This window comes from Rhodobacter sp. NSM (genome assembly GCF_052244495.1).
Taxonomy (GTDB): domain Bacteria; phylum Pseudomonadota; class Alphaproteobacteria; order Rhodobacterales; family Rhodobacteraceae; genus Cereibacter_A.
Genome location: NZ_JBQPXH010000002.1, coordinates 443,849 through 497,985, shown reverse-complemented (window position 1 = coordinate 497,985; position 54,137 = coordinate 443,849). Strand labels below are relative to the sequence as shown.

General features: G+C 69.0%; 55 protein-coding genes (2 of these 55 running past the window's edge). 34 read left to right on the top strand and 21 right to left on the bottom strand.

Annotation, left to right across the window (positions count from 1 at the left end; genetic code table 11):
• The 3 genes from rlmH to ACTVZP_RS06880 all read left to right on the top strand — a co-directional run.
• A protein-coding gene (rlmH, locus tag ACTVZP_RS06890) for a 23S rRNA (pseudouridine(1915)-N(3))-methyltransferase RlmH (protein WP_443211390.1) crosses the window boundary here: on the top strand, positions 1-105 show its 3' portion. It extends 363 nt beyond the left edge of the window; 105 of the gene's 468 nt are visible here — the last part of the coding sequence; its start codon lies off the left edge, out of view; it ends in the stop codon at positions 103-105.
• A gap of 140 nt (positions 106-245) precedes the next feature.
• On the top strand, positions 246-701 hold the full coding sequence (rnhA, locus tag ACTVZP_RS06885; RefSeq protein ID WP_443211441.1) for a ribonuclease HI: 456 nt from the start codon (positions 246-248) through the stop codon (positions 699-701).
• A 32-nt stretch (positions 702-733) separates the two neighbouring features.
• Positions 734-1,222, top strand: coding sequence for a transcriptional regulator (locus ACTVZP_RS06880; protein ID WP_443211389.1), 489 nt, complete (start codon positions 734-736; stop codon positions 1,220-1,222).
• A gap of 208 nt (positions 1,223-1,430) precedes the next feature.
• Here ACTVZP_RS06880 and fmt read toward each other — a convergent pair whose 3' ends face one another.
• From fmt to def (ACTVZP_RS06860), 4 genes are read right to left on the bottom strand one after another with little or no spacing between them, the layout of a single operon-like run.
• A complete protein-coding gene (gene fmt, locus ACTVZP_RS06875) occupies positions 1,431-2,339 on the bottom strand; it encodes a methionyl-tRNA formyltransferase (RefSeq protein WP_443211388.1) in 909 nt (302 codons plus the stop codon).
• Between the two features lie 3 nt (positions 2,340-2,342).
• On the bottom strand, positions 2,343-2,846 hold the full coding sequence (def, locus tag ACTVZP_RS06870) for a peptide deformylase (RefSeq protein ID WP_443211387.1): 504 nt from the start codon (positions 2,844-2,846) through the stop codon (positions 2,343-2,345).
• Positions 2,843-3,334 carry a peptide deformylase gene (def, locus tag ACTVZP_RS06865; protein ID WP_443211386.1) on the bottom strand — a complete coding sequence of 164 codons (492 nt, stop codon included), beginning with the start codon at positions 3,332-3,334 and terminating at the stop codon, positions 2,843-2,845. Before def (ACTVZP_RS06865) ends, def (ACTVZP_RS06870) begins: the two co-directional genes overlap by 4 nt.
• Positions 3,334-3,867 (bottom strand): peptide deformylase, encoded by a 534-nt coding sequence (gene def / locus ACTVZP_RS06860; RefSeq protein ID WP_443211385.1) that lies wholly within the window; start codon positions 3,865-3,867, stop codon positions 3,334-3,336. The genes def (ACTVZP_RS06865) and def (ACTVZP_RS06860) overlap by 1 nt, the downstream gene beginning before the upstream one ends.
• A gap of 368 nt (positions 3,868-4,235) precedes the next feature.
• Between def (ACTVZP_RS06860) and ACTVZP_RS06855 the strand changes: the two genes are divergently transcribed.
• Positions 4,236-5,408 (top strand): MalY/PatB family protein, encoded by a 1,173-nt coding sequence (locus ACTVZP_RS06855; protein WP_443211384.1) that lies wholly within the window; start codon positions 4,236-4,238, stop codon positions 5,406-5,408.
• Here the strand turns inward: ACTVZP_RS06855 and ACTVZP_RS06850 are convergent, their stop codons facing one another.
• Entirely contained in the window at positions 5,409-5,759 is a 351-nt protein-coding gene (locus ACTVZP_RS06850; RefSeq protein WP_443211383.1) for a hypothetical protein, read from the bottom strand.
• A 111-nt stretch (positions 5,760-5,870) separates the two neighbouring features.
• Positions 5,871-6,233 carry a hypothetical protein gene (locus tag ACTVZP_RS06845; protein ID WP_443211382.1) on the bottom strand — a complete coding sequence of 121 codons (363 nt, stop codon included), beginning with the start codon at positions 6,231-6,233 and terminating at the stop codon, positions 5,871-5,873.
• Between the two features lie 237 nt (positions 6,234-6,470).
• On the opposite strand from ACTVZP_RS06845, the gene ACTVZP_RS06840 reads away from it, so the two are divergent.
• Positions 6,471-7,379: a glycosyltransferase family 2 protein gene (locus tag ACTVZP_RS06840; RefSeq protein ID WP_443211381.1), complete on the top strand. Its 909-nt coding sequence runs from the start codon at positions 6,471-6,473 to the stop codon at positions 7,377-7,379.
• Between the two features lie 24 nt (positions 7,380-7,403).
• Here the strand turns inward: ACTVZP_RS06840 and smc are convergent, their stop codons facing one another.
• Entirely contained in the window at positions 7,404-10,859 is a 3,456-nt protein-coding gene (smc, locus tag ACTVZP_RS06835) for a chromosome segregation protein SMC (RefSeq protein WP_443211380.1), read from the bottom strand.
• Between the two features lie 137 nt (positions 10,860-10,996).
• Here smc and ACTVZP_RS06830 point away from each other — a divergent pair, with 137 nt between their 5' ends.
• Positions 10,997-11,482, top strand: coding sequence for a GNAT family N-acetyltransferase (locus ACTVZP_RS06830; protein WP_443211379.1), 486 nt, complete (start codon positions 10,997-10,999; stop codon positions 11,480-11,482).
• Here ACTVZP_RS06830 and ACTVZP_RS06825 read toward each other — a convergent pair.
• Entirely contained in the window at positions 11,433-12,317 is an 885-nt protein-coding gene (locus tag ACTVZP_RS06825) for a DMT family transporter (protein WP_443211377.1), read from the bottom strand. The genes ACTVZP_RS06830 and ACTVZP_RS06825 overlap by 50 nt on opposite strands.
• Positions 12,314-13,168 (bottom strand): tRNA (5-methylaminomethyl-2-thiouridine)(34)-methyltransferase MnmD, encoded by an 855-nt coding sequence (gene mnmD, locus ACTVZP_RS06820; protein ID WP_443211376.1) that lies wholly within the window; start codon positions 13,166-13,168, stop codon positions 12,314-12,316. The genes ACTVZP_RS06825 and mnmD overlap by 4 nt, the downstream gene beginning before the upstream one ends.
• A 54-nt stretch (positions 13,169-13,222) precedes the next feature.
• On the opposite strand from mnmD, the gene ACTVZP_RS06815 reads away from it, so the two are divergent.
• Complete coding sequence (locus ACTVZP_RS06815) at positions 13,223-14,284, top strand: NAD(P)/FAD-dependent oxidoreductase (protein ID WP_443211375.1); 1,062 nt, start codon at positions 13,223-13,225, stop codon at positions 14,282-14,284.
• A 223-nt stretch (positions 14,285-14,507) separates the two neighbouring features.
• Here ACTVZP_RS06815 and ACTVZP_RS06810 read toward each other — a convergent pair whose 3' ends face one another.
• Positions 14,508-16,478 (bottom strand): transglycosylase SLT domain-containing protein, encoded by a 1,971-nt coding sequence (locus ACTVZP_RS06810; protein WP_443211374.1) that lies wholly within the window; start codon positions 16,476-16,478, stop codon positions 14,508-14,510.
• A 151-nt stretch (positions 16,479-16,629) separates the two neighbouring features.
• Between ACTVZP_RS06810 and dapA the strand changes: the two genes are divergently transcribed.
• Positions 16,630-17,502: a 4-hydroxy-tetrahydrodipicolinate synthase gene (gene dapA, locus ACTVZP_RS06805; protein ID WP_443211373.1), complete on the top strand. Its 873-nt coding sequence runs from the start codon at positions 16,630-16,632 to the stop codon at positions 17,500-17,502.
• A gap of 15 nt (positions 17,503-17,517) precedes the next feature.
• Here the strand turns inward: dapA and ACTVZP_RS06800 are convergent, their stop codons facing one another.
• On the bottom strand, positions 17,518-17,958 hold the full coding sequence (locus tag ACTVZP_RS06800) for a potassium channel family protein (RefSeq protein ID WP_443211372.1): 441 nt from the start codon (positions 17,956-17,958) through the stop codon (positions 17,518-17,520).
• Between the two features lie 150 nt (positions 17,959-18,108).
• On the opposite strand from ACTVZP_RS06800, the gene smpB reads away from it, so the two are divergent.
• The 3 genes from smpB to ACTVZP_RS06785 all read left to right on the top strand — a co-directional run bounded on the left by smpB (position 18,109) and on the right by ACTVZP_RS06785 (position 20,824).
• Entirely contained in the window at positions 18,109-18,582 is a 474-nt protein-coding gene (smpB, locus tag ACTVZP_RS06795) for an SsrA-binding protein SmpB (RefSeq protein WP_443211440.1), read from the top strand.
• A gap of 201 nt (positions 18,583-18,783) precedes the next feature.
• Complete coding sequence (gene sseA, locus ACTVZP_RS06790) at positions 18,784-19,632, top strand: 3-mercaptopyruvate sulfurtransferase (protein WP_443211371.1); 849 nt, start codon at positions 18,784-18,786, stop codon at positions 19,630-19,632.
• Between the two features lie 7 nt (positions 19,633-19,639).
• A complete protein-coding gene (locus ACTVZP_RS06785; RefSeq protein WP_443211370.1) occupies positions 19,640-20,824 on the top strand; it encodes an amino acid aminotransferase in 1,185 nt (394 codons plus the stop codon).
• 466 nt (positions 20,825-21,290) lie between these two features.
• Here ACTVZP_RS06785 and ACTVZP_RS06780 read toward each other — a convergent pair whose 3' ends face one another.
• Complete coding sequence (locus tag ACTVZP_RS06780; RefSeq protein ID WP_443211369.1) at positions 21,291-22,643, bottom strand: ammonium transporter; 1,353 nt, start codon at positions 22,641-22,643, stop codon at positions 21,291-21,293.
• Positions 22,644-22,669: 26 nt separating this feature from the next.
• Positions 22,670-23,008, bottom strand: a complete 339-nt coding sequence (locus ACTVZP_RS06775) for a P-II family nitrogen regulator (RefSeq protein ID WP_443211368.1) — start codon at positions 23,006-23,008, stop codon at positions 22,670-22,672.
• 263 nt (positions 23,009-23,271) lie between these two features.
• Between ACTVZP_RS06775 and ACTVZP_RS06770 the strand changes: the two genes are divergently transcribed.
• Complete coding sequence (locus ACTVZP_RS06770) at positions 23,272-25,542, top strand: transglycosylase domain-containing protein (RefSeq protein WP_443211367.1); 2,271 nt, start codon at positions 23,272-23,274, stop codon at positions 25,540-25,542.
• A gap of 278 nt (positions 25,543-25,820) precedes the next feature.
• Here ACTVZP_RS06770 and ACTVZP_RS06765 read toward each other — a convergent pair whose 3' ends face one another.
• Together ACTVZP_RS06765 and ACTVZP_RS06760 are read right to left on the bottom strand one after the other, a co-directional pair.
• Positions 25,821-26,444 (bottom strand): MlaC/ttg2D family ABC transporter substrate-binding protein, encoded by a 624-nt coding sequence (locus tag ACTVZP_RS06765; RefSeq protein WP_443211366.1) that lies wholly within the window; start codon positions 26,442-26,444, stop codon positions 25,821-25,823.
• A complete protein-coding gene (locus ACTVZP_RS06760) occupies positions 26,434-27,222 on the bottom strand; it encodes an MlaA family lipoprotein (RefSeq protein WP_443211365.1) in 789 nt (262 codons plus the stop codon). Before ACTVZP_RS06760 ends, ACTVZP_RS06765 begins: the two co-directional genes overlap by 11 nt.
• 205 nt (positions 27,223-27,427) lie before the next feature.
• On the opposite strand from ACTVZP_RS06760, the gene ACTVZP_RS06755 reads away from it, so the two are divergent.
• The 7 genes from ACTVZP_RS06755 (at position 27,428) to ACTVZP_RS06725 (ending at position 34,071) form a co-directional block, all read left to right on the top strand.
• The gene (locus ACTVZP_RS06755; RefSeq protein ID WP_443211364.1) at positions 27,428-29,164 is read left to right on the top strand and encodes a type I secretion system permease/ATPase; all 1,737 of its coding nucleotides are present in this window, start codon (positions 27,428-27,430) and stop codon (positions 29,162-29,164) included.
• A complete protein-coding gene (locus ACTVZP_RS06750; protein ID WP_443211363.1) occupies positions 29,161-30,462 on the top strand; it encodes an HlyD family type I secretion periplasmic adaptor subunit in 1,302 nt (433 codons plus the stop codon). The genes ACTVZP_RS06755 and ACTVZP_RS06750 overlap by 4 nt, the downstream gene beginning before the upstream one ends.
• Before the next feature lie 159 nt (positions 30,463-30,621).
• Complete coding sequence (locus ACTVZP_RS06745) at positions 30,622-31,080, top strand: RidA family protein (RefSeq protein WP_443211362.1); 459 nt, start codon at positions 30,622-30,624, stop codon at positions 31,078-31,080.
• Positions 31,080-31,850, top strand: a complete 771-nt coding sequence (locus tag ACTVZP_RS06740; protein ID WP_443211361.1) for a glycerophosphodiester phosphodiesterase family protein — start codon at positions 31,080-31,082, stop codon at positions 31,848-31,850. Before ACTVZP_RS06745 ends, ACTVZP_RS06740 begins: the two co-directional genes overlap by 1 nt.
• Before the next feature lie 142 nt (positions 31,851-31,992).
• A complete protein-coding gene (locus tag ACTVZP_RS06735) occupies positions 31,993-33,171 on the top strand; it encodes a GNAT family N-acetyltransferase (RefSeq protein ID WP_443211360.1) in 1,179 nt (392 codons plus the stop codon).
• Between the two features lie 11 nt (positions 33,172-33,182).
• On the top strand, positions 33,183-33,800 hold the full coding sequence (locus ACTVZP_RS06730) for a glutathione S-transferase family protein (protein WP_443211359.1): 618 nt from the start codon (positions 33,183-33,185) through the stop codon (positions 33,798-33,800).
• Positions 33,793-34,071: a 4a-hydroxytetrahydrobiopterin dehydratase gene (locus tag ACTVZP_RS06725; protein ID WP_443211357.1), complete on the top strand. Its 279-nt coding sequence runs from the start codon at positions 33,793-33,795 to the stop codon at positions 34,069-34,071. Before ACTVZP_RS06730 ends, ACTVZP_RS06725 begins: the two co-directional genes overlap by 8 nt.
• Before the next feature lie 46 nt (positions 34,072-34,117).
• On the opposite strand, the gene ACTVZP_RS06720 is transcribed toward ACTVZP_RS06725, so the two are convergent.
• Complete coding sequence (locus ACTVZP_RS06720) at positions 34,118-34,606, bottom strand: peroxiredoxin (RefSeq protein ID WP_443211356.1); 489 nt, start codon at positions 34,604-34,606, stop codon at positions 34,118-34,120.
• A 99-nt stretch (positions 34,607-34,705) separates the two neighbouring features.
• On the opposite strand from ACTVZP_RS06720, the gene ACTVZP_RS06715 reads away from it, so the two are divergent.
• From ACTVZP_RS06715 to ACTVZP_RS06680, 8 genes are all read left to right on the top strand, one after another.
• The gene (locus tag ACTVZP_RS06715; RefSeq protein ID WP_443211355.1) at positions 34,706-35,911 is read left to right on the top strand and encodes an NAD(P)/FAD-dependent oxidoreductase; all 1,206 of its coding nucleotides are present in this window, start codon (positions 34,706-34,708) and stop codon (positions 35,909-35,911) included.
• The gene (locus tag ACTVZP_RS06710; RefSeq protein ID WP_443211354.1) at positions 35,908-36,459 is read left to right on the top strand and encodes an RsmD family RNA methyltransferase; all 552 of its coding nucleotides are present in this window, start codon (positions 35,908-35,910) and stop codon (positions 36,457-36,459) included. The genes ACTVZP_RS06715 and ACTVZP_RS06710 overlap by 4 nt, the downstream gene beginning before the upstream one ends.
• Entirely contained in the window at positions 36,456-37,100 is a 645-nt protein-coding gene (locus tag ACTVZP_RS06705; protein WP_443211353.1) for an HAD-IA family hydrolase, read from the top strand. The genes ACTVZP_RS06710 and ACTVZP_RS06705 overlap by 4 nt, the downstream gene beginning before the upstream one ends.
• 72 nt (positions 37,101-37,172) lie before the next feature.
• Positions 37,173-38,252 (top strand): catalase family protein, encoded by a 1,080-nt coding sequence (locus ACTVZP_RS06700; protein ID WP_443211352.1) that lies wholly within the window; start codon positions 37,173-37,175, stop codon positions 38,250-38,252.
• Positions 38,253-38,335: 83 nt separating this feature from the next.
• The gene (locus tag ACTVZP_RS06695; protein ID WP_443211351.1) at positions 38,336-39,235 is read left to right on the top strand and encodes a metal ABC transporter substrate-binding protein; all 900 of its coding nucleotides are present in this window, start codon (positions 38,336-38,338) and stop codon (positions 39,233-39,235) included.
• Entirely contained in the window at positions 39,232-40,125 is an 894-nt protein-coding gene (locus ACTVZP_RS06690; protein ID WP_443211350.1) for a manganese/iron ABC transporter ATP-binding protein, read from the top strand. The genes ACTVZP_RS06695 and ACTVZP_RS06690 overlap by 4 nt, the downstream gene beginning before the upstream one ends.
• Positions 40,112-40,972 (top strand): metal ABC transporter permease, encoded by an 861-nt coding sequence (locus ACTVZP_RS06685; RefSeq protein ID WP_443211349.1) that lies wholly within the window; start codon positions 40,112-40,114, stop codon positions 40,970-40,972. Before ACTVZP_RS06690 ends, ACTVZP_RS06685 begins: the two co-directional genes overlap by 14 nt.
• A complete protein-coding gene (locus tag ACTVZP_RS06680; protein ID WP_443211348.1) occupies positions 40,969-41,817 on the top strand; it encodes a metal ABC transporter permease in 849 nt (282 codons plus the stop codon). The genes ACTVZP_RS06685 and ACTVZP_RS06680 overlap by 4 nt, the downstream gene beginning before the upstream one ends.
• Here ACTVZP_RS06680 and ACTVZP_RS06675 read toward each other — a convergent pair.
• Both ACTVZP_RS06675 and ACTVZP_RS06670 read right to left on the bottom strand, forming a co-directional pair.
• Positions 41,792-42,400 carry a response regulator transcription factor gene (locus ACTVZP_RS06675; RefSeq protein WP_443211347.1) on the bottom strand — a complete coding sequence of 203 codons (609 nt, stop codon included), beginning with the start codon at positions 42,398-42,400 and terminating at the stop codon, positions 41,792-41,794. The genes ACTVZP_RS06680 and ACTVZP_RS06675 overlap by 26 nt on opposite strands.
• Positions 42,397-44,382 (bottom strand): two-component system sensor histidine kinase NtrB, encoded by a 1,986-nt coding sequence (locus ACTVZP_RS06670; RefSeq protein WP_443211346.1) that lies wholly within the window; start codon positions 44,380-44,382, stop codon positions 42,397-42,399. Before ACTVZP_RS06670 ends, ACTVZP_RS06675 begins: the two co-directional genes overlap by 4 nt.
• A 135-nt stretch (positions 44,383-44,517) precedes the next feature.
• Between ACTVZP_RS06670 and ACTVZP_RS06665 the strand changes: the two genes are divergently transcribed.
• From ACTVZP_RS06665 to ACTVZP_RS06655, 3 genes are all read left to right on the top strand, one after another.
• Positions 44,518-45,522, top strand: coding sequence for a TRAP transporter substrate-binding protein (locus tag ACTVZP_RS06665; RefSeq protein WP_443211345.1), 1,005 nt, complete (start codon positions 44,518-44,520; stop codon positions 45,520-45,522).
• A gap of 85 nt (positions 45,523-45,607) precedes the next feature.
• On the top strand, positions 45,608-46,291 hold the full coding sequence (locus tag ACTVZP_RS06660; protein ID WP_443211343.1) for a TRAP transporter small permease: 684 nt from the start codon (positions 45,608-45,610) through the stop codon (positions 46,289-46,291).
• A gap of 1 nt (position 46,292) precedes the next feature.
• Positions 46,293-47,618 (top strand): TRAP transporter large permease, encoded by a 1,326-nt coding sequence (locus tag ACTVZP_RS06655; protein WP_443211342.1) that lies wholly within the window; start codon positions 46,293-46,295, stop codon positions 47,616-47,618.
• Positions 47,619-47,664: 46 nt separating this feature from the next.
• Here the strand turns inward: ACTVZP_RS06655 and ACTVZP_RS06650 are convergent, their stop codons facing one another.
• Both ACTVZP_RS06650 and ACTVZP_RS06645 read right to left on the bottom strand, forming a co-directional pair.
• Positions 47,665-48,285, bottom strand: a complete 621-nt coding sequence (locus ACTVZP_RS06650; RefSeq protein WP_443211341.1) for an enoyl-CoA hydratase/isomerase family protein — start codon at positions 48,283-48,285, stop codon at positions 47,665-47,667.
• The gene (locus tag ACTVZP_RS06645) at positions 48,282-49,034 is read right to left on the bottom strand and encodes an SDR family oxidoreductase (RefSeq protein WP_443211340.1); all 753 of its coding nucleotides are present in this window, start codon (positions 49,032-49,034) and stop codon (positions 48,282-48,284) included. Before ACTVZP_RS06645 ends, ACTVZP_RS06650 begins: the two co-directional genes overlap by 4 nt.
• Before the next feature lie 126 nt (positions 49,035-49,160).
• On the opposite strand from ACTVZP_RS06645, the gene ACTVZP_RS06640 reads away from it, so the two are divergent.
• From ACTVZP_RS06640 to ACTVZP_RS06630, 3 genes are all read left to right on the top strand, one after another.
• Positions 49,161-50,687 (top strand): DUF2125 domain-containing protein, encoded by a 1,527-nt coding sequence (locus ACTVZP_RS06640; protein WP_443211338.1) that lies wholly within the window; start codon positions 49,161-49,163, stop codon positions 50,685-50,687.
• 190 nt (positions 50,688-50,877) lie between these two features.
• Positions 50,878-52,221 (top strand): TldD/PmbA family protein, encoded by a 1,344-nt coding sequence (locus tag ACTVZP_RS06635; RefSeq protein WP_443211337.1) that lies wholly within the window; start codon positions 50,878-50,880, stop codon positions 52,219-52,221.
• Positions 52,208-52,984 (top strand): 3'(2'),5'-bisphosphate nucleotidase CysQ, encoded by a 777-nt coding sequence (locus ACTVZP_RS06630; protein ID WP_443211336.1) that lies wholly within the window; start codon positions 52,208-52,210, stop codon positions 52,982-52,984. The genes ACTVZP_RS06635 and ACTVZP_RS06630 overlap by 14 nt, the downstream gene beginning before the upstream one ends.
• A 3-nt stretch (positions 52,985-52,987) precedes the next feature.
• Here the strand turns inward: ACTVZP_RS06630 and ACTVZP_RS06625 are convergent, their stop codons facing one another.
• A complete protein-coding gene (locus ACTVZP_RS06625) occupies positions 52,988-53,185 on the bottom strand; it encodes a hypothetical protein (protein WP_443211335.1) in 198 nt (65 codons plus the stop codon).
• A gap of 224 nt (positions 53,186-53,409) precedes the next feature.
• Here ACTVZP_RS06625 and ACTVZP_RS06620 point away from each other — a divergent pair, with 224 nt between their 5' ends.
• On the top strand, positions 53,410-54,137 hold the 5' portion of the coding sequence (locus ACTVZP_RS06620) for an SDR family oxidoreductase (protein WP_443211333.1). It continues 130 nt past the right edge of the window; the window shows 728 of its 858 coding nt (coding positions 1-728); the start codon lies at positions 53,410-53,412; its stop codon lies beyond the right edge, outside the window.

Genomic DNA, 54,137 nt, shown 5'->3' with positions numbered 1-54,137 from the left:
TTCGGGAAGATGGTCTGGCCGCACATGCTGGTCCGGGTGATGCTCGCCGAGCAGCTCTACCGCGCCGCCACTATCCTCGCGGGCTCGCCCTACCACCGGGTCTGAGCGCAAGCGGCCGGTCCCGGCCGGACCGCCCCCTCCGGCGCCACGCCGGCTGGCGGGGCACCGGCCGTCACGCTCCGCCACACCTTGCAGGCGACGGACAGCGCCTTGTGCCGCGCTTCTGCTTGGGCTACGCCCGCGCCATGCCAGAACTCTTCGCCTATACCGACGGTGCCTGCAGCGGAAATCCCGGTCCGGGGGGCTGGGGGGTCCTGATGCTTGCGCGCGAGGGGGACGAGGTGGTCAAGGAGCGCACGCTGCAGGGCGGCGAGGCCATGACCACCAACAACCGCATGGAACTGATGGCCGCCATCTCGGCGCTCGAGGCGCTGACGCGGCCCTCCGACATCACCATCGTCACGGACAGCGCCTATGTGAAGAACGGCGTAACCACCTGGATCCACGGCTGGAAGCGAAACGGCTGGAAGACGGCGGACAGGAAGCCCGTGAAGAACGCCGAGCTGTGGGAGCGGCTCGATGCGGCGCAGCACAGGCACAAGGTCGTCTGGCGCTGGATCAAGGGCCACGCAGGCCATGCCGAGAACGAGCGCGCGGACGAATTGGCCCGCGCGGGCATGGCCCCGTTCAAGACACGCTAGTTTTCGAGCCTTCGTTCGCTTACAGTGGAGCCATGGCCCGACCGCGCTCCCTTCCCGATGCCGAAGTGCATGAGACCATCTGCCAGATGCTTTGCGGCGGCGGAGACCGCTCGGTGTCGTTCGGCACCGTCTCGCGCGCGACGGGTCTCGCCGCCGCCACCCTTGCAGGACGCTACGGCACGCGGGACGGCATGGTCCTGTCGGCCCTCAGCCATTTCTGGGACGGGCGTGAGGCCGATCTGGCCCGCGCCGATGAAGAGCCGAAGCCGGCCGGCTACCTCAAGGCATTGGGAGAGGCCGACCCTCATCTCGTCGCGATTTCGCTGATGCTGGCCGAGATCCGGCCGCGCGCGGAAGGCTGGCGGCGGTCGGTTGAGGCGGGGCTTGCCCTGCGTCTGGGCCGTGCGGAGGCTGCGGCGATGATGTTCGCCCTCTGGCAGGGACAGCGCGCGTGGCAGGCGGCAGGAGGGCGCAGCTTCAAGCTGAAGGACGCAGCCAAGCGGATCGGCTCTGCCGGCTAGGCTGCCACGCGCGGCTTGGACCCTGCGCTGCTGCGGTCAGGCCACCCCTTGCCGCTGCTGTTGACTTCGGCCACGCGCCCGGGCGAACGGCTTTGATCCCGCGCCGCCGCAATTGACGCCGGCCGGCAAGCCAACCGCCGCCACAGGGTCGGATGTGTCATGCCCGACACCGGGAACGTCGGCAGGATCGACATGCCGGCGGCAAAGCTCAGGCCGAGGTCGCGCGGTTGCCCTTCGGCAGCGGGAAGCCCCGCAGGAACTCGTCGCGCTCCATCGGGCGCTTGCCCTCGCGCTGCGCGAGGGTGATTTCGACCGCGCCGGAGCCGCAGGCGATGCGGAGGCCATCCAGCACCTCGCCCGGCGCGCCCTCCCCCTCGGCCAACCGACCGCGAAGCATCTTCACCCGTTCTCCGTTCAGAAGCGTCCAGGCACCGGGCGAGGGCGAGAGACCGCGGATCCGCCGATCCACCTCGGCCGCGGGACGGGTCCAGTCGATTCCGGCCTCGGCCTTCGACACCTTCTCGGCATAGGTCACGCCCTCCTCGGGTTGCGGCTGCGGCACCAGGTCATCCAGCGACTCGAGCGCGCCGAGGATCAGCCGGGCACCCATTTCGGACAGACGGTCGTGCAGGTCCTCCACCGTCTCCTCGGGACCGATATGGGTCTTCTCGCACATCAGGACGGGGCCGGTGTCGAGTCCCGCCTCCATCTGCATGATGCAGATGCCCGTCTCTTCATCCCCGGCAAGGATCGCCCGGTGAATCGGCGCAGCCCCACGCCAGCGGGGAAGCAGCGAGGCGTGGATGTTGAGGCAGCCCCGCTCGGGAGCGTCGAGGATCGGCTGGGGCAGGATCAGCCCATAGGCCACCACGACCGCCGCCTCGGCGCCGAGGGCCGCGAACTCGGCCTGCACCTCGGGCGCCCGCAAGGAGCGCGGATGGCGGACCGGCAGGCCCAGTGCCTCGGCGCGGGCCTGCACCGGCGTCGGGCGGTCCTTCTTGCCTCGGCCCGCGGGACGTGGCGGCTGGCAATAGACGCAGACGACCTCGTGATGGGCATGCAGCGCCTCGAGCACCGGCACCGAGAAGTCGGGCGACCCCATGAAGACGATGCGCATGGGTCAGCCCACCCGACGGAGGTATTTCTCGGACTTCGCGATCACCATCTTCCGCTTAAGCGGCGACAGGCGGTCGATGTAGAGCTTGCCGTCGAGATGGTCGATCTGGTGCTGGACCGAAGTCGCCCAGATGTCCACGAAATCGCGCTCCTCCGTCTCGCCCTTCTCGTTCAGGAAGCGCACCGTCACGGCCCGGGGCCGCGAGATGACGGCTGTTGCGCCGGGAAGGTTCGGGCTGCCCTCCTCATGCTCGCGGAACTGGCCGGAGGCATGGAGGATCTCGGGATTGGCGAGGCGGATCGCCTTCCCGCGGCTGTCGGAACAGTCCACCACGGCGAGCCGCAGCATCACCCCGATCTGCGGCGCGGCGAGCCCGTAGCCGGGCATCGCGTCCATGGTCTCGACCATGTCCGTCCAGATCGCGCAGATCTCGTCGGTCACGGCCTCGACAGGCGTGGCCACCGTCTTCAGGCGCTTGTCGGGATACATCACGAAGGGGCGGATCATGCTTCCATCTCCCGCAGGGCCTCGTCGCGCGCTTCCGGCGAGAGGCGGTCGAGGGTCACGATCCCGTCCAGGTGGTCGATCTCGTGCTGGGCGCAGATCGCCGGGAAGCCCGAGAGCGTCGCCTCCTGAACGGCCCCGAAGAGGCTCGTCCAGCGCAGCCGGATCTCTGGCGCGCGCACGATCAGCGTCCGGACGCCGGGGATCGAGAGGCAGCCTTCGACACCCTCCACCCGCTCTTCCGACAGGCTCAGGATCTCGGGATTGACGAAGACCTGCGGCTCGGCCGGCCCGTCCTTCCAGACCGCATCCATCACGAAGAGCCGCACCATCTCGCCCACCTGCGGCGCGGCGAGACCGCGCCCCTCGGCATGATACATGGTCGCCAGCATGTCGGCGGCGAGTGCGTCGAGTTCGGGGCCGGGCACGGCCGGGCCGCAGGCTTGCGACAGCCGCGGGTCGGGCCAGCGCAGGATCGGGCGGATCGCCATCAGGCCTTCTGCACCAGACCCGAGGCCTGGGCCCGCTTGAACTTCTCCATCTTGCGCGTGATCATCTGCCGCTTGAGCGGCCGCAGGTAGTCGATGAAGAGCTTGCCGTCGAGGTGGTCGATCTCGTGCTGCACGCAGGTGGCCCAGAGGCCCGAGAACTGCTCCTCCTCCTCGCGGCCGTCGATGCCGGTCCAGCGCACCTTCACCTCTGCGGGACGCTCGACGTCGGCGAAGACGTTGGGCAGCGACAGGCAGCCTTCCTCGTAGGTCGAGACGTCGTCGGACGTCCAGACCACCTCGGGGTTGATCATCGCCAGCGGCCGGCGGGCGCCGTCGCTTTCCTTGTTGCAGTCGAGCACGATCAGCCGCCGCGTCACGCCCACCTGCGGGGCGGCCAGCCCGATCCCCGGCGCGTCGTACATCGTGGCGAGCATGTCGTCCGCCAGACGGCGCAGATCGTCCGTGATCTGACCAACGGGGTCGCAGATCTTCTTCAGGCGCGGGTCCGGATGGATGAGAATGGAGCGTATCATGGCCGTGATTTACGACCAGAAGGGGCTTCGCGCAATGGGCGGGGCAAGCGGGGGCTGCGGCACGCCTTCGCATCTGCGACCGCGGCTCGATGAAGCAAGGGCGCCCGTCGCACCCACCTTCGCATCCGAGGCCGGGTCGGTCGCGGACACCGGGCGGCACGGCACGTTGGCGCAGCGCGGGTCGGATGGGCCCCGACCCGGCCTGCTTCGGCCTGCGAAGGGCAAACGATGCCGAAACGGTCCGCCTGCGGGGAGGTGGCCCCCGGAGGTGAGCCACGGGGCCGACAAACAGGGTGGGTTCCCGCACCGGCGGCCGCACTTGCGCCCGCCGCCGCGTCGGCTAGGCTCGCGCGCAAACAGGAGCGACCATGAACTTCGACGAGCGCATCGACCGCCGCGGTTCCCACTCGGTGAAGTGGGACATGATGGAATCCCTCTACGGCGTGCCCGCCGACACGGGCATCGCCATGTGGGTGGCGGACATGGAGTTTCGGCCGCCGGCCGCGATCCAGAAGGCGGTGGAGGGGATGGCCGAGCACGGACTCTACGGCTATTTCGGCGATGACCGGGACTATCTGTCGTCGATCCGCTGGTGGATGGCGCATCGCCACGGCTGGGAAGTCGCGCCCGAGTCCATCTTCACCGTCCACGGCCTCGTCAACGGGACGGCGCTCTGCGTCGACGCCTACACCCGGCCGGGCGATGGCGTGGTGCTGATGACGCCGGTCTATCACGCCTTCTCGCGCGTGATCCGCGCGGCGGGTCGCAAGGTCGTCGAGTGCCCGCTTGCGCAGGAGGCCGGGCGCTACGTCATGGACTTCGATGCCTGGGAGAACCAGATGACCGGGGGCGAGCGACTGCTCATCCTCTGCTCGCCGCACAATCCCGGCGGGCGGGTCTGGACGGTGGAGGAACTGCGGCAGGTCGCAGATTTCTGCGTGCGCCATGACCTGATCCTCGTCTCGGACGAGATACACCACGACCTCGTGTTTCCGGGCCGGAAGCACACGGTCATGCCGCTCGCCGCGCCCGAGATCCTGAACCGGCTGGTGATGCTGACAGCGGGGACCAAGACCTTCAACATCGCCGGCGCTCACTGTGGCAACGTGATCATCCCGGACCCGAGCCTGCGCGCCACATTCGCACAGCGGATGGGCGCGCTCGGCATTTCGCCGAACTCCTTCGGCCTGTTCATGGTGACGGCCGGCTATTCGCCCGACGGCGCGGCCTGGGTGGACGCGCTGGTCCGGTATCTGGACGGCAACCGGGCGCTCTTCGACTCGCGTGTGAACGCGATTCCCGGCCTCAGGTCCATGCCGCTCGAGGCGACCTACCTCTCCTGGGTGGACTTTTCATCCACCGGCATGACCAATGATGAGGTGCAACGCCGAGTTCAGGCCGAGGCCCGAATAGCGGCCAACCACGGGGCGACCTTCGGCGCCGGCGGCGAGAGCTTCCTGCGCTTCAACATCGCCGCTCCGCGTGCACAAGTCGAGGAAGCGCTGGAGCGTCTGGCCAGCGCCTTCGCCGACTTGCAGTAGTCAGGCGCGCGGAAGGTATCCGGCCGGCGGTTCCTGCTCCTGCCAGAAATCGAGCGGGGGACGGTCCGTCGGCACGGTCGCGCGCTTGAAGTCGCAGACGAGCTCGCCCTTGTCGATGACTGCGCAGACGATGAGGCACTGACACACCAGCCGTTCCCCGTCGTAGAGATTCACGAGGCCGCGCAGGTTCCGGATCTGATCGGCATCAAGGGCAAAGCCGCCGTCCCAGAGCCGGAGCACGGGGATCTCTGTCCCGCCGAAGCGGACCCGCAGGCGCGACTTGCGCTTCATCTCGGCCTTCTGCGCGGCAGCGAGGCCGTCTCTGATCTCCTGAGGCAAATACTCGAGCATGAAATCACTCCCTTGTGCTCACATGTGAGTCTGGTGGCAAAAGGTAAAAAATCAAGCTATACGAAAGAAGATTTCAAAAATCTGGCTGAAATATCTCGAAAGATGCGCCGGTCACGCGGCGCGGACGTAATGTTCGACTATTGTTGCCAGATCGTTCACCGGAGTCGAGATGGCGAAATAGCCACAGGCGTTCTGGCAGTGGGTGAAGATCGAACCGTCCGAGAAGACGCCCGTATCGGTCAGGAAGACGACCTTCGCCCAGGGCTGTCGGAAGGCGGCGAAATCGGCCACTGCCAGCGCAGAGCCTTCGTCGAGCATGAGGTCCAGCATCACCACCTGAATCCTGTGCGCACAGAGCACCCGGACCGCACATTCCTGACTATGCGTGACATGGACGGTGATGCCATCCTCACGCAGGCGCTCGGCCCACTGGCTGGCAAGATCCTCCCGGCTCTCCACGATCAGGACGTGCATGTCAGCTTTCCTTCGACTTTGCCAAGAACTTGTCTCACCTTCGGCCGGAATGTTTTAACGTGTGGTTAACAGAATGTCTCAATTCGGGAACGTATCCGTGATCAGGCGGATCCCCGCCGTGCTGTTCCCGAGGACCACTCCGCGGTCGCGCGGCGCAGCAGCAAGCAGGATCCGGTGCGGACAAGGCTGTCACCTGCGCGCATCTCGTGCCGGAGTCGGCAGGCGGAGAGCCGTCTCGTGAGATGGGGCGTCTGCGCAACCGTGGCCGCGCCGCCCGAGCAGGTGGAGGCCTTCGTCGCGCATCATCTCGAGCTTGGCGCCACCCGGATCTGGCTTTTTCTCGACGATCCGGAGGCGCCCGAAGCCGGCTCGCTCGCAGATCTTCCCGAGGTCACCGTGACGCGCTGCACCCTCGGCTGGTGGCGCCGCACGCTCGGATACCGGCCGGCCCGGCACCAGAACCGCCAGACCCACAACATCAAGCATGTCTACGCCAAAAGCCGTGTTTCATGGCTTGCCCATCTTGATGTGGACGAGTTCCTCCTGTCCGAGGAACCGGTGTCGCCCCTGCTCGCGGCCGTGCCCGCCGATCAGCCACTCGTCCGCGCAGCGCCGTGGGAGGCCCTGTCGGACGCGGCCCTTCCCGATGACGTGTTCACGGCCCGCCACTTCCGCCGCGCCGTGCCGGGCAAGGAATGTGCGGCCGAGCGCGACATCGCCTTCGGCCCTCATGCCGCCCTCCTGCCCGAGGGAGCACTCAGCCACAGCGCCGGGAAGTGCTTCTTCCGCACCGGGCTCGCCCGCTTCGAACCGCGCCTCCACGGGGCCTTCCGGGCTGGCGAGAGGGTGCGCGATGTGCCCTTTCATCCGGCCCTGACCCTTCTGCATTTTCACGCGGAGGACAGGACGCGCTGGCTCGAGCGGCTGCCCTTCCGGCTGCGGCTCGGAGCTTATCAGTTCAATAAGAACCTGCAGGACTATCTGCTTGCTGCCGGTCCCGCCGAAGTCGCGGCCTTCTACGACCGGGTGCAGGATCCCGATCCGGCGACCCGAGCGGCGCTCGACGCCAGAGGTCTGCTGCGCGAAGTCCGCCTTGGCCTGCGCGCAAAGATGGCGAAGCTCGAGGCACGTCGGCAGCGGGCCTGACGGAGGGAGCCGATCGGGCGGCCGTCAGGCCACCAGCGCTTCGGCCTTCTTCAGATCCACCGAGACGAGCTGACTCACCCCCTGCTCTGCCATCGTCACGCCGAAGAGGCGGTCCATCCGCGCCATCGTCACCGCATGGTGGGTGATGATGAGGAAACGGGTCTCGGTCCGCCGGGTCATCTCGTCCAGAAGGTCGCAGAAGCGCGTCACGTTCGCATCGTCGAGCGGCGCGTCCACCTCGTCGAGCACGCAGATCGGGGCGGGATTGGCGAGGAACACCGCGAAGATCAGCGCCAGCGCCGTCAGCGTCTGCTCGCCACCGGAGAGCAGCGACAGCGTCGAGAGCTTCTTGCCCGGCGGCTGGCACATGATCTCGAGACCGGCCTCGAGCGGGTCGTCGCTCTCCACCATCACGAGCCGCGCCTCTCCACCGCCGAAGAGATGGGTGAAGAGCGTGCCGAAGCTCGTGTTCACCTGCTCGAAGGCGGTGAGCAGCCGCTCGCGTCCCTCGCGGTTCAGGCCCTGGATGCCCGCGCGCAATTTCTTCACGGCCTCCTCGAGGTCGATCTTCTCGGCCTTCAGCGTGTCGTGCTCGGTCTGGACGGCCCGCGCATCTTCCTCGGCCCGCAGGTTCACCGCGCCGAGCGCCTCGCGCTGCCGCCTGAGCCGCGCCACCTCGATCTCGAGCGCCTCGGCCGAGGGAATCCGCTCGGGATCGACCGCCAGCGCCTCGAGAAGCTCCTGCGGCGTGTGCTCGGTTTCCTCACGGATGCGCTCTGCGGCCAGCTGGAGCGCCTCGGATGCCGCATCCGAGCGGGCCTCGGCGCGGGCGCGGGCCTCACGGATCTCGCCCGCCTGCCGCTCGGCCTCGCGCTCGGCCTCCTGCGCGGCGCGCAATGCGGTTTCGGCCGTGGCGAGCGCGTCGCCCGCGCGGGCGCAGCGCTCCTCGGCGGCCTCTATGGCTTCCGCGAGGTCCTCGCGGCGCGCGGCGATCTCTTCGGGCGCCTCCGAGGCCTCGCGCAGGTCCTCCTCGGTGGCAGCCTTGCGTTCGGCAAGCTCGGCGCTGCGCTTCTCGGCCGTCTCCAGCCGGTGCTTCCAGCCCGACAGATCCTTCGTCACCTCCTGCCGCCGCTTCACCCGCGCCTCGCCCTCGCGGCGCAACTCGTCATGCAGCGACCGGCGCGACATCATCGCAATGCGGGCGGCCTCCACCGCCATCTTCAGATCCTCGATGCCGGCGCGGGCGGCCTCGAGGTCCGGCAGCGCGGCGGCCGTGCTTTCCGCCTCGCGCAGCCGCGTGCGGGCCTCCATCGCCTCGTCCTCGTAGCGCTTCACCGCAAGCCGCGCCGATTCGAGCTTGCCACCCGCAATCGACCGCTCCGCCTCGGCCTTCGAGGCCGCGCGGCTCGCTTCCGTCACGCGGGCATCTGCGGCGCGACGGGCCTCGCGCGCTTCCTGGTCGGCACGGGTCAGTTGCGCGAACCGTGCCTGAAGCGCCTCGTGCGCCTGCCGTGCCCCCTCGGCGCGGGCCGCCACCTCCTCGAGGTCGCGCTTCAGCGCCACGAGCCGGTTCAGCTGCTTCAGCCGCAGCGCCGCCGCCGAAGGCGCATCCTCGGCCCCCGCGCGGAATCCATCCCAGCGCCACAGATCGCCCTCGAGGCTCACCAGCCGCTGTCCCGGCTGCAAGAGCGGCTGGAGCGCGGCACCCGTCTCACGGCCGACGAGGCCGATCTGGCCGATCCGGCGGCGCAGCACCTCGGGCACGCCGACATGCGGGGCCAGCGGCTCGGCCCCCACGGGCAGGGACGCGGCCTCGTCGTAATCCGGAAGCGAGGCCCAGCCGGACCGCGCGTCCGCCTCGACCTCCGGCGCGCGAAGATCGTCGGAGAGCGCCGCCCCCAATGCGGCCTCGTAGCCGGGTTCGACCTGGATCCGGTCGAGAAGCTGGCTGCCCGCCTGCGCCTCGCGGTCGACGAGCCGCGCCAGCGCCGCCACTTCGGCGCGCAGTGCGTTGGCCTCCCCCTCGGCCGCCGAGCGCTGCGCCCGCGCCTCGGCCTCGCGCGACTGCGCCTCGGCCCGCGCCTCGTCGGCCTGGATCAGCGCCTCCTCGGCGGCCTCGGCGCGCTCCTGCGCCTCTTCCTGCGCGGCGGCAGCCTCTTCCCAGGCCTCGGCCGCGCGCTCCTGCGCCTCGGCGGCGGTTTCGACCGCCTCGCTCGCACGCGCAGCCTCGGCCTCGGATTTCGCAAGCGTCGTGCGGCTGTCGACAAGCATCCGCTGCGCCGACTGGTGGCGCGCCGACAGCCGCGCGACATCTTCGGTGCGCTCCGACAGGATCTCCTCGCGCTCGCCGAGCGCAGCCCCCGCCTCGCGCGCCGCCTCGGCCGCCTCGGCCAGCCGCGCATCATGGCCCTCATGCGCCTTCTCGAGCGCCTCGCGCTCCCACTCCAGCCGCGCGATGGTCTCGGCCGCATCGCGGTTCAGCCCGGCCTCGCGCTCGCTGTCGCGCGCAAGCTGATCCACCCGCGACATGAGCGTGGCGATGGTGGCTCGCGCCCGCTCCTCCTCGGCGGCCAGCGCATCGCGCTCGACCGTAAGGCGCTGGAGCACGGCGCCGGCGATGGCTTCCTCCTCGCGCTTCGGCGGCAGAGCCTCCTCGGCCTCGGCGCGCGCGGCGGTGGCCTTCCGCGCGGCGGCCTCGGCCTGTCCCGCGGCCAGCATCCGCTCGCGCAGGCTCGCCAGCGCCTCGGTGCGCGCCTGATCGGCCTCGCGCCAGCGGCGGTAGAGCAGCGAGCCCTCGGCCCGCCGCAGCTCCTCGCCGATCTCGCGGTAGCGCGCGGCCTGCTTCGCCTGGCGTGCCAGTGTCGCGAGCTGCTGCGCCAGCTGGTCGAGCACGTCCTCGACCCGCGCCAGGTTCTGCTCGGTCGCGGCCAGCCGCAACTCGGCCTCGTGCCGGCGCTGGTAGAGGCCCGAGATCCCGGCCGCCTCCTCGAGGATCCGCCGCCGCGCCTTCGGCTTGGCATTGATGAGCTCGGAGATCTGCCCCTGCCGCACCAGTGCCGGCGAATGCGCGCCGGTCGAGGCATCGGCGAAGAGCATCTGGATGTCGCGTGCGCGCACGTCGCGGGTATTGGCCTTGTAGGCGCTGCCTGCGTCGCGGGTGATCCGGCGCACAATCTCGATCGTGTCGGCGTCGTTGAAGCCAGAGGGCGCGAGCCGGTCGGCGTTGTCGAGCACCAGCGCCACCTCGGCGAAGTTGCGTGCGGGCCGCGTGGCCGCGCCGGCGAAGATCACGTCCTCCATCCCCGCGCCGCGCATGGCAGTCGGGCGGTTCTCGCCCATCACCCAGCGCAGCGCCTCGAGCAGGTTCGACTTGCCGCAGCCGTTCGGACCGACGACACCGGTCAGACCCTCGTGAATCACCAGATCGGTGGGGTCCACGAAGCTCTTGAAGCCGTTCAGTCTGAGGCGGGTGAACCGCAAGGCCGGACCCTTCTGATTCCCGATCAAGCCTGCATGGTCCGGCCTGAGGTTCCCCAAGTCAACCGCAGCCCCCTTGATCTGGCGGCATCCGGCCGGTTATCCCCAAGATGTTGCCATCACCCGCAAGAGGAAGCCCCATGATCCCCCGCAGAGCCAGCGACGGCGAGGACTGGGCGGCGATCCTCGGACTGATCCTGCGCGCCTTCGCTCATATGGAGGGCCGGATCGACCCGCCGTCGTCGGCGCATCGCCTGACCCCCGAAGCCATCGCAGGCCAGGCGCGCGAGGGCGAGGTCTGGCTCGTCGGCGATCCGGTGGCGGCCTGCCTCTTCCTCACGCCGAAGCCGCACGCGCTCTACCTCGGCAAGCTCGCCGTCGAGCCCTCGATGCAACGCCGCGGCCTCGGCCGGTCGCTGATGGCGGTGGCGGAGGAGCGGGCGCGGGCGCTCGGCCTGCCCGCGCTCGAACTCGAGACGCGGATCGAACTGGTCGGGAACCACGCCACCTTTCGCGCCATGGGTTTCGTTCAGGTCGCGGCCACGGCCCATCCGGGGTTCGACCGACCGACCTCTCTCACCTTCCGGCGCGTGCTCGCGCCCGCACCTGCTCCCGCCAGAGGGTGAAGAGCCCGGCCGAGACCACGACACAGGCTCCGATGATGACGTTCATCCCCGGCCGTTCGTTGAAGACAAAGAAGCCGAGCATCGCCGCGAAGGGCAACTGGAGATAGGCGAAGGGCTGCACCGCACTCGCCTCGGCCACCTCGTAGGCGCGGATCAGGAACCAGTGCCCCATCGCGGCCGAGCAGCAGAGCGCTGCCATCCAGAACCAGTCCACCGGCGCCATCGGCTCCCAGTGCCAGAGCCCGACGCCGGTCATGGCGATCGCACCGACCGTCCCGGTCCAGAAGAAGCTGACCGCGGCCGAGTCGCCCCGCGCGACGTAGCGCGTGAGCAGCCCGTACATCGCGAAGAGCAGGGCCGCGGCCAGCGGGATCAGCGCCCAGGGCGAGAAGACGGCCACGCCGGGCTGCAGGATAATGAGGATGCCCACGAAGCCCGCGCCGATGGCGAGCCAGCGCCGCCAGCCCACCTGCTCGCCCAGCACCGGCCCGGAAAGGGCGGCCACCAGCAGCGGGTAGCAGGTGAAGACGGCATGGCTCGCGACGAGGCCGAGCTTCACGAAGCCCACCACCATGACGCAGACCTCGGTTGCGAGCAGCAGCCCCCGCAGGATCTGCAGGACCGGGAAGCGCGAGCGGATCGCGGGGGCGAGCCCGCCCGCCTGACGCGCGGCGATCGCGATGACGAAGGTCGCGAAGAACCAGTAGCGGATCATCACCACCATGAAGACGCTGTAATGCTCGGCGAGGTGCCGCGAGATGCCGTCCTGCAGGGCGAAGATGCAGGTGGTGAGCACCATCAGGCCGATGCCCAGCCGCGTATTCTGTTCGGTCATCCGCCGAGAACTCCGGTCGTCATGTGTCGCTTGCGGCCGTGGCCGGGCTGCCGCGTCACGAGAAAGCCCGCCTCGGCGAGGGCGCGCCGAACATGGCCCGCCGCCGTGTAGGTGGCGAAGGTGCCACCCGGCGCCGTATGGCGCGCGACTTCGGCCATGAGGGCATCGGACCAGAGTTCGGGGTTCTTCGCAGGGGCGAATCCGTCCAGGAACCACGCGTCGGCCCGACCCTCCCAGCGCGGGAGAAGCTCGCGCGCGTCGCCGATCAGCACCTCGGCCTCGAACCCGTCATCCACGAAGCGCGAATGACCGGCGGACCACGCGGCAAGGAACGGCGCCGCCACGGCCTCCGCCTCGGGGAAGGCGCGCAAGGCCCGTGCGACGTCGGGCGCGGCCATCGGATAGGCCTCGAACGACCGGTAGAAGAGCCGCCCCGGTCGCCCCGCCGCCCGCCAGGCGATCAGCGTCGCGAGCATGTTGAGCCCGGTGCCGAAGCCGAGTTCGGCGATCACGAACCCGTCGCGGAAGCGGCCCGGCAGGCCGTTGCCCGCAAGAAAGACGTGCCGCGTCTCGGCCAGCCCGTCGGCCAGCGAGAAATACGGATCATCAAAGCGGGTGGAGACGGGAACCACTCCGTCGCGCCAGTCGAGACACGCGGCCTCCGACGATCCCCGCTGATTTCCGCGCGCGTCGGAAGCGCTGGTTCTGGCTTGCCCGAAGGCTGATTCACCTCCGGCCGCCGCTGTCGGGTCGGCTTCCCCGGCGGCCCTTCGGCTGTCCTTGCAGCCGGCATCCTGCGCGGTTTCGTCCCGCACTGAACGGGCATCCCCGCTCTGGCCTGTCGCTGCCATCTATCCTAAGCCTGCTGAGTCCGAAGGTGCGGACATTGGGCGAGGACGGGTGAAATGGCAACGCCGGATCTGACGGTTCGAGGCGGCGGAATCTTCGGGCTCTCCGTGGCCTGGGCCGCGGCGCGCAGAGGCGCGAAGGTGCGGCTGATCGAGCGCGAACGGATCGGCGCAGGCTCGTCCGGCGGTCTTGTCGGCGCCCTTTCGCCCCATGTGCCCGAGCAGTGGAACGACAAGAAGGCCTTCCAGTTCGAGAGCCTCGCCATGGGCGAGGATTGGTGGTCCGAGGTGGAAGAGGCCTCGGGTCTCTCCGCCGGCTATGCACGGCTCGGCCGGTTCCAGCCGCTGGCGGACGACCGCGCGGTCGAGCACGCCCGCGCCCGTGCCGAGGAAGCGCGCACGCTCTGGCAGGGCCGCTTCACCTGGCAGGTGGTTCCGGCCGAGGGCGAGTTCGTCCCGGAGAGCCCGACCGGCCTGATGATCCACGACACGCTGACCGCCCGGGTGCATCCGAGGCTGGCCTTGGCGGCGCTCGTCGCCGCCATTCGGGCGCGCGGCGGCGAAGTCCTGATCGGCGAGGGCGAGGAGGCGGGGCCGGTCGTCTGGGCCACAGGCACGGCCGGGCTCGAGGCCCTGTCAGAGGATCTGGGCAAGCCCGTCGGCAACGGCGTGAAGGGCCAGGCGATGATCGTGGGCCTCGATGCGCGCGACCGGCCGCAGGTCTTCGCCACCGGCCTCCTCATCGTGCCGCATGCCGACGGAACGACCGCCGTCGGCTCGACGGCCGAGAAGGAATGGACCGCGCCCGACACGACCGACGCGCAGCTCGAGGATGTGCACGCCCGCGCACTGGCGCTTTGCCCTTGGCTTCAGGGTGCGCCGGTCCTGACCCGCTGGGCAGGTCTCCGCCCCCGCGCCCGCAGCCTCGCGCCGATGCTCGGCGAATGGCCCGGGCGACCGGGCCATTTCCTCGCGAACGGTGGCTTCAAGATCGGCTTCGGCATGGCCCCGAAGGTGGGCGAGGTCATGGCGGACCTGCTCCTCGACGGCAGGGACGGGATCCCGGAGGGCTTCCGTGTCGAGGCCTCACTGAAAAAGCGGGTGAAGGCCGAGGAGTGACCTCGGGCGCCCCGCATGGGGAATGATCGGCTCCCGGCGCGGCTGCCTCGCGGGTGCCGCAGGGCATCCAGCTTCGCAAGACGCCGCTCATGGGGCTCCCACAGGTCGCCCGTTCGCGGCTCGGAGGCTCCACCGGAGCCTCCGCAAGACGCCGCCCATGGGGCTCCCACGGGTCGCCCGTTCGCGGCTCGGAGGCTCCACCGGAGCCTCCGCAAGACGCCGCTCACCCCCTCAGCTCGGGGGTGATGCGCACGGGGCCGCCGCTTCCGCGCAGCTTCGCGCGGTAGATCACCACCGACTCCGTTACCCGCATGACGTAGGTGCGCGTCTCGGAAAAGGGGATCTGCTCGACCCAGTCCACCGCGTCGACCTCGGCCGAGCGCGGGTCGCCGAACTCGGTGATCCAGCGTCGCGGGCGACCGGGGCCGGCGTTGTAGCCCGAGGCGATCAACGCGAGCGACGGGCCGAATTCCTCGACGAGCTGCGCGAGATAGGCTGTGCCCAGCCGCACGTTGTAGGCCGGATCCCGCGTCAGCCGCCCAAGCTCGTAGCCGAGACCCAGCTTCGGCGCCATCAGCTTCGCCGTGCCGGGCATCAACTGCATGAGGCCCCGCGCCCCCGCCGGGCTCACCACCACCGGGTTGAACTCGCTCTCGCGGCGCGCAATCGAGAGCGCGAGCGCCCGGCTCACCGGCAGTCCCTCGCCCGGCACGATATCGGGGACGGGGAAATAGGCTCCGGGCAGGATCGTGCCGCCTTCCGCCGCCTGCTTGGCGATCAGCACCGCCACATGCGGCTCGCCCATCGACAGGGCCATCTCGGCCAGCCGGCCGAGATCGGCGGCGTCAAGGCTCTCGGCCAGATGGAGGAGGAATCGCTTGCCGAGATCGCGATCGCCCGCGGCGAGCAGCAGGCGGCCTGCCGCGAGGACCGAGGAGGAGGCGAAGCCGGCCTGCCGCCAGTCCCCTGCCCTCGGCGAAGCGACAAGGCTCGGGTCGAGGGCGACGCCCGCACGCTCGGCCGAGAGCAGCCCGTAATAGGCGGTCTGGTACTTCGCGCCGGCGGCGAAGGCTGCGCCCGCCTCGTCGTAGCGGCCGAGCTGTTCGAGTGCGCGCCCCTGCCAGTAATGTGCCCGCGAGAGACTGATCGGCGTGCGCACGGCGGCCTGCAGACGCTGGAAATGCGTGAGCGCCGTCCCCGGATCGCCCAGCTTGCGGAGCGCGATGAAACCCGCGAAGAACTCCAGCTCGGCAAAATCGGAGCCGCCCTCGAGGTGGTGGCTTGCCGCAATCCGGTAGGCGGTCCTGGCGTCGCCGTCCTCGTTCAGCGCCCGTGCGAGACTGGTGCGCCGGCCCGCCCATTGCGAGGGGCTGCCAAGGGCCGCCACGCTCTCGGACCGTTCGAGAAGGAGCGCCGCCGCCTCGGCGTCCCGCCCTTTTCGCGTGCGCCAGAGAAAGCGCTCGTAGGCCAGGCCCGGATCGGAGGAGAGCGACGCCGGCACCGCCGCGATCAGCGTGTCCACCCCGGCCGCATCGGCCCGCAGAGCGAGCCGGGCGGCAGCAAGCCGCTTCCAGCCGTCCGAGACGCGCGGCAGCATGCGCCGCGCCTGCTCGGGGCGGTTCTCCCAGAGGAGCATGTCCAGCCGCGCCTCGTTCGCCGGTGCCAGCACCTCGGAAAAGGCGGCCATCGCCTCCGCCTCCTCCTCCGGCTCGAAGGCGAGGGTCGTCCAGGCGCGGCGGATGACGGCCTCCGCCTCCGCGCGCTGCCCCGACGCCGCGAGCGCTTTCGCAAGCGCGATCGCCCCCGTGGCCGTTGCCGGCTGGCGCGAGCCGAAATAGGCGATGATGCGCGCCGGGGTCGTGGAGCGCGCGACCGCCTCCTCGCCCTTGTCCCGCAGCAGTGCGAGGCCGGGCCAGTCGGGGTGCTGGGCGAGGAAGGCCTCGTAATCGCCCAGAAGCCCCTCGCCCGCCCGCAACCGGTGCCATTCGACCAGAGATTGCGCCAGCGGTCCCGACTGCCGCGCCCGGGCAGAGGCCTCTGCCCAGTTCTTCGACCAGGCGCTGCGCAGGGCGAGGCGCAGCGCATCCGGGTCCTCGGCCCGCGCAGCAAGCGGAGCGCAGAGGAGCGGCAGGATCAGGCAGGCACAAAGCAGGATCTGCGACAGGCGGGCGGGGGACGAGGAGGAGCGCTGCATGGGCGCAATCTGCCCAAGCCCGTGTCCGCCCGCAACACACAAGCTGACGAGCGCGCCGCGGCTTGGGGACAACTTGGCAAGCCCTCCGCCGGGCGCTAGGAAGGCGCGGTTCAACCGGGCGAGTCTGCCCATTCAAATGGAGATGCGTGTCATGATCAGAGGGTCCATTCCTGCCCTTGTGACGCCGTTCAAGAACGGCGAGCTGGATCTGGACACGCTGAAGAAGCTGGTCGACTGGCAGATCGCCGAGGGATCGACCGGCCTCGTTCCGGTCGGAACCACGGGCGAGAGTCCGACGCTGAGCCACGAAGAGCACGAGACGGTGATCGAGGCGGTGGTGAAGGCCGCCGCGGGCCGCGTGCCCGTCATTGCGGGCGCAGGCTCGAACTCGACGACCGAGGGGATGCGGCTGATCCGCTTCGCCGAAGCCGTCGGCGCCGATGCGGCGCTGGTGGTGACGCCCTACTACAACAAACCCACGCAGGCAGGGCTGATCGCGCATTTCACCGCGCTTCACGACTGCTGCAACCTGCCCATCGTGATCTACAACATCCCCGGACGGTCGGTGATCGACATGACGCCCGAGACGATGGGCAAGCTCGCGGCGCTGCCGCGGATCATCGGCGTGAAGGATGCGACCGGCAAGATCGAGCGCGTGAGCCAGCAGCGCGCCTCCTGCGGGCCGGACTTCATCCAGCTCTCGGGCGAGGACGCGACCGCGCTCGGCTTCAACGCCCATGGCGGCGTTGGCTGCATCTCGGTCACGGCCAACGTGGCGCCGCGGCTCTGCGCCGAGTTCCAGCAGGCGACGCTCGCGGGCGATTTCGCAAAGGCGCTGGAGTATCAGGACCGGCTGATGCCGCTGCACGAGGCGATCTTCATCGAGCCGGGTCTCGTCGGGGCGAAATACGCGCTGTCGAGGCTCGGCCTCTGCTCGGACGAGGTCCGCCTGCCGCTCGTGGGCCTGACCGAGCCGACGAAGGCCCGGATCGATGCCGCGATGCGCCACGCCGGCCTGATCTGACCGGCACCCGACGGGTCAGTGCGCGCGCTTGTGCGACATCTGGCCCGTGCGGACGTGCCGCAGCGCCTCGACCAGCAACGCCGTCAGCAGGCCGAAGTTCAAGAGCCCGTTGACGGCAGCCATCGTGCCGAAGATCCGCCACTCCTGCGGCAGGACGAGGTCGCCGTAGCCGAGCGTGGTGAAGCTGACCAGCGCGAAGTAGACAGCCTCTTCCAGTGTCGGCAGCACGCCGAAGAGGCGCAGGCTCAGCGCCCAGAGCCAGACATTCACCGTCAGCATGCCAAGAGCCCAGGCGCAGACACCGGCGACGGTGAGGACGAGCTTCGGCAGGTGCGGCTCTCGCATGAGCCACGCGTGCGTGCGGGCGAAGACGGCCTCCAGCGCCCAGGCCGAGGGCGCCATCAACACGACCGAGACCAGCAGGACCAGAGATCCCAGAACCAGTTGCAACAGCATGCCGTCCTCCCTCACGGACGCTTCTAGCGCGGAATGCAGCACCTGTCACAGGCGGTGGCGCGCCCCGATATCGCAGCACGCGGGCAGCCGTCGCGCGACGCGAGCGGCGGGCTGGACTTCACCCCGACCCTCGCCTATCTCGGAGCGGTCATGGCCAAGCACTCGGACCCCAACAGCAAGCTGATCGCGGAGAACCGCCGCGCGCGCTTCGACTACTTCATCGAGGAAGAGATCGAGGCCGGCATCATGCTGCTCGGATCGGAGGTCAAGTCGCTCCGGCAGGGAGGCTCGAACATCGGCGAGAGCTACGCCTCGGTCGAGGAGGGCGAGCTCTGGCTCATCAACGGCTATATCGCACCCTACCTGCAGGCGAAGACCTGGGGTCATGAGGAGCGCCGGAAGCGCAAGCTGCTCGTCTCGAAGCGCGAGCTTGCCCGCCTCTGGAACGCGACCGCGCGCGAGGGCATGACGATCGTGCCGATCCGGATGTATTTCAACGACCGCGGGATCGTGAAGCTGAAGGTCGGCATCGCCAAGGGCAAGAAGTTCTCGGACAAACGCGAGACCTCGGCCAAGCGCGACTGGGGTCGCGAGAAGCAGCGACTGCTCAAGCAGAACTTCTGAGGGGTCCGGCACCGAAGGCCGAGCCTCAGGCAGGCGAATGGCGGCAAGCGGGACACATCCGCTTTCCGTCGTGGAGGCACGGCGCGGCAATCCCGTCAGCCTCCGCACTTCAGGGTTGTTGCGCGCACGCGTCACGCCCGAGCGGGCTTGCCTGCGGGCGACGGCAGGATTAAGCGGGATTGGCTTTCCGAGGAGCCCGACATGACCGATGATCCCAGAACGCTCGTCTCCACCGACTGGCTCGCGGCCCACATACGCGACCCCGACCTGAGGATCATCGACGCCTCCTGGTATCTGCCGCAGGAGAACCGGAACCCGCGTGCCGAATACGAGGCGGAGCACATCCCGGGCGCGCGCTTCTTCGACATCGACGAGATCGCGGACCTGCGCTCGGCCCTGCCGCACATGGCGCCCCCGCCCGAGAAGTTCATCAGCCGGATGCGGGCCATGGGGATCGGCGATGGCCATCAGGTCGTGGTCTATGACGGCTCGGGCCTGCGCTCGGCCGCCCGGGTCTGGTGGACCTTCCGCCTGATGGGCAAGACCGACGTGGCGGTGCTCGACGGCGGGCTGCCGAAATGGAAGGCCGAGGGACATCCGACCGAGGACATGCCGCCGATCGTCCGCGACCGGCACATGACGGTTCAGCGCCAGGCGGGGCTCGTGAAGGACGTGACCCAGGTGGCCCATGCCTCGAAACTCGGCGAGGCCGAGATCATCGATGCGCGCTCCGAAGGGCGGTTCCGCGGCACCGAGGCCGAGCCCCGGCCGGGCCTGCGGTCAGGCCATATTCCCGGCTCCAAGAACGTGCCCTTCGCCTCGCTGATCACGCCGGGCGGGACGATGAGGTCTCCGAACGAGCTGCGCGCGATCTTCGAGGCCGCGGGCGTCGATCTCGCCAAGCCCGCGATCACCACCTGCGGCTCCGGCGTGACCGCGGCCGTGCTGAGCCTCGCGCTCGAGATCCTCGGGCACCGGAACCATGCGCTCTATGACGGCTCCTGGGCCGAATGGGGCATGTATGACGATCTCAAGGTCGCGAAAGGATGACGAAGGAATGCTGACCGCCCTGAAGCCGCAGCCCGCGGACAAGATCCTGCAACTGATCCAGATGTTCCGCGAGGATGCGCGGGCGGACAAGATCGACCTGGGCGTGGGGGTCTACAAGGATCCGACCGGCCTCACCCCCGTCATGCGCGCGGTGAAGGCGGCCGAGAAGCGGCTCTGGGAGGTCGAGACGACCAAGACCTACACCGGCCTCGCGGGCGAGCCCGCCTACAACGCCGCCATGGCGAAGCTGATCCTCGCGGGCGCCGTGCCGGCGGACCGGGTCGCCTCCGTGGCGACTCCGGGCGGGACGGGTGCGGTTCGGCAGGCGCTGGAGCTGATCCGCATGGCCTCGCCCGAGGCCACGGTCTGGATCTCGAACCCGACCTGGCCGAACCACCTGACCATCGTGAAGTATCTCGGCATTCCCATGAAGGAATACCGCTACTTCGATGCCGAGACCGGCGCGGTGGATTTCGACGGCATGATGGCGGATCTCGCGCAGGTGAAGGCGGGCGACGTGGTGCTGCTGCACGGCTGCTGCCACAACCCGACCGGCGCCAACCCCAACCCGGTCCAGTGGCTCGCGGTGTGCGAGGCGCTGGCGAAGGCGGGCGCCCTGCCCCTTATCGATCTTGCCTATCAGGGCTTCGGCGACGGGCTCGAGATGGATGCGGCGGCGACGCGGCTTCTGGCCTCGAAGCTGCCCGAGGTGCTGATCGCCGCCTCGTGCTCGAAGAACTTCGGCATCTACCGCGAGCGGACCGGCATCCTCATCGCCATCGGCGACGCCGGGGGCAAGGCCACGGCGCAGGCGAACCTCAACTTCCTGAACCGGCAGAACTTCTCCTTCCCGCCCGATCACGGCGCCCGGCTGGTGACGATGATCCTCGAGGACGAGAACCTGACGGCGGACTGGAAGGCCGAACTCGAGGAGGTGCGGCTGAACATGCTGACGCTGCGTCGCCAGCTGGCCGATGCCCTGCAGGCCGAGACCGGCTCGAACCGCTTCGGCTTCGTGGCGGAGCACCGGGGCATGTTCTCGCGTCTCGGGATCACGCCCGAACAGGTGGAACGGCTCAGGACTGAACATGCCGTCTACATGGTCGGCGATTCGCGGCTGAACATCGCCGGGCTGAACAGGACCACCGTGCCGGTGCTGGCACGCGCGGTGGCGCAGGTTCTGCGCGGCTGACGGACGACGTCCCGCCCGCCCCGCGCCGTGTGTCGACGGGGCGGAGCGAACGCACCGTTTACCTCATGGCGGTACCGTCCGGCATCAGTTCCGGAATGGACCCGTATCGCCATGATCCTCCATACCTGCCGAGGCCTGCTCCTCACGGCCGCACTCGCGGCCCCCGGTCTCGCCTCCGACCCTCCCGGCGCCAGGACCGGGATTTCCGGCAAAGTCACCTTCAACTGGTTCGGCAACGCAGCCCCCGCCCGGTCTCGCGCCCCGGCCGGCGGCCCGCTCACCCGCGTCGTGCTGGGCCGCGGCTGGATCTGCTCGCCCGCCGGCGGGGGCAGGCGATCGACCTGCCGCGGGAACTGACAGGATCGCACCCGCTTCGCTGTCCGACATGAAGAAGGCCCGGACGATCGTCCGGGCCTTCCCCTGTCGGGCGGTGTGGGGAGGAGCGTCCCGCCGCTCGGGAACGTCCTCAGCCGTGGTAGGCCGACTCGCCGTGCGCGGTCTGGTCGAGGCCGATGCGCTCGCTTTCCGTATCGACGCGGAGCCCGACGATCAGGTCGGCGATCTTGAAGGCCACCACCGAGACGATTGCGGTCCAGATGATCGTGACCACGACCGCCTGGATCTGGATGATGGTCTGGCCGACGATGGAATAGTCGTCGCCGTTCACGCCACCCAGCGTCGCCGCCGAGAAGATGCCGGTGCCGACGGCGCCGATGATGCCGCCCACGCCGTGGATGCCGAACACGTCGAGGCTGTCGTCATAGCCGAGCGCGTTCTTCACGGTGGTGACGAAGAAGTAGCAGACCGCCGAGGCGATGACGCCGAGGATGATGGCGCCCATCGGGCCGATCGTGCCGCAGGCCGGCGTGACGGCCACGAGACCGGCGATCATGCCCGAGGCGGCGCCCAGCATCGAGGCCTTGCCGCGGGCCAGGCCCTCGATCAGCGACCAAGCGACGACTGCGGCGGCGGTGGCGACGAAGGTGTTGATCATGGCGAGCGTGGCGCCGCCGTTGGCCTCGAGGTTCGAGCCCACGTTGAAGCCGAACCAGCCGAACCACAGCATCGAGGCACCGATCATGGTCATGACCATCGAGTGCGGAGCCATGTTCTCCTTGCCGAGGCCGATCCGCTTGCCGATCAGCAGCGCACCCACGAGGGCCGCGACACCGGCGTTGATGTGGACCACGGTGCCGCCGGCGAAGTCGATGGCGCCCCAGTTGAAGATCAGGCCAGAGGCATCCCACACCATGTGGGCGATCGGGAAATAGGCGAAGGTCACCCAGATCACCGAGAAGATGATCACGGCCGAGAACTTGATCCGCTCGGCGAAGCCGCCGATGATCAGCGCGGGCGTCAGCGCGGCGAAGGTCATCTGGAAGCAGATGAACAGGTATTCGGGGATGACGTAGCCTTCGGAGAAGGTGGCAGCCATGCTGTCCGCGTTCACGCCGGACAGGAAGAGCTTGCCCATGCCGCCCCAGAACGGGCTGGTGCCGCCGCCGAAGGCGAAGGAATAGCCGTAGATCACCCAGATCACCATGACCGTGCAGCCGATCAGCGTGGTCTGCATGAGCACCGAGAGCATGTTCTTCGAGCGCACGAGACCGCCGTAGAACAGCGCGATCCCCGGCAGGATCATGAAGAAGACGAGCACGGTGGACATCAGCATCCAGGCCACGTCGCCCTTGTCCATGACGGGCGTGACGGTTTCGGCGACGGCTTCCGCCGCTTCGGCGGCGGCCTCCTGGGCCCAGGCCGGCAGGGCCGCGACCGCGGCGAGCGCGGAAAGCCCCATCAGTTGCGATATTTTCTTCATTTTACCCTATCCCTCTGCCGGCCGCGTCAGAGCGCGTCGTCGTTGATTTCGCCCGTGCGCACGCGGACCGCCTGTTCGACGTCGAGCACGAAGATCTTGCCGTCACCGATCTTGTCGGTCTTGGCGGTGGTCCGGATGGTCTCGACGACGGATTCGGCCAGGCTGTCGGCGACCACGATCTCGAGGCGGACCTTCGGAACGAAGTTCACGGCGTATTCCGCGCCGCGATAGATTTCGGTGTGACCGGACTGCGAGCCGAAGCCCTTGATCTCGGTCACCATCATGCCGCGCACGCCGATGGTGGTGAGCGCCTCGCGCACCTCCTCCAGCTTGAACGGCTTGATTGCTGCAATGATCAGTTTCACGACGATCCCCTGTTCTGCACCGGGCCGCTTGCGGACCCCACGTCGCCACAAACCGCCTTCCGGCCGCATCGCACAAGAAATCGGCGGCAGAGAAAGAGAGGCGGTGCAGAGAAGTTGCACATTTTTTGCACTGTCCCGCCGATCCGCCCAATTTTAATGCAACATGCGGAGAGGATTTAAAGTCGCATCGGCTCCACATTCGCCGCTCCTGCAGGTAGAGTCGCGACAAAGTCCACAAGAGCCGAAGGGCGGGGCAGCGAGGCATGAGCGGGTCGAACGGGCGGCGTCCGCCGCTGGTAGCGGACAGGCGTTACGGCGCGCCTGCAGCGAAGAAGGCCGCGCCGAAGGGCGGCGGTGGAGGCCGGGGATCTCAACCTCCGTCAAAGCCTGCCGCGAAGCGGCGGACGAAGAAGCGCGATCCGCTCTCTGCCGCGGTGGCCTGGGTCTTCGGGCTGATCTGGGGGGTGGTGATGTTCTTCTGGCGCATCCTCTGGGGCGTGGGCTGGCGCATCATGGCGGCGGTGGGCCTCGTGGTGGGGCTGTCGGCCTACTACTTCTACTCGCAGCTTCCCGAGGTCTCGCAGCTCGTCGACGGTCGCGCCCGCGGCTCGGTCACCATGCTCGACCGCGACGGGAAGGTGTTCGCCTGGCGCGGCGAGACCTACGGCGGCATGGTCACGTCCGACAACGTGTCGGACGACCTGCGCGAGGCGGTGGTGGCGACCGAGGACCGCCGCTTCTACCGGCACTTCGGGGTCAGCCCGCGCGGCATCGCCTCGGCGGTCAGGATCAACCTCAGCGAGGGGCGCGGACCGCTGGAAGGCAACGGCGGCTCGACCATCACGCAGCAGGTCGCGAAGCTCCTCTGTCTCGGGGTGCAGTACGACCCGAAGGAGTGGAAGAGCGAGGCTGACTACGAGGCCGACTGCCGAAGGGGAGGCATCTGGCGGAAGGTGAAGGAGGTTCCCTTCGCGCTCGCCATGGAGGCCAAGTACACCAAGGCCGAGATCCTCACGATCTACTTCAACCGCGCCTACCTGGGGGCGGGCGCACGCGGCTTCGAGGCGGCGGCGCAGCGGTATTTCGGCAAGTCCGCGAGCGAGGTGAGCGCGGCCGAGGCAGCGATGCTCGCGGGCCTCCTGAAAGCTCCCTCCTATTACGCACCGACCGCCAACCTCGAGCGGGCGCGCGACCGGGCCAATGTCATCATCGGCCTGATGGAGTCGCAGGGTTATCTGACGAAGGCGGAGGCGGACGACGCCCGCCGCCATCCCGCCCAGCTTTCTCAGGCTGCGCAGAGCCGTTCGGGCGGGTTCTTCGCCGACTGGGTGATGGAATCCGGGCCTGCCTTCCTCACGCGCGACACGACCGAGGACGTGATCATCCGCACCACGCTCGACCAGAAGCTCCAGAAGGCGGCCGAAGGCGCGCTCGCCGACGTGTTCAAGGCGAAGGTCAGCGAGGGGTCGAAGGCTCAGGCTGCCGTGGTGGTCATGTCGGCGGATGGCGCGGTGCGCGCCATGGTCGGCGGCCGCAAGGTCGAGGCGGCAGGCGCGTTCAACCGTGCCACGCAGGCCCTGCGGCAGACGGGCTCCGCCTTCAAGCCCTTCATCTACGCGGCCGCGATGGACCTCGGCTACAGCCCCGCCGACTTCGTGGACGACAGCCCGCTCACGGTGATGGTGAAGGGCTCGGGCCCTTGGGCGCCGTCAAACTACGACCGGAAGTTCCGCGGTATCGTCACCCTCACCACCGCGCTCAAACAGTCTCTGAACATCCCGGCAGTCCGGATCACCGAGGCGGTGGGGCGCGAGAGGGTCCGCCAGGTGGCCTCGGACTTCGGCATCCAGAGCAACCTTGCCGCCGGGCCCGCGCTCGCGCTCGGGGTGTCCGAGGCGACGCTCCTCGAGATGACGGGCGCTTATGCCGGCATCCTGAACGGCGGCTCCTCGGTCAAGCCCTACGGGCTGCTCGAACTGCGCCTGCAGGGCGACGACACGCCTCTCATCGGCCAGGAGGGCGGCATCGGCGAGCGGGTGATCTCGGAGCAGGCGGCGCAACTCCTGACCTACATGATGACCCAGGTGATCGAGAGCGGCACCGGCACCCGCGCCCGCCTTCCGGACCGGGAGGCGGCGGGCAAGACCGGAACCACGCAGGCCGCGCGTGACGCATGGTTCGTCGGCTTCACCGCGGACTATGTGGCGGGCGTCTGGATGGGCTACGACGACAACACCCCGCTGAAGGGCACGACCGGAGGAGGCTTGCCGGCCGACATCTGGCGCGAGGTCATGCTGCGCGTGCACGAGGGCCTTCCTCCGACCCCGTTGAAGAAGATCGTGCCCGAGCCGCGCCTGCCTCCGCAGACGACGGCGGATGTGCGCACCGATCCCGTGCCACAGGACACCGGCGACTGGCAGGCAAGGCGGCCGAGCGATACGGGCGACTGGCAGGCCGCCCCGCGCCAGCCCAGCGCCGGCGAACAGATCGTGCGCGACGTTCTGGGTATCTTCGGGGGCGGCGGCCGGAACTGAGGCCGGTCGCCTCCTGTCCGATCGACGGGACATCCGCAGCATGGCGGAGCACGACGTCCGATTTGCAGATCGGTGCGAAGGTGCCGGTGGGACCTTTACGCGGCTCCTCTGCATGACCTTGCATTCACCGCCCGTTGCATGACCTTGCATTCACCGCCCGTTGCATGACCCGTCGCCTGATGACCTTGTGGCGATGGCCTCGGGATCAGCCTCGACGGTCTCCTGCAAGCAAAAGCGCCGCCCAATGGGCGGCGTTCATGAGTGACATGTCGAGACGGTCAGCTCGCGCGGCGAAGCTGCTCGGTGAGGGCCGGGATCGATCCCCGGTTCCGGTCCAGAAGCGCACCGATCTCGGCCCGCTCGGAGGCGAGCATGTTCACGCCCTCGATGATGATGTTGAAGAAAGCCGGACGTCCGGAGCGGTCCGAGACGTGCCAGCGCACTTCGAACGGGCTCTCGTTGCGCAGATACGCCGTGGAGATCACCTCGACCGCGCTTTTCATGGGACGCGCGTCGAGGACCTGGATCTCGCTGCCGATGAATTCGCGGAACCGCTTGCCGTATTTGCGCGCGATATAGCCCTGGTAAGCCTGGGTGAAGGCCGCAAGCTCGGACCGGCTCGCCCCGCGGGCCGCAACGCCGAGCGCGGTGCGGGCGATGGCCGGCACATCGGCGTAGCGCGAGAAGAGACGCTCGAAGTCACCAAACATCTGCTGCTCGGACTGGCCCGAATTGATGGTCCGGTTCACTTGCGCCACGGCCTCGACCACGAGCGCGCGGGCCGTGCCGGTGTCGAGGGCCAGCGCACGCCAGGGCAGCACGGCGGCAGCAGCGCCCGCCACGAGGCCCAGGGTCACGCTTCTGCGGCTGAGCCTCGCATCAAGGGAAAGATCATTGCGCATCAAATTCCTCATAGGGATCGGTGGCATAGGGGTCGATGAAGGCATCGTCCGCCCCGCCGGTCTGGCCGAGTTCGAAGCGCCGGTTCTGAAGATAAAGCAGCCGGGCCTGCGAATAGCTGTCGGCGCTCTCATATAGGACCGAGTCGATCGTTTCGGAATAGCGCGCCCGATCACCAAGTATTGAGCCGACTTCGGCCGCACGTCCGGCCGTGCGCACTCCCGGCGGCACGATCAGCCGCACCGGGTTCAGCGCAACGTCCACGACGTCGCCGACGAGGTCGCGTTCCGTGCGCGGCCCGAGGAAGGGAACCTCGCCATAGACGCCCTCGCTCGCGCCCCAGACATAGAGCGTCTCGCCGAAGTCGGTCTCGCGCCCCTCGATTCCCATGGCATGGGCCGGGTCGAACAGGCCGCCGATGCCGACCGTGCTGTTCACGACGAAGCGGGCCGCATTTTCCACCGCCGCACCGGGACGTCCCTGCAACAGGCTGTTCAGCGTCTCGCCCGGCAGGTCGAGGTTGTCGGCGAAGTTTCCGATGCCACGCTCAACAGGGTCGGGCAGCACCGCATAGACACGCGAGGCCGGCCGCACGACCGAGGTGTCGACGGTCTTGTTGAACTCGTGGATCTGGCGATTATGCGCCTCGTCCGGGTCGTTTATCGCCTGCGTCGGGTTCGCAGCCCCCGCACAAGCCGAGACGAATGCTCCGAGAACGGCTAGAAGGACGCCGCGGGTTGCGATTCGGCACCCCCGCAGAATGGCAGTTCGATGTTCCACGCTGATGACCCCGGTCTGCAAAAGATGCCGCGCGAAGAGGAATCGCTTTTTCGATCAAGGCTCAAGCCATAAGCAGCTTGCGGGGGCAAGGCAACGCGTGAAAGTCGGCTGTTGGTGCGTGCGCGTGGATTCCTGCCGGTTTTGAGGCAGTCAACGAAATCGAAACGCGGCAGTGCGACATGATTGCCACGCCGGAAGGAACGCAATGAACGGGATCGACACTCGCAAGGGGCTGGAAGAACTGCGCGCGGCGCGGCGGCACTCGATGGGCGCCCTGATCGCCGTCTTCGTCTTCAGCATCTTCGTCAACCTCCTGATGCTGACGGGTCCGCTCTACATGCTGCAGGTCTATGACCGGGTGCTGGGCTCGCGGTCCGAGGAGACGCTTCTCGCTCTGTCGCTGCTGGTGACCTTCCTCTTCCTCGCCATGGGGCTGCTCGACCATGCCCGCGCCCGGGTGATGGCCCGCGTCGGCGCGAGCTTCCAGAGCAGGCTCGACCGCCGCGTCTTCGAGGCCTCGGTCCGCAGGCTCTCGCTCGCGCCCGGCGATCCCTCGGCGGTGGCGGCGCAGCGCGATCTCGAGGCGGTGCAGCGCCTCTGGGCCTCGCCTGTCCTGCTTGCGGTCTTCGACATTCCGTGGACGCCGCTCTTCATGGCCGCGATCTTCATCTTCCATCCGTGGATGGGCTGGCTCGCCATGGCAGGAGGGACGCTTCTCGTCATCGTCACCCTGCTGAACCAGCGCCTGTCCGAGGCACCGATGCAGCGTGCCAATTTCGCCTCGCTGCAGGCGGACCGCTTCGCCGAGAACCTGAAGTCCGAGGCCGAGGTCGTGCAGGCGCTCGGCATGGCGGGGAACGGGTTCGACCGCTGGCAGAAGGCCCGCGGCGCGGCACTCACCTCGAACATGTCGGCTACGGACCTCACCGGCGCCTTCGGCACCCTGACCAAGACGCTGCGCCTCTTCCTGCAGTCCGCCATGCTGGGCCTCGGCGCCTGGCTCGTCCTGCAGCAGGAACTGAGCGCGGGTGCGATGATCGCGGGCTCGATCCTGATGGGCCGCGCGCTGGCACCGATCGAAAGCGCGATCGGCCAGTGGGCGCTGGTGCAGCGGGCGTCGGAAGGCTGGCGCCGGCTGGGCGAACTGCTCGCCCGCCAGCCGGTGGAGCCTCCCCGCATCGCATTGCCACGCCCGCGCGCGCTGATAGAGGCGCAGAACCTGTCGGTGGTCCCGCCCGGAGAGATGGTGGCGGTCCTGCGCGGCGTCAGCTTCCGGCTCGAGCCGGGTCAGGCGCTCGGCGTGATCGGGCCCTCCGGTTCGGGAAAGTCCACCCTCGCCCGCGCATTGATAGGCGTCTGGCGCCCGGCTGCCGGGAAGGTGCGGCTCGACGGCGCGGCGCTCGACCAGTACGACCCCGACGTCCTCGGCGGCTACATCGGCTACCTGCCCCAGCGCGTGACCTTGTTCGAGGGCACCATTGCCGAGAACATCGCCCGGCTGCGCGGTGCACCGGACGGCGATGCGGTGGTGGCCGCCGCCCGCAAGGCTGCGGCGCATGACATGATCGTGGCCCTGCCCTCGGGCTACGACACCCGCGTCTCGGCCCTGGGCGGTCGGCTTTCGGGCGGGCAGATCCAGCGCATCGGTCTGGCGCGCGCCATGTACGGCAACCCGGTGTTTCTCGTCCTCGACGAGCCGAACTCCAACCTCGACAACGATGGCTCCCTTGCCCTGAATGCGGCGATCCGTTCGATGAAGGACGCGGGCGGCTCGGTCTTCATCATGGCCCACCGTCCCGCAGCCATCCAGGAATGTGACTTGCTGATGGTGATGGAGAACGGCATGCGGGCGGCCTTCGGCCCGCGCGATGCGGTCCTGCGCGACATGGTGAAGAACCACACCGAAATCGTGCGAAACGCCGGACCGGGAGGCGTGACATGAGCCAACCTTCGCCCTGGTCCAGTCGGACGCCGTTGCTGCTGGGCTTCGTCACTCTGGCGCTGCTCGTCGGCGGCTTCGGCACCTGGAGCGTGGTCTCCTCCATCGCCGGCGCCATCGTGGTCTCCGGCCAGATCGAAGTCGAGCAGAACCGCCAGATCGTCCAGCATCCCGACGGCGGCGTGGTCGAGAGCATCAAGGTGTCCGAGGGCGCGGTGGTGCAAGCCGGCGACATCCTCCTGCGCTTCGACGGCTCCACCCTGCGGACCGAACTCGCGATCGTCGAGGGACAGTTCTTCGAGATGCTGGCCCGCCGCGCCCGGCTCGAGGCTGAACGCGACGATGCCGAAAGCCTCGTCATGGCGCCGGAAATCCTGTCGGTCGCGCAGGGCCGCCCGGCGATCGCCGAGCAGATCGAGGGGCAGCAGCGCCTCTTCAGCGCGCGGCGCGAAAGCTTCGCGCAGCAGATCGACCAGCTCGGCAAGCGCAAGGCGCAGATCGTGAGCCAGATCGAGGGGGTGGACGCCCAGACCGCCGCGCTCGGGACGCAACTCCGCCTGATCGAGGAGGAACTGACCGATCAGCAGGGCCTTCTCGCCAAGGGTCTGGCGCAGGTGAGCCGTGTGCTCAGCCTCCAGCGCGAGGAGGCACGCCTTGAGGGCGAGCTCGGCGAACTCGCGGCCTCGCGCGCCAATGCCGAGGGGCGCATCACCGAGCTCGACATCGAGATCCTCAGGCTCGGGTCCACCCGTCGGGAAGAAGCGATCACGCAGCTCCGCGACTTCGGCTACCGCGAGCTGGAACTGGCGGAGCGGCGGAGTGCTCTGATCGAGCAGATCGCCCGCCTCGACCTGCGCGCGCCGGTTTCGGGGATCGTCCTTGGCCTGCAGGTCACGACTCCGCGCGCCGTTGTGCGCCCCGCCGATCCAGTGCTCTACCTCATCCCGCAGGACAGGCCGCTGGTGATCGCAGCCCAGGTGCCTCCCATCCACATCGACGAGGTGAAGGTCGGCCAGCCGGTCCGCCTCGTGTTTTCCGCCTTCTCCAGCCGCACGACGCCCGAGCTGGAGGGTCATGTCGCGGTGCTCTCGGCCGATGCCCTGACGGACAACCGCACGCAAGCCTCGTTCTACCGGGCGGAGATCATGCTGGACCCGGGCGAGGCGGCGAAGCTCCAGGACCGCAACCTGCTGCCCGGTATGCCGGTCGAGGCCTTCATCCGCACCGGCGAGCGATCGCCGCTGGCCTATCTGCTGAAGCCCTTCACCGACTACTTCAACCGCGCACTGCGCGAGACCTGAGGAACCGCCGCCGGGTCGAGCCGGCGGCGGCGACCTCGCGGCAGCCTGCGACGGGCGGCCCGGTCCGACCCGAAGCGGCAGGCGCGGACGAGGCCCGAGACTCGCTTGCTCCTTCCCACGGGCACGTCTAGCCTCCGGCGCGAACCACCGGAGTCTGCCATGACCATAGAAGCGCGCCTCGCCGAACTCGGCGTCACCCTGCCCGATGCGCCCGCCCCCGCGGCCAACTACGTGCCCTTCGTGGTGACGGGCAACCTCGTCCACGTTTCGGGCCAGATCAGCCAGACCTCCGAGGGCCTGATCACGGGCAAGCTCGGTGCAGGCATGGAAGTGGCGGCCGGGGCCGCGGCTGCGCGCGCCTGCGCGATCAGCCTGCTCGCGCAGCTGCGCCGGGCCTGCGACGGCGACCTCGAACGGCTCGTCCGCGTGGTCAAGCTCGTGGGCTTCGTCAATTCGACGGCCGATTTCACCGACCAGCCGAAGGTCGTCAACGGCGCGTCGGATTTCCTCGTCGAGGCGCTGGGAGAGGCCGGCCGCCACGCCCGCTCGGCGGTTTCGGCCGCGAGCCTGCCCTTCGGCGTCGCTGTCGAGATCGAGGCGATCTTCGAGATCCGCTGATGCGCGCGCCCCTGCCCGAGGCCTTCCTGCGCCGTCCCATCGCCCACCGCGCCCTGCACGACCGCGCCGCCGGACGGCCCGAGAACTCGCCCGCCGCGATCCGGGCGGCGGTGGAAGCAGGCTACGGGATCGAGATCGACCTCCAGCTTTCCGCCGATGGCGTGCCGATGGTCTTTCACGACGAGACCCTGGATCGGCTGACCGCCGAAACCGGTGCCGTCAGCGCCCGCACCGCGGCGGAGCTCGGCCGCATCCCGCTTCTCGGCGGGACCGACACCATCCCGACGCTCGCAGAGGTTCTAGGCCTCGTGGCGGGACAGGTGCCGCTTCTCGTCGAGATCAAGGACCAGGACGGCGCCCTCGGCCCCGCCGTCGGCGCTCTCGAGGCGGCAACCGCGGCCGCCCTCTCGTCCTATGGCGGACCCGTTGCGGTCATGTCCTTCAATCCGCATTCGATGGCCGAAATGTCCCGCCTCGCGCCCGACCTTCCGCGTGGCCTCGTGACCTCGAGCTACGATCCCGCAGACTGGCAACCCGTCCCGCCCGCCACCTGCGAGCGGCTGCGCGCCATTCCGGATTTCGATGCGGTGGAGGCCTCCTTCATTTCGCATGAGGCGACCGACCTCGACCGTGCCCGCGTGGCCGAACTGAAGGCGCGGGGCGCGGCGATCCTCTGCTGGACCATCCGCTCCCCCGAAGCCGAGGCGGAAGCCCGCAGGATTGCCGAGAACGTGACCTTCGAGGGCTACCGCGCAGCCCTGCCGGCTTGACCCGGACCGCCTCCGCTCCACCTGACAGGCGGTCCAGAGCCAGTGTCTTTCACTCTGCCCAAATATCCTCGGGGGGTGCGGGGGCCGACAGCCCCCGCGGAGGCAGGCCCCTCGCGCCACCGACTGCCGGATCAGCGCCCGCATGAACACTGCCGAGATCGAGATCACCGCCCTGTCCGGCCTGTCGGACATTCCCGCAGCCGAGTGGGACTCCGTCGCCTGCCCCGAAGCCGCTTCCGGCCGGCCGGTGGATCCGTTCACCACACATCGCTTCCTGTCCGCGCTCGAGCGTTCGGGCTCCGTCGGCGCCGGCACCGGCTGGCAGCCCCATCCGCTGGTCGCGCGCATGGATGGCCGGATCATCGCGGCGGCGCCGCTCTACGCCAAGCTGCACAGCCAGGGCGAGTACATCTTCGATCACAACTGGGCCCATGCCTATGAACGGGCGGGCGGGCGGTATTACCCGAAGCTTCAGATCGCGGTTCCCTTCACGCCCGCCACCGGCCGCCGCCTCCTCACCGCTCCGGGTCTCGAAGAGACCGGGCGCGCCGCCCTCGTGCAGGGGGCCGTCGAAATCGCGGGGCGGAACGGGATATCCTCGCTTCATGCCACCTTCTGCACCGCCGAGGAAGCCGCGGCGGGCGCGCGGATGGGCCTGCTCCACCGGGTCACGCAGCAGTTCCACTGGGTGAACGAGGGCTATGGCGACTTCGGCGACTTCCTGGGCCAGCTGTCCTCGCGCAAGCGCAAGGCCATCCGGAAGGAGCGCGAGACCGCACGCGCCTTCGGCGGGGTGATCCGCTGCCTCACAGGCGACGAGATCGAGCCGCGGCACTGGGACGCCTTCTGGACCTTCTACCAGGACACCGGCAGCCGGAAATGGGGGCGCCCCTACCTGACCCGCGGCGCCTTTGCCGAGTTCCACGAGACCATGCGCGACGACATCCTGCTGGTCCTCGCCGAGCGGAACGGAAGGGCAGTCGCGGGGGCGCTGAACTTCATCGGGCGCGACACGCTCTATGGCCGCTACTGGGGCTGCATCGAGGACCACGCCTGCCTGCATTTCGAACTCTGCTACCATCAGGCGATAGACTGGGCCATCGCCCATCGTCTCGCCCGGGTCGAGGCCGGAGCGCAGGGTGAGCACAAGCTGTCCCGCGGCTATCTGCCGGTGCCGATCCATTCGCTGCACTGGTTCGCCGATCCGGGGCTGGGCGACGCGGTCGGGCGCTATCTGGAGGCCGAGCGTCGTGCCACGGACGAGGAGATCGAGGTGCTGACCGCCTATGGCCCCTTCCGGCGGGGCGGCAGCGAAGAATGAGGGAGAAAGGCATGGACAAGCTCACGCTCTACACGAACCCGCGCTCACGCGGGCGCATCGCGCGCTGGATGCTCGAGGAGATCGGCCAGCCCTACGAGACGGTGGTGCTGGACTACGGCGGGCCGATGCACAGCGCGGACTACCTGGCCCTGAACCCGATGGGCAAGGTTCCGACCGTCACCCACGGCCCGCGCGTGGTGACCGAATGCGCGGCCATCTGTGCCTATCTTGCCGACGCCTTTCCCGAGGCAGGGCTCGTGCCGGCGAACCGCGCCGCCTACTACCGCTGGCTCTTCTTCTGCGCGGGACCGCTCGAGGCGGCCGTGATCGACCGCGCGCTCGGCCTGCAGATCCCGCCCGAGCGCAGCGTGATGGTCGGCTACGGCGACTTCGACCGCACCATTGCCACGCTCGAGAAGGCAGTCTCGGACGCCCCCTTCATCGCGGGCGACAGCTTCAGCGCCGCCGACGTGCAGGTGGGCTCGCAGATCGGATGGGGGCTGCAGTTCGGCACGATCCCCGACCGGCCCGCCTTCCGCGCCTACTGGGACAGGCTGAAGGACCGCCCCGCTCTGCTGCGCGCCACGGCCATCGACGAGGCCCCCGTGACGGAGGCGGCGGATGGCTGAGACACCCGACCTCGCCCCCCTCCTCGCCGCGGGATGGAGTCACGACGCCGGGCGCGGCGCGATCTCCAAGAGCTTCCGCTTCGCCAGTTTCGTCGAGGCCTTTGGCTTCATGACGCGCGTGGCGCTCTGGGCCGAGAAGTGGAACCACCATCCCGACTGGAGCAATTCCTACGACACCGTCGAGGTGAGCCTCACGAGCCATGACGCGGAGGGCCTGACCGTGCGTGACGTGAAGCTCGCGCAGAAGATGGACGCGCTCGCCGGGGGCTGAGGCCGCCGGGCGGATGCCGCGGAGCTGCGCGCTCCGCGGCGGGCGTTCAGATCGCGGAGAGCAGCGCCTCGCCACCCGAGGTCTCGCAGACGCCGGGGCTTTCCTCGAGATGGATCACCGTGACCACGCCGTCCTTCGCGTGCAGCGCATAGCGCTTCGACCGGCCGATCAGCCCCACCGGCGGCGCATCGAACGAGAGGCCGATCTCCTTGGTGAAGGCCCCGTCCGCGTCCGACAGCATGGTGATGCCGGCGCCCGATGCGCCCGTTGCCTCGCCCCAGGCCTTCATCACGAACGGGTCGTTGACCGAGATGCAGATGATCTCGTCCACGCCCTTGTCGGCGAACTGGTCCTTCGTGCGGATGAACGAAGGAACGTGGGCGGAATGGCAGGTCGGCGTGAAGGCGCCCGGCACGGCGAAGATCACGACGCTCCGGCCGGCCAGCCGCTCCGACAGCCGGACCTGCTCGGGCCCTTCGCTGCCGATCCGCACCAGAGTCGCTTCGGGCAGCCGGTCGCCTGTTGAAATTGCCATCTCTTGTCCCCATCGCGTTGCGTTTCCGATGCCGCGAGTTATAGGGTCGCGCCGGACGCCCGGCCAGTCGATTTGTCGCAGGGCGAAGGAGTGCAGGTCATGTCGGACATCGTGGTGATCGGAGCGGGACAGGCGGGGGCGGCCCTCGTGGCGAAGCTCAGGGCGCTGAAGTTCGAGGGCAGCGTGACGCTGCTCGGCGAGGAGCCGAGCCCGCCCTACCAGCGCCCGCCGCTGTCCAAGGCCTACCTGCTCGGCACGATGGAGGAGGAGCGGCTCTGGCTCCGCAACCGCGCCTTCTACGCCGAGGCCGGGATCGAGCTCAGGCTCGGCGCGCGCGTGACCTCCATCGACCGCGAGGCGCGCACCGTGACCGCAGGCGGCGAGGTTCTGCCCTACGGGCAGCTTGCGCTGACGACCGGCTCGGTCGCGCGGCGCCTGCCGGAGGCGGCGGGCGGCGGGCTCGAGGGCGTCTTCACCGTGCGGACGCTTGCCGATGTGGACGCGATGCGGCCGGAGTTCCGGCCGGGGCGGCGGCTGGTGGTGATCGGCGGCGGCTATGTCGGGCTGGAGGCCGCGGCGGTGGGCGCGAAGCTGGGCCTTGCGGTGACGGTGGTCGAGATGGCGCCTCGGATCCTGCAGCGGGTCGCGGCGGCCGAGACCGCCGACTGGTTCCGCACGCTTCATGCATCGAACGGCGTGCGCATCCTCGAGGGTGTCGCGCTCGACAGGCTGCTGGGCGAGACGCGGGTGACGGGGGCGCGGCTTGCCGACGGAACCGAGCTGCCGGCCGATTTCGTGATCGCAGGCGTGGGGATCCGGCCGGCGACCGAGCTTGCAGAGGCGGCCGGCCTTGCGATCGACAACGGCATCGCGGTCGATTCGCTGGGACGCAGTTCGGATCCCGCCATCTGGTCGGCGGGCGACTGCGCCTCCTTCCCGTGGAAGGGCGGCCGGCTGCGGCTCGAGTCGGTGCAGAACGCCATCGACCAGGCAGAGACGGTGGCGGCGAACATGCTCGGCGCCGGCACACCCTACGTGCCCGCGCCGTGGTTCTGGTCCGACCAGTTCGACACGAAGCTTCAGATCGCCGGCCTCAACCTCGGCTACGACCGGGTGGTGACGCGCGGGCCCGAGGGCGCGTCGGTCTCGTTCTGGTACTACCGCGGCGCGGAGCTTCTGGCCGTCGATGCGGTGAACGACCCGCGCGCCTACATGGCGGGCAAGCGCCTGATCGAGGCCGGACGCAGCCCCGCGCCCGAGCAGGTCGCCGATCCTGCGGTCGCGCTCAAGTCGCTCATCGCATGAGGATCATCGGCGGGCGCAGCCGCGGCCTGAAGCTTGCGGAGGTCGGAGCCGGGGACGCGGCGGCGCATCTGCGCCCGACCTCGGACCGGGTGCGCGAGGCGATCTTCAACCTCCTCGTCAACGGCGGCTACGGCAATCCGGTGGCAGGGGCCGAGGTGCTCGACCTGTTTGCCGGGACCGGTGCGCTGGGGCTCGAGGCCCTCTCGCGCGGGGCCGCGCGCGCCACCTTCGTCGAGAACGGCGGCGCGGCACTCGCGCTGCTGAAGCGCAACGTCGGCCTGATGCGGGCCGAGGGCACCACGGCAATCGAGCGGCGCGACGCCACTCGCCTCGCGCCTGCCGGCGCCCCCGCCACGCTCTGCTTCCTCGACCCGCCCTACGGCAAGGGCATGGGCGAGATGGCGCTCGCCGCCCATGCCGGCCGGCTTGCCCCCCGTGCCCTCGTCGTCTGGGAGGAGAACCTCGCCCCGGTTCCGCCCGAGGGCTTCACGCAACTCGACCAGCGCCGCTACGGCGACACGCTGGTCACGATACTGGAGGCGCCATGATCGGGGCCATAATCTTCGACTGCGACGGCGTTCTGGTGGACAGCGAGCCCGCTTCCTTCGACCTTCTGGGAGAAGATCTCGCCCGCCATGGCCTGACCCTCGGACATGACGAGCTTGCCGCGCATTTCCTCGGCGGCACGATCCCCGGCGCGGCCGTGAAGGCGCGCAGGCTCGGGGCCGATCTGCCGGAAACATGGGTCGAGGATTTCTACGAGCGTCTCTACGCGCGCCTTGCCGAGGGCACGCCGCTGATCCCGCATGTCGAGGGAGTCATCGCCGCGCTCGACCGGGCGGGCATCCCCTATGCGGTGGGATCGAATGGATCGGACCGCAAGATGCAGGTCACCCTTGGCCAGCACCCCGAATTGTTGGCGAAGCTGAACGGGAGGCTCTTCTCCGGTCAGGCCCTCGGCGCGCCGAAGCCGGCCCCGGACCTCTACCTTCATGCCGCACGCGCTCTGGGGATCGAGCCCGGACGGTGCGCGGTCATCGAGGACAGCGCGACAGGTGCCCGCGCCGCGCAGGCGGCCGGCATGTGCTGCTTCGGCTACGCCCCGGCCGGCGGTGCCGCCGCGCTGGAGGCCGAAGGCGCGCGTGTCTTTACCGACATGCGCGAACTGCCGGCGCTGCTCGGCCTCTGACGGAACGGATCCGCAGTCGTCCGGAACCGCCATCGCTCCCGCCTGTTGCCTCTGGACAGGCAAGGAGGCCGCATGCGCAACCCGATCCGCTATTCGCCCGAGATCGAGCATCCCGAGGAAGAGGAGGAGCAGACCACCCGCCTCCTGTGCCGGGCGCTGACCGAGATCCTCGACACGACTTCGGGAAACTACGGCCATGCCGTGCGAGCGGTCCATGCCAAGAGCCACGGGCTGATCGAGGCCAGCTTCGAGATCCTGCCGGACCTGCCTTTCGAACTGGCCCAGGGCCTCTTCGCGCAGCCGGGCAGCCACCCGGCGCTGATCCGGATCTCGACCAATCCGGGCGACCTGCTTCCCGACAGTGTTTCGGTGCCGCGCGGCCTCGCGCTGAAGATCCTGGAGGTCGAGGGCGAGCGGCTGCCCGGCGCCGAAGGGCGCACGCAGGACTTCGTGATGGCCAACGCTCCGGCCTTCGCCGCGCCCGATGCCGCGAGCTTCCTGAGAAGCCTCAACCGGCTTGCCCGGACGACGGATCAGGCGACCTGGGCCAAGGTCGCGCTGTCGGCCGTGCTGCGGGGCGCCGAGAAGGCGCTTGAGTCGGTCGGCGGCGAAAGCGCCCTCCTGAAGACGATGGGCGGGGCGCCAAACGTCCACCCTCTCGGCGAGACCTACTTCAGCCAGACCGCCTTCCGTCACGGCGGGTTCGTGGCCAAGTATCAGCTGGTGCCGGTCTCGGGCAGCCTCGTCCGCCACAGGGGCGAGGAGATCCCGGTTGCCGGCGCGCAGGACGCGCTGCGTGAACGGGTGGCGCATGACATGACCGAGGGAGGGGTGTGGGAGTTCCGCGCCCAACTCTGCCGCGACCTCGAGACGATGCCGGTCGAGGATCCGAGCGTGGTCTGGAGCGAGGACGAGAGCCCCTTCGTCACGGTCGCCCGCCTGACCGCTCCGCCCCAGCCGGGCTGGAGCGAGGCGCGGGCGCAGGCGGTCGACGATCAAAGGCGCTTCTCGGTCTGGACCGGACTTGCTGCCCACCGGCCCCTTGGCGCAATTAACCGGGTCCGGCGCGAGACCTACAAGCTGTCGGCCGATTATCGCGCCGCCTTCAACCGCTGTCCGGTGCAGGAACCGGAGAAGGTCTCGCTCCCCTGACCTGTCACGTTCTTGCGAACCACTCGCAGATGCGTCTTGATTTTTTGCGAATGCCTCGCATTATCACTTGTGGAGGTGACGCGATGACCCTGCGAAGGATCGGATTGGCGGCTTTTGTTCTGGCGCTCGCGCTCGGCGGGCCGGCCACGGCCCGCGAGGGGCGGATGAAGGTGGCAACGACCTTCACGGTAATTGCCGACATGGCCCAGAACGTGGCGGGCGATGCGGCCGAGGTGGTGTCGATCACCCGTCCCGGCGCCGAAATCCACGGCTACGAGCCGACGCCGCGCGACATCGTGCGGGCGTGGGACGCGGACCTGATCCTCTGGAACGGGCTCAACCTCGAGCTCTGGTTCCGGCAGTTCCTGTCGAACCTCGAGGGCGTTCCCTCGGTGACGGTCAGCGACGGGATCGACCCCATTGCGGTGGCAGGCGGCGAATACGAGGGCCGGCCCAACCCCCACGCCTGGATGGGTCTCGACAACGCGATGGTCTATATCGACAACATCGCGTCCGCCCTGGCCGAGCAGGATCCGGCCAACGCGGACATTTACCGGGCCAATGCCGAAGCCTACAAGCAGAGGCTGCGCGCAACCATCGGGCCCCTGCGCGACCGGATCGCGGCCCTGCCCGAGAACCGGCGCTGGCTCGTGACCTGCGAGGGGGCCTTTTCCTATCTCGCGCGCGACTTCGGGCTGAAGGAGCTCTATCTCTGGCCGATGAACACCGATCAGGTGGGCACGCCGCAACAGGTGCGCGCGGTGATCGACGGAGTGAAGAAGCACGAGATCCCGGCCGTCTTCTGCGAGAGCACGGTGAACAATGCCCCGGCCCGGCAGGTCGCGCGCGAGACGGGCGCCGAATACGGCGGCATGCTCTACGTGGACAGCCTCAGCCCGCGCGACGGGCCGGTGCCATCCTATCTCGACCTGCTGCGCGTGACGGCCGAGACCATCGCCAACGGACTGGAGACCGGAGAATGAGAGGGCACGGAGACCCGGCCGGGGTGCAGGCGGGCGAGGGCATCCTCGTCCGCGACGTGACGGTGACCTACCGCAACGGGCACACCGCCCTTCGCCATGCGAGCTTTTCGCTGCCGCGCGGCACGGTGGCCGCGCTGGTCGGCGTCAACGGGGCGGGCAAGTCCACGCTCTTCAAGGCGATCATGGGCCTCGTGCCGGTGGGCTCGGGCGAGATCCGGCTGCTCGGCCGAACGGTGCCCGAGGCGCTCCGGCAGAACCTCGTGGCCTACGTCCCGCAATCCGAGGAGGTGGACTGGACCTTCCCGGTGCTCGTCGAGGACGTGGTGATGATGGGCCGCTACGGCCACATGGGCTTCCTGCGCCGCCCGAAGGCCGCCGACCGCGCGGCCGTGGCCGAGGCGCTGGCCCGCGTCGGCATGGAGGGGCTGCGCCACCGCCAGATCGGCGAGCTGTCGGGCGGGCAGAGGAAGCGCGTGTTCCTTGCCCGGGCGCTGGCGCAGGAGGGGCAGGTGATCCTGCTCGACGAGCCCTTCACCGGCGTCGATGTCCAGACCGAGGGCGAGATCGTGGCCCTCCTCCGCGAGCTGCGCGCCGAAGGCCGGGTCATGCTGGTTTCGACCCACAATCTCGGCTCGGTCCCCGAGTTCTGCGACCGGACGGTGCTCGTCAAGGAAACGGTGCTGGCCCACGGCCCGACGGAGACCACCTTCACCCATGCCAATCTCGAGGCGGCCTTCGGCGGCGTGCTCCGGCGCTTCACCCTGTCGGGCACGCTCCTTCACGACGACGACGACCCGCGCGAAGTCAGCATCCTCACCGACGACGAGCGGCCCTTCGTGCAGTATGGCGGCCGCACCCACCGGCAGGAGGCCGAGGATGAGCGCGGCTGAACTCTGGGAGCCGTTCCTCTACGGCTACATGACCAACGCGATGTGGGTCTCGGCGCTGGTGGGGGCGGTCTGTGCCTTCCTGTCCTGCTTCCTGATGCTGAAGGGCTGGTCGCTCATCGGCGATGCGCTCTCGCATTCCGTGGTGCCGGGCGTCGCGGGCGCCTATATGCTGGGCCTGCCCTTCGCGCTCGGCGCCTTCCTTGCGGGCGGGCTTGCCGCCGGGGCGATGCTGTTCCTGTCGGACCGCAGCGGGCTCAAGACCGACGTGGTGATCGGGCTGATCTTCACCTCGTTCTTCGGGCTCGGCCTCTTCATGATCTCGGTCGATCCGATGGCGATCTCGATCCAGACCATCATCATGGGCAACATCCTCGCCATCTCGCCCTTCGACACGGCGCAGCTCGTGCTGATTGGCGTCGTCTCGCTTGTCATCCTGCTGGCGAAATGGAAGGACCTGATGGTGACCTTCTTCGACGAAACCCATGCCCGCTCCATCGGGATCCGCACGGGGGCGATGAAGCTTCTGTTCTTCACGCTGCTCTCGGCCTCCATCGTGGCGGCGATGCAGACGGTGGGGGCCTTCCTCGTGATCGCGATGGTTGTGACGCCCGGCGCCACGGCTTACCTGCTCTGCGACCGCTTCCCGCGCCTTCTTATGCTGGCTGTCGGTATCGGGGCGGCAACGGGCTTTTTCGGGGCCTACATCTCCTACTTCCTCGACGGGGCGACGGGGGCGGTGATCGTGACGCTGCAGACGGCGCTTTTCCTTCTGGCCTTCACCTTCGCGCCCAAGCACGGGATGCTGGCTGCCCGCCGCCGCGCGGCGAGGGCGCTGGAGCAACCATGATCGAGACGCTCCTCTTCCCCTTCCAGTTTCCCTTCATGCAGAACGCCTTCCTTGTCTGCCTGCTGGTGGCGGTGCCGACGGCGCTTCTCTCCTGCCTCCTTGTCCTCAAGGGCTGGGCGCTGATGGGCGACGCGATCAGCCACGCCATCCTGCCGGGCGTGGTGCTGGCCTATATCGCGGGCGTGCCGCTGCTGGTCGGCGCCTTCGGCGCGGGCATGGCCTGCGCGCTCGCCACGGGGTTCCTCGCGGGCAACAGCCGGGTCAAGCAGGACACGGTGATGGGCGTGGTCTTTGCCGGCATGTTCGGGCTGGGGCTGCTGCTCTACACCTCGATCGAGACCGACGTGCATCTCGACCACATCCTCTTCGGCAACATGCTGGGCGTGGGGCCCGAGGATCTGCTGGTCTCGGGCGCGATCTCGGTGGGCGTGACGGGCGCGCTCTTGCTGACGTGGAAGGACCTGCTCCTCCACGCCTTCGATCCGGCGCAGGCGCGGGCCTCGGGCCTCCGGGTGGGGCTGCTGCACTACGGCGTTCTGACCCTGCTGGCGCTGACCATCGTGGCCACGCTGACGGCGACGGGCCTCATCCTCGCCGTGGGCCTGCTGATCGCGCCGGGGGCCATCGCCTTCCTGACGGTGCGGCGCTTCGGGCCGATGCTGATCGTTGCGGTGGCCGTCTGCCTCTCGGCGATGCTGGCCGGGACCTATGCGAGCTTCTTCCTCGACAGCGCCCCCGCCCCCACCATCATCCTGATCCTGAGCGGGATCTTCGCCCTCACCTTCCTCAGCCGCCTGCGGCGCAACCGCCGCGCGGCGCTCAGCGCGGCAGCCCCGCCTCGCTGAGGAGCGCGGCGAGTTCCACCGCGTTGCGCGCCCCCATCTTCGCGATGAGGCGCGAGCGGTGAAGTTCGACCGTGCGCATGGCGATGCCGAGCGTGTCCGCGATCTGCTTGTTGAGCCGCCCCTGCAGCATCAGCCGCAGCACCTCTTCCTCGCGCGAGGAGAGCGTGGCGAGGCGGCGCGCGACGTCCTCGCGCGCGCCGCTGTGGGCCAGCTGCGCTTCATGCGCCTCGATGGCGGCCAGCACCAGATCGACGAGGGCATTGTCGTTGAAGGGCTTCTCGACGAAATCGAAGGCACCGGCCTTCAGCGCGCGCACCGCCACCGGCACGTCGGCATGGCCGGTCAGGAAGATGACGGGCGCGGTGCATCCGGCCGCCCGCAGGCTGTCGAACGTGTCGGGCCCCGACAGCGCACCCATCCGCACGTCGAGCATGATGCAGGCGCAGTCGGGCAGCGGCAGCGCCTCGAGGAAGGCCTCGCCCGAGGGCCAGCCGCGGACGTCGAGCCCACGTGAGGCGAAGAGGAACGAGAGCGCGTCGCGGATTGCCTCGTCATCGTCGATGATATGGACGCATCCCGTCATTCGGCGGCCACTCCTTCTTCGGCGGCGGCGGGCAGCGCCACCCGGAACACGGTTCCCCCGCCCTCGCGCGGTCGGTGGGTCAGGCGGCCGCGGTGCATCTCGACGATGGTGCGGCAGATGTTCAACCCGATGCCCATACCCTCGGCCTTGGTCGAGGTGAAGGCGTCGAATAGGCGGTCCGCCACCTCGGGCGCGATTCCGGGGCCGCGGTCGGCCACCTCGATCACGGCCCCTCCCGGCTCGGCGCGCAGGCTCACGGTCAGACCGTCGGACTCACCGCTTTCGCCCATTGCCTCGATCCCGTTGCGAATGAGGTTGATCAGCAGTTGCTCGACGAGGATCCGGTCGGCGAGGACGCCCGGAACGGGCGCGAGATCGGTGGCGATCCGCACCCCCCGCGCCCGTGCATCCGCCGCAAGGAATCCCACCGTCTCGCGCACGACCGCCGACAGATCCAACTCGCTGAAGCGCGGCTCGCGCTTTCGGACCAGATCCTGAATGCGGCGGATGATCTGTCCGGCCCGATCCGCCTGATGCGAAAGCTTGCCCAGCGCCGACGACAGCAGCGCGGGATCCGCCCGCCCCTGCTGGAGGAGGTTCGTGGCCCCGGCCGCATAGCTCGCGATGGCGGCGAGCGGCTGGTTCAGCTCGTGTGCGAGCGTCGAGGCCATCTCGCCCAGCGTCACCAGACGCCCCGTCCGCGCGAGGCTCTCCTCCTGTTCGCGGGCGAGACGGGCGGCACGGCGGGCCTCTGTGATGTCGATGATGGACCCCATCCAGCCGCGGTGCATGCCTTTCGCGTCGATCAGCGGCGCCTCGTAGACCTGCACGTCGATCTCGGTGCCGTCACTGCGGCGGAACCGGGTCTCGAAGCTCTGCGAGGCCGCACCGCCCTCGGAAAGGGTGCGCTGGCGCCGGAGCGTTTCCTCTAGCCGGTCCGGCGCCCAGTAGGGCATCGGCTGGTCGCGCCCGACGAGGTCCGCCGCGGACCAGCCGACGAGCTTGCAGAAGGCAGAGTTGGCGTAGAGGATACGCCCTGCATGATCCTTGGCGCGCAGGCCGACGGTCAGGCTCTCCTCCATCGAGCGGCGGAAGGCCATTTCCTCGTTCAGGCGCAGTTCGGCCTCTCGCCGGCGCTTGCCGTTGCGATAGAGCGCAAGCAGCGCGAGGATCGCGAAGGCGGCCAGCCCCGCAATGGCCGCCGGCAGCAGTGCCCGGGCGAAAGGCGCGGCGCCCTCGTAGGACGAGATGCGCAGCACGGCGCCCGGGATGGGAGGGTCGAAGCTGATCGAATGGGTGGGGCCGCCCTCCCCCGGCGTCCCGCGCGAGCGGCTGGCGCGGACGGTGCCGCTGCCATCCAGCAGCCACACGGCATATTGCTCGGCGATCCACCAGGGGATGTGCCGCTCGAGCATCAGCGGCAGCGAGGCGGTCGCGGTGATCACCCCCTCGGACCCCTGCGGCCGCAGGCCCATCGTGATGGTCTGCCCGTCCATGAGCGCATAGACCGGGCGCGCACGCACGCCGGTGCGCCGGAGTTGCCCGGCCAGTTCCTCGTCGGCCGCGGTGTCGGCAGGGCCGGGAACTGCCCGGCGGATGCTGCCTTCCGCATCGTGCCAGACGATGGAGAGGATCTCGGGATTGGCCGCGATATGCGCCCGCGCCCGCGCCTCGAGCACCGCGGGTGGCGTGCCGCCCGCCTCGTCGAGTGCCAGGCGGGCCAGCATGTCCTCGTCCACCGAAAGCTGGAAGCGCAGCGTCTGCTCGACCCAGAGCGCATCGGTCGCGAGCTTGGTGCGGATCTGCTCGGTCTCGCTGCGGCCCGCGATCCAGACCGAGGCCGCGACCAGCGCCACGAGCGCCACGATGGCGACCAGCGGCATCAGCGAGAGCAGGTCGACACGGCCGCGCGCCGACGGCGGCTCGAGGGCCCAGGGCTCGCCCGGACGCGTGCCCGTCTGCCGGTCGGTCCGCTCTGCCACCTTTCCTCCCCCGGGCTCCGCCGCGACAAGCTGTCCCCGTAGCCTCCCCTTGCGGAAACCCACAATAGCGGCAGGGCGTCACGGCTGGCAAGGAAGGCAGGACCGCCGGGAGGGCGGAACAGAGGAGGATAATCCATGATGACCCGTCGCAGCCTTGCCGCGCTGGCAGGGGCCGCCGCCGTGGCGCTCGCCGCCGCCGTGCCGGCCCTCGCCCAGCCCATCGTGATCAAGTTCAGCCACGTCGTTGCCCCCGACACGCCGAAGGGCAAGGGCGCCGCGAAGTTCGAGGAACTGGCCGAGCAATACACCGATGGCGCGGTCGACGTCGAAATCTATCCCAACAGCCAGCTTTACAAGGACAAGGAAGAGCTCGAGGCGCTGCAGCTCGGCGCCGTGCAGATGCTTGCGCCCTCGCTGGCCAAGTTCGGCCCCCTTGGCGTGCAGGATTTCGAGGTCTTCGACCTGCCCTACATCTTCAAGGGCTACGATGCGCTGCACACCGTGACCAACGGCGAAGTGGGCAAGATGCTGTTCTCGAAGCTCGAGGACAAGGGCATCAAGGGCCTCGCCTACTGGGACAACGGCTTCAAGATCATGTCGGCCAACAGCCCCATCAACACGCCTGACGATTTCCTGGGCCTGAAGATGCGCATCCAGTCCTCGAAGGTGCTCGAGGCCGAGATGAACGCGCTGGGTGCCGTGCCGCAGGTCATGGCCTTCTCCGAGGTCTATCAGGCGCTGCAGACCGGGGTCGTGGACGGCACCGAGAACCCGCCCTCGAACATGTATACCCAGAAGATGCACGAGGTGCAGAGCCACGCCACGGTGTCGAACCACGGCTACCTCGGATATGCGGTCATCGTGAACAAGCAGTTCTGGGACGGCCTGCCCGAGGACGTGCGCGCGGGGCTCGAGAAGGCGCTGGCCGAGGCGACCGACTATGCGAACTCGATCGCCAAGGACGAGAACGACAAGGCGCTTCAGGCGATGAAGGACGCGGGCACGACGGAGTTCCACGAGCTGACCGCCGAGGAACTCGCCGCCTGGGAAGAGGCGCTCGCCCCGGTCCACGAGGAGATGGCCAGCCGCATCGGCACCGAGACCATCGAGGCCGTGAAGGCCGCGACCGCCACGAACTGAGACTTCCGTCATCGCGGGCAGCCGACAACGTCGGCTGCCCGCGATCTGCCATTTCCGAAACATCCTAGCCTCAGGAGGGGCCGCCATGATGCGCCTTCTCGACCGGCTGGAAGAGACGCTCATCGCCACGCTCATCGCGGCGGCGACGGCGCTCATCTTCGCCTCGGTCGTCCACCGCTACTCGCTGGGCATTCTGGCTGATGGCGTGGCCTTCTTCCGCGGCCACGACATGCCCGAGCTCTCGGCCATGATGCGCAGCGCCTATTTCGGGCTGCGCGAGGTCAACCTGGTCTGGGCTCAGGAGCTCTGCATCATCCTTTTCGTCTGGATGGCCAAGTTCGGCGCAGCCTACGGCGTGCGGACCGGCATCCACGTCGGCATCGACGTGCTGATCAACAAGCTCGACTCGCGCAGGCGCGGGTTCTTCATCCTCTTCGGCCTCCTCGCCGGCGCGCTCTTCACCGGGATCATCGCCACGCTGGGCGGGAATTTCGTCTGGCACATGTCGCAGACGAGCGCGATCTCTCCCGATCTCGAGCTGCCGATGTGGCTCGTCTATCTCGCGATCCCGCTCGGCTCGGCGTTGATGTGCTTCCGCTTCCTGCAGGTGGCGGTGATCTTCTGGCGCACGGGCGAGCTGCCGCACCACGACCACGGGCGTGTCGAGGGCGTGGACACCGAGGACGAGGGCATCGACGTGCTGGGCAGCACCTTCCTCAAGTCGCCGCTGACACCCCGCGACCTTGTCGAGAAGCCGAAGGACGAGTGAGATGAACGCAACCCTCATCTTCGGCGGGCTCATCGCCCTGATGCTGACCGGCATGCCGATCTCGATCGCGCTCGGCCTGACGGTGCTGACCTTCCTCTTCACCATGACGGCGGTGCCGATCGACACCGTGGCGCTGAAGCTGTTCACCGGGATCGAGAAGTTCGAGATCATGGCGATCCCCTTCTTCATCCTCGCCGGCAACTTCCTCACCCACGGAGGCGTGGCGAAGCGGATGATCAACTTCGCGACCGCCATGGTCGGGCACTGGCACGGCGGCCTCGGCCTCGGCGGCGTCTTTGCCTGCGCGCTCTTCGCGGCGGTCTCGGGATCGTCGCCCGCCACGGTGGTCGCCATCGGCTCGGTCATCCTGCCGGCCATGGTCGCACAGGGCTTCCCCACGCGCTTCGGCGCGGGGGTCATCACGACCTCGGGCGCGCTCGGTATCCTGATTCCGCCGTCCATCGTCATGGTGATGTATTGCGTGGCGACCTCGGGTATGCTGGTCGAGGGGCCGAACGGCGAGATCGTCGATGCCGCCTCGGTGGGCGAGATGTTCATCGCGGGCGTCATCCCCGGCGCGATGCTGGCGGCCTTCCTCGCGGCCACGACCTGGTACCGGGCGCGCAAGAACAACTATCCCCGGCTGCCGAAGGCCAGCTGGCGCGAGCGCTGGGACGCGCTCCGCAAGGCGCTCTGGGGGCTGCTGCTGATCTTCATCGTGATCGGGGGCATCTACAGCGGCACCTTCACGCCCACCGAGGCCGCCGCGATGAGCGCGGTCTATGCGTTCATCATCGCGGTCTTCGTCTACAAGGACATGGGGCTTCGGGACGTGCCGCGCGTGCTGCTGGCCTCGGCCAACATGTCGGCGATGCTGCTCTACATCATCACCAATGCGGTGCTGTTCAGCTTCCTGCTCACGCACGAGAACATCCCGCAGGCGCTCGGCCAGTGGATGGTCGATTCGGGCCTGACCTGGTGGATGTTCCTGATCGCGGTGAACATCATCCTGCTGGCGGCGGGCAACTTCATGGAGCCCTCGTCGATCGTGCTGATCATGGCGCCGATCCTGTTCCCGGTGGCCGTGAAGCTCGGGATCGACCCGGTGCACTTCGGGATCATGATCATCGTCAACATGGAGGTCGGCATGTGCCACCCGCCGGTGGGCCTGAACCTCTACGTCGCCTCGGGCATCACGAAGATGGGCATCACCGAACTGACCATCGCGGTCTGGCCCTGGCTGCTCACGATGCTGGTCTTCCTGCTGCTCGTGACCTACGTGCCGCAGATCTCGCTCTTCCTGCCGCAACTGCTGGGCATGCACTGACGACAAGACGGGGCCGCCGGTGGCGGCCCCTGCCATCGGGACCGGATCAGGCCTCCTCGATCATGGCCTTGATCGCCTGGACATGGCCATCCTTCGCCGCCAGCGCATCCGCCGCGAGCAGCGAGGCCTCGGCCAGAAGCTGCTCCGCCTCCACGATCCGGTCGACGAGACCCCAGGCGAGCGCCTCTTCCGCGGTCGCCCGCACGCCCGCCATCAGGATCATCCTGGCCCGCGCCGGACCGGTCAGCTGCTTCAGCCGCCGCACGTCCGACGGCTGGGGCCGGAAGCCGAGCTTCATCACCGGATAGAAGAACTTCGCGCCCGGCACCGCGACCCGCAGGTCGCAGGCGAGCGCCATGCCCATCGCGCCGCCCGCAAGCGTGCCGTTCAACGCGGCGATCGTCAGGCAGGGCAAGGCCGCCACCGAGGCCGAGAGCCGCTCCCACACCGGATCGGTGGCGAGCCCCGCCCGCGCCTCGTCGAGATCGGCCCCCGCCGAGAAGACCTTGCCGGCGCCGGTCAGAACCAGCGCCCGCACCCCGTCGGAGGCGGCCGAGTCTACCGCCGCCTCGATCTCGAGCAGCATGGCCCGCGTCAGCGAGTTTGCCTTGTCCGTCCGGTCGAGCGTGAGCGTCCGCAGGCCGCCGTCGTCAGTCACATGGATCATGCGTGCAGGCCCACCGCCCGGCGGATCGCCTCGTCGCGGAGCGAGATCTCCTGTCCGAGCCACTTGTCGGCGCCGCTTCCGCACATCCACAGCAGCGCCCGCGCCGGCCAGTCGGCCGGAATGTGGGCCGAGGGATCGAGCCGGCTCACCGGATTGACCCCGCTCTCGCGGATCTTGTCCTGCATCTCGGTCGCGACCGTTCCCGGCGAGAGACCCATGATGCGGATCCGGTTCACCGCTTCCTCGAGATGGGCGCAGCGGGTCAGCATCGCGGCGCCCGACTTGGAGCTGCAATAGGCGCTCCATCCCTCGAGCGCGTTCTGCGCCGCGCCGGAGCTGACGGTGATGATCGTGCCGCCCTTGCCGCGCATGTGGGGCACCGCCGCGCGCATCCCGTGGAAGACGCCCTTGAGGTTGATGTCGATCGCCTGCGCCCAGGCCGCCGGATCGGCGTCCGCAAGACGCGCGATCGGCTCGATCACGCCTGCATTGTTGATCAGCACGTCGATCCGGCCGGCGGTCGCGACGATCTTCTCCACTGCTGCCGAGGTGGCCTGCCAGTCGGCGATGTCGCAGGGGACCGCGAAGGCCTCGTGTCCGACTTCGGCCGCCAGCGCCTCGATCTCGGCGCTGCTCCGCGCGAGAAGCGCGACCCGCGCCCCCGCCGCCGCGAAGACGCGCACCGCGGCCGCACCGATACCACGGCTTGCCCCGGTGATCGCCACTACCCTGCCCTGCAGATTCGCCATCTCACCGCTCCTTCACGTGGCCTTCTGACAAACGTGTTAGCCGATCCTTGCATTCGACGGAAAGGCTTGACCCTTCAGGACCTGCGGAAGATTGTGTGCCATCGTTCGCGTAAGGGAAGGCAAAAGATGTATTTCAGGTCATTGGCAGGCAGCACCGCGCTCGTGGCGATGGTTGCCGCGGGCACGGCTTCGGCCGATGTGACGCCCGAGCAGGTGTGGCAGGGCTGGCAGGAGCTCGGCGCGACCTACGGCCAGACACTGACCGCCGCGAACCAGAGCCGCGTGGGCGATACGCTCAGGCTCGAGGACGTGCGGATGCACTTCGCGCAGGAGGGCACGGTGATCGAGGGGACGATCCCCGAGGTGAGCCTGACCCAGCGCGGCGACGGCACGGTCGAGATCACCATGTCGCCCGAAATCCCGATGGAAATGACCGTTCCGAACGAGCCCGAGGCCGGCAACCCGACGCCGGATCCGACGAAGCTCGCACTCGCCCTGCGCCAGCCGGGCATGGTCATGATCGCGGGCGGCGGCGACGCCCGCTCGACGCTGGCCTTCGATGCGCCGTCCACGACGATCGCCGTCACCGAGGTCGACGGCGTCTCGGCCCGCGAGATGGATCTTCGGGCCGAGGTCGAACTCAGCGATGTCGCGGGCAGCTACATCGCCGAGGGCACCGAGACGCGGTCGATCTCCAACGATTTCACGGCCGCGGTGGCCGAGATGACCTTCGCGATGACCGACCCCGAGCAGGGGGGGCGGGTGAACCTCCGTGCCAGCGCGACCGATCTCAAGGGCACTTCGAGCGGCACCATGGTGGGCCCGCTCGCAATGACCGACCTCGCCACGGCGCTGAAGGGCGGTGCCACGTCAAAGGGCTCGTTCACCTACGGGCCGGCGACGATGGAGTTCGATTTCGCCGACGCGACCGACAAGGCCAAGGGATCCGCCAGCGCGGCCGGCGGCACGCTCGACGTGGCGATGAGCGGTGACAGCCTGTCCTACGGCGGTGACACGAAGAACGTGAACGTGACGCTGAGCGGCACCCAGATCCCCTTCCCGCAGTTCAACATGAGCTATGCCGAGGCCGCGTTCCGGCTGCTCACGCCGCTCGTGAAATCCGAAGAGGCTCAGGATTTCCGCCTTCTGACGAAACTCGTCGACCTCAAGATCTCGGACGAGATCTGGGCCATGTTCGACCCGCAGGCGAAGCTTCCGCGCGATCCGGCGACGCTGGTGGTCGACGCCAGCGGCAAGGCGCGGCTCGACGTCGATCTTCTCGACCCGAAGGCGGTGGAGACGCTCGGGGACAAGGCGCCGGGCCAGCTCGAGGCGCTGGATCTGGATCAACTGAAGCTCACCATTGCCGGGGCCGAACTGACGGGCGGCGGCGGGCTCACCTTCGACAATAGCGACACGACCACCTTCGGTGGGGTTCCCGCGCCGACGGGCCAGATCGACCTCGCGCTCGTGGGTGGCAACGGGCTGATCGACAAGCTGGTGAGCATGGGACTGATCCCGCAGGAGCAGGCGATGGCCGCCCGCATGATGCTCGGCATGTTCGCGCGTCCCGGTCAGGGCGAGGACACGCTGACGTCGACGCTGGAGTTCAAGGACAAGGGCTTCTACGCCAACGGCCAGCGGCTTCAGTAACCTTCACAGAAGTGATGCCGCACGCTCTGCGGTGGCGCGGCATCACCGGCACCTGTGACATCCCGGGACCGTCGCACCGCTCCTCGCTTGCCCCCCGGCTGGCGCCCCCACGACCCTGCGTCCGCCCTTACCGCGCTTGTCATGGCCGCCCTGCCCCATTACCTCGGGTCTGAACCAGAGGAGCTTGCCGATGACAGAACCGCTCGACCGCCTGACCGACCGGCTGCTCCGGGCCGCGAGGCATGCAGGGGCCGAGGAGGCCGATGCGATCGCCGTCCGCGGCACCTCCCTCTCCATCGATATCCGCGAGCGTGCGCTCGAACAGGCCGAGCGCGCCGAGAGCGTCGAGGTCGGCCTCCGTGTGCTGATCGGCGGCCGGCAGGCCTGCGTCTCGGCCTCCGACGTCTCCGAGGCCACGCTGGACGCGATGGCGGAACGCGCGGTCGCGATGGCGCGCGAGGCGCCTGTCGACCCCAACGTGGGCCTCGCCGATCCCTCGCAGATCGCGCAGGCTTGGGACATCGCGGCGCTGGAACTGTCGGATCCCTCGGACGAGCCCGCGCCGTCTGCGCTGGAAGAGGATGCCCGCGCCGCCGAAGCCGCCGCGCTCGAGTCCGAGGCGATCTTTCAGGTCGAGGCGAGCGGCGCCTGGTCGCGGCGCGAGATGCATCTGGCGGCGACCAACGGCTTCTCCGGAGGTTACGGACGCAGCTCGCGCTCGATCTCGGCGGTCGCCTTCACGGGCTCGGGCACGCAGATGGAGAGGGACTGGGCGGCGGAGACCCGGATCTTCGCGGCAGACCTGCCCGCCGCGTCAGACGTCGGCCGTCTTGCGGCCGAGCGGGCGCTGGCGCGCGTCGGGTCGCGCAAGCCGCCTACGGGGCGCTTCCCCGTGCTCTACGACGAGCGGGTTGCCGCGTCGCTGATGAGCCACCTGCTCTCGGCCGTAAACGGGGCCACCATCGCCCGTGGCGGCTCCTGGTTGCGCGAGGCGCTGGGGCAGCCGGTGCTGCCGGAGCATTTGTCCTACATCGAGGATCCGCTGCGGCCGCGGACGGGGTCGTCGCGTCCCTTTGACGGCGAGGGGCTGCCGACCCGGCGACGCGCCATCGTCGAAAACGGAATCCTGACCGGCTGGACGCTCGATCTCGCCACGGCGCGCAAGCTGAAGATGGACAGCACGGCCAATGCCGCGCGCTCGACCTCGCAACCGCCGTCGCCATCGGTTTCCAACACCGAACTCACGCCGGGAACGGTCTCGCGCGCCGATCTGGTGGCGCAGATGGGCACGGGACTTCTCGTGACCTCGCTGATGGGGTCTTCGATCAACGGCAACACCGGCGACTATTCCCGCGGCGCCGCCGGCTTCTGGGTCGAGGGCGGCGAGATCTCCTATCCGGTCAATGAGTGCACCATCGCCGGCAACCTGCGCGAGATGCTGCGCAGTCTTGTTCCGGCCAATGATGCACGGCCTCATCTGTCGAACCGCGTGCCGAGCCTGCTCGTCGAGGGCCTCACGATTGCCGGCGCATGACCTTGCGCTTCTCAGCGAGGCGGCGCGTGCGGCGGGCCCGGTCGCTCTCCGCTACTGGAAGAACGCGCCCCGCGCCTGGGAAAAGGACGCTGGCGCAGGCCCGGTGACCGAGGCCGACCTTGCGGTGAACGACCTTCTGGAGAAGCGGCTGCGCGGCGCCCGGCCCGATTACGGCTGGCTGTCGGAAGAGAGTGCCGACACGGCCGCGCGCCAGCAGGCGGAGCGCGTCTTCATCGTCGATCCGATCGACGGGACGCGGGCCTTCATGGCGGGCGAGGACACCTTCGCCCATTCGCTGGCTGTCGCCGAACGAGGTCGGATCACCGCCGCCGCAGTCTACCTGCCCGCGCTGGACCGGCTCTATACCGCCAGCATCACCGCGCCCGCGATGCGCGACGGGCAGGAAATCCGGGCCAGCAGCCGGCCCGACAGCCAGGGCGCCACGCTGCTCGCCACGCGGCACATGATGGGTCAGGACTACTGGCCGGGCGGCGTTCCCGACGTGAAGCGCAGCTTTCGGGCGTCGCTGGCGTTCCGGCTGTGCCTGGTGGCAGAGGGTCGCCACGACGGGATGCTGACGCTGCGCGAAGCCTGGGAGTGGGACATCGCGGCTGGGAGCCTGATCGCCGAGCGCGCGGGGGCGCTCGTGACCGACCGTTTCAACCGCCCCCTCAGCTTCAACGAGCCGCAACCGCAGGCCGCGGGGGTGATTGCCGCCGCGCCGGGGCTGCATGCCGAACTCATGGAGCGACTGAGCGCCTGAGGCCTACCTGTTGGTGCGGCCGCGCTGCTGGGGGTCCAGCCCGCCCCAGGGGTTGGTGTCGTTCATCACGTCGCCCTCGAAGGTGTTCTCGCCCTCCATGGGCTCTTCGCCCCTGCGCAGTCCGGCAGAACGGCCGATGCCCGGATCGCCCCTCAGGTCGGCGTCGAAGGGCTGCTTCGTCTTCGGATGCTTGCTGGACATGGACACGTCTCCTCTGGGTCGTGGCCATGAAACCGGCAAGGCCGAAGCCTGTTCCCGCCTTCCGTCCGCAGCGCGCCGCGCGTTCCGGCATGCGGAAGTCCCGCTGTCGCCACGGCCCTCCGCTTGATGGCCGGCGGCGGGATGCCTCGCGGCATTCGCATTTTGCGGAACTTCGCCTCCGTCTGCCGGTTCCGCCGACCGACCCTACCAACCCGGAGGCCATGATGCCCGACCATCCGAAACCCCCGTTCCCGGACCAGCATCAGCCGATGCCCGGCCAGACCGCCCGCCTCGATCCGGTTCCCGACCATGGCGAGACCAGCTATCGCGGCTCGGGACGGTTGCACGACATGAAGGCGGTGATCACTGGCGCCGACAGCGGCATTGGCCGCGCCGTGGCCCTCGCTTTCGCGCGCGAGGGGGCGGACGTGCTGATCTCCTACCTCTCCGAGGATGACGATGCCGCCGAGACCGAGCGGCTGGTGACGGACGCCGGTCGCCGGGCGGTGCTGATGCGCGGAGACCTTCAGGAGGCCTCGCACTGCCGCGCCATCATCGACCGCGCCGCGGAAGAGTTCGGCCGCATTGACATCCTCGTGAACAACGCCGCGCATCAGGCAAGCTTCGCGGATCTCGGCGACATTTCCGACGAGGAATGGGAGGTGACGTTCCGCGTGAACATCCACGCCATGTTCTATCTGGCGAAGGCCGCCGTGCCGCATATGCGGGAAGGGAGCTCGATCATCAACACGACGTCCGTCAACGCCGACTCGCCCAGCCCGAATCTTCTCGCCTATGCGACGACGAAAGGCGCGATCCAGAACTTCACGGGCGGCCTCGCGCAGATGCTGGCGGATCGGCGGATCCGGGTGAACTGCGTCGCGCCCGGCCCGATCTGGACCCCGCTGATCCCCTCGACGATGCCGCCGGAAAAGGTGAAGAACTTCGGCAA

What these genes read in the sequence shown, in the direction of transcription:
- ACTVZP_RS06765 (WP_443211366.1), bottom strand. Translation starts at nt 26,444, where the DNA reads ATGCGCAATGATCTTTCCCTTGATGCGAGGCTCAGCCGCAGAAGCGTG.
- def (WP_443211387.1), bottom strand. Translation starts at nt 2,846, where the DNA reads ATGATCCGCCCCTTCGTGATGTATCCCGACAAGCGCCTGAAGACGGTG.
- ACTVZP_RS06850 (WP_443211383.1), bottom strand. Translation starts at nt 5,759, where the DNA reads ATGCTCGAGTATTTGCCTCAGGAGATCAGAGACGGCCTCGCTGCCGCG.
- ACTVZP_RS06845 (WP_443211382.1), bottom strand. Translation starts at nt 6,233, where the DNA reads ATGCACGTCCTGATCGTGGAGAGCCGGGAGGATCTTGCCAGCCAGTGG.
- ACTVZP_RS06705 (WP_443211353.1), top strand. Translation starts at nt 36,456, where the DNA reads ATGATCGGGGCCATAATCTTCGACTGCGACGGCGTTCTGGTGGACAGC.
- ACTVZP_RS06715 (WP_443211355.1), top strand. Translation starts at nt 34,706, where the DNA reads ATGTCGGACATCGTGGTGATCGGAGCGGGACAGGCGGGGGCGGCCCTC.
- ACTVZP_RS06675 (WP_443211347.1), bottom strand. Translation starts at nt 42,400, where the DNA reads ATGACGGGATGCGTCCATATCATCGACGATGACGAGGCAATCCGCGAC.
- ACTVZP_RS06740 (WP_443211361.1), top strand. Translation starts at nt 31,080, where the DNA reads ATGCGCGCGCCCCTGCCCGAGGCCTTCCTGCGCCGTCCCATCGCCCAC.
- fmt (WP_443211388.1), bottom strand. Translation starts at nt 2,339, where the DNA reads ATGCGCATCGTCTTCATGGGGTCGCCCGACTTCTCGGTGCCGGTGCTC.
- ACTVZP_RS06770 (WP_443211367.1), top strand. Translation starts at nt 23,272, where the DNA reads ATGAGCGGGTCGAACGGGCGGCGTCCGCCGCTGGTAGCGGACAGGCGT.
- ACTVZP_RS06700 (WP_443211352.1), top strand. Translation starts at nt 37,173, where the DNA reads ATGCGCAACCCGATCCGCTATTCGCCCGAGATCGAGCATCCCGAGGAA.
- ACTVZP_RS06625 (WP_443211335.1), bottom strand. Translation starts at nt 53,185, where the DNA reads ATGTCCAGCAAGCATCCGAAGACGAAGCAGCCCTTCGACGCCGACCTG.
- rnhA (WP_443211441.1), top strand. Translation starts at nt 246, where the DNA reads ATGCCAGAACTCTTCGCCTATACCGACGGTGCCTGCAGCGGAAATCCC.
- ACTVZP_RS06810 (WP_443211374.1), bottom strand. Translation starts at nt 16,478, where the DNA reads ATGCAGCGCTCCTCCTCGTCCCCCGCCCGCCTGTCGCAGATCCTGCTT.
- ACTVZP_RS06855 (WP_443211384.1), top strand. Translation starts at nt 4,236, where the DNA reads ATGAACTTCGACGAGCGCATCGACCGCCGCGGTTCCCACTCGGTGAAG.
- def (WP_443211386.1), bottom strand. Translation starts at nt 3,334, where the DNA reads ATGGCGATCCGCCCGATCCTGCGCTGGCCCGACCCGCGGCTGTCGCAA.
- ACTVZP_RS06730 (WP_443211359.1), top strand. Translation starts at nt 33,183, where the DNA reads ATGGACAAGCTCACGCTCTACACGAACCCGCGCTCACGCGGGCGCATC.
- dapA (WP_443211373.1), top strand. Translation starts at nt 16,630, where the DNA reads ATGATCAGAGGGTCCATTCCTGCCCTTGTGACGCCGTTCAAGAACGGC.
- smpB (WP_443211440.1), top strand. Translation starts at nt 18,109, where the DNA reads ATGGCCAAGCACTCGGACCCCAACAGCAAGCTGATCGCGGAGAACCGC.
- ACTVZP_RS06720 (WP_443211356.1), bottom strand. Translation starts at nt 34,606, where the DNA reads ATGGCAATTTCAACAGGCGACCGGCTGCCCGAAGCGACTCTGGTGCGG.
- ACTVZP_RS06745 (WP_443211362.1), top strand. Translation starts at nt 30,622, where the DNA reads ATGACCATAGAAGCGCGCCTCGCCGAACTCGGCGTCACCCTGCCCGAT.
- ACTVZP_RS06660 (WP_443211343.1), top strand. Translation starts at nt 45,608, where the DNA reads ATGATGCGCCTTCTCGACCGGCTGGAAGAGACGCTCATCGCCACGCTC.
- ACTVZP_RS06830 (WP_443211379.1), top strand. Translation starts at nt 10,997, where the DNA reads ATGATCCCCCGCAGAGCCAGCGACGGCGAGGACTGGGCGGCGATCCTC.
- mnmD (WP_443211376.1), bottom strand. Translation starts at nt 13,168, where the DNA reads ATGGCAGCGACAGGCCAGAGCGGGGATGCCCGTTCAGTGCGGGACGAA.
- ACTVZP_RS06645 (WP_443211340.1), bottom strand. Translation starts at nt 49,034, where the DNA reads ATGGCGAATCTGCAGGGCAGGGTAGTGGCGATCACCGGGGCAAGCCGT.
- ACTVZP_RS06635 (WP_443211337.1), top strand. Translation starts at nt 50,878, where the DNA reads ATGACAGAACCGCTCGACCGCCTGACCGACCGGCTGCTCCGGGCCGCG.
- ACTVZP_RS06665 (WP_443211345.1), top strand. Translation starts at nt 44,518, where the DNA reads ATGATGACCCGTCGCAGCCTTGCCGCGCTGGCAGGGGCCGCCGCCGTG.
- ACTVZP_RS06725 (WP_443211357.1), top strand. Translation starts at nt 33,793, where the DNA reads ATGGCTGAGACACCCGACCTCGCCCCCCTCCTCGCCGCGGGATGGAGT.
- ACTVZP_RS06800 (WP_443211372.1), bottom strand. Translation starts at nt 17,958, where the DNA reads ATGCTGTTGCAACTGGTTCTGGGATCTCTGGTCCTGCTGGTCTCGGTC.
- ACTVZP_RS06735 (WP_443211360.1), top strand. Translation starts at nt 31,993, where the DNA reads ATGAACACTGCCGAGATCGAGATCACCGCCCTGTCCGGCCTGTCGGAC.
- ACTVZP_RS06785 (WP_443211370.1), top strand. Translation starts at nt 19,640, where the DNA reads ATGCTGACCGCCCTGAAGCCGCAGCCCGCGGACAAGATCCTGCAACTG.
- ACTVZP_RS06880 (WP_443211389.1), top strand. Translation starts at nt 734, where the DNA reads ATGGCCCGACCGCGCTCCCTTCCCGATGCCGAAGTGCATGAGACCATC.
- ACTVZP_RS06655 (WP_443211342.1), top strand. Translation starts at nt 46,293, where the DNA reads ATGAACGCAACCCTCATCTTCGGCGGGCTCATCGCCCTGATGCTGACC.
- sseA (WP_443211371.1), top strand. Translation starts at nt 18,784, where the DNA reads ATGACCGATGATCCCAGAACGCTCGTCTCCACCGACTGGCTCGCGGCC.
- ACTVZP_RS06825 (WP_443211377.1), bottom strand. Translation starts at nt 12,317, where the DNA reads ATGACCGAACAGAATACGCGGCTGGGCATCGGCCTGATGGTGCTCACC.
- ACTVZP_RS06690 (WP_443211350.1), top strand. Translation starts at nt 39,232, where the DNA reads ATGAGAGGGCACGGAGACCCGGCCGGGGTGCAGGCGGGCGAGGGCATC.
- ACTVZP_RS06755 (WP_443211364.1), top strand. Translation starts at nt 27,428, where the DNA reads ATGAACGGGATCGACACTCGCAAGGGGCTGGAAGAACTGCGCGCGGCG.
- ACTVZP_RS06680 (WP_443211348.1), top strand. Translation starts at nt 40,969, where the DNA reads ATGATCGAGACGCTCCTCTTCCCCTTCCAGTTTCCCTTCATGCAGAAC.
- ACTVZP_RS06695 (WP_443211351.1), top strand. Translation starts at nt 38,336, where the DNA reads ATGACCCTGCGAAGGATCGGATTGGCGGCTTTTGTTCTGGCGCTCGCG.
- ACTVZP_RS06640 (WP_443211338.1), top strand. Translation starts at nt 49,161, where the DNA reads ATGTATTTCAGGTCATTGGCAGGCAGCACCGCGCTCGTGGCGATGGTT.
- def (WP_443211385.1), bottom strand. Translation starts at nt 3,867, where the DNA reads ATGATACGCTCCATTCTCATCCATCCGGACCCGCGCCTGAAGAAGATC.
- ACTVZP_RS06815 (WP_443211375.1), top strand. Translation starts at nt 13,223, where the DNA reads ATGGCAACGCCGGATCTGACGGTTCGAGGCGGCGGAATCTTCGGGCTC.
- ACTVZP_RS06780 (WP_443211369.1), bottom strand. Translation starts at nt 22,643, where the DNA reads ATGAAGAAAATATCGCAACTGATGGGGCTTTCCGCGCTCGCCGCGGTC.
- ACTVZP_RS06650 (WP_443211341.1), bottom strand. Translation starts at nt 48,285, where the DNA reads ATGATCCATGTGACTGACGACGGCGGCCTGCGGACGCTCACGCTCGAC.
- ACTVZP_RS06685 (WP_443211349.1), top strand. Translation starts at nt 40,112, where the DNA reads ATGAGCGCGGCTGAACTCTGGGAGCCGTTCCTCTACGGCTACATGACC.
- ACTVZP_RS06750 (WP_443211363.1), top strand. Translation starts at nt 29,161, where the DNA reads ATGAGCCAACCTTCGCCCTGGTCCAGTCGGACGCCGTTGCTGCTGGGC.
- ACTVZP_RS06710 (WP_443211354.1), top strand. Translation starts at nt 35,908, where the DNA reads ATGAGGATCATCGGCGGGCGCAGCCGCGGCCTGAAGCTTGCGGAGGTC.